Consider the following 57,671-nt stretch of genomic DNA (forward strand, 5'->3'; position numbering starts at 1 on the left):
CCATGCGGACGTGCCGTGCCCCGGCCGGGCCGTAGAAGTCGCCGGGTGCGACGAGGATGCCGCGCTCGGCGAACCAGTCGAGGGTCGCACGCGAGTCGTCGCCGCGGGTGGCCCACAGGTACAGGCCGGCCTCGGAGTGATCGATGGTGAACCCCGCACCGAGCAGCGCATCGCGGAGCTTGTCGCGACGGACGCGGTACCGCTCGCGTTGGGCGTCGACGTGCGCGTCGTCGTTCAGTGCCGCGACGGTCGCACCCTGGATCGGGAACGGCACGATCATGCCCGCGTGCTTGCGGACCGCGAGGAGTTCGGCGATCAGCGCGCGGTCGCCCGCGAGGAAGCCCGCACGGTACGACGCCAGGTTCGACACCTTCGACAGCGAATGCATGGCGATCAGACCGGTGTGGTCGCCGCCGCATACATCCGGATGCAGCACCGAGAGCGCCTCGCCCTCCCACGTCAGGCCCAGGTAGCACTCGTCGGAGACGATGACGACGTCGTTCGCGCGCGCCCAGTCGACGACCGACCGCAGGTGCTCCGCCGACAGCACGCGGCCCGTCGGGTTCGACGGGCTGTTCAGGAAGATCAGCGCCGGGACGTCGTCGCCGTAGTCGTCGGTGTGGTCGGCCCGCACCGGTGTCGCGCCTGCGAGCAACGCCCCCACCTCGTACGTCGGGTAGGCGACCTCCGGAATCACGACCGTCGCGCCCGCCGGAACACCCAACTGCGACGGCAGGCCCGCCACCGCTTCCTTGGTCCCCACCACCGGCAGGATCGACGCCGCGTCGAGTCCTGTGACGCCGAACCGCCTCGCCAACGCTCCGACCGCGGCGTCCCTCAGTTCCGGTGTCCCGACCGTGACCGGATACCCGGGGAACTCCGACGACGCCGACAGAGCGTCCCGGATCAGTGGATCGACCGGGTCGACGGGGGTGCCGACCGACAGGTCGACGATCCCGTCGGCGTGCGACGCGGCCCTCGCCTTGGCGGCGGCGATCGTGTCCCACGGGAAGTCGGGGAGTCCGGAACTCACCGGGCGCAAACGACTCACGTCGAGATCAGTCCTCTTCGCCCATCGGGGGCAGGTTCTTGACGAACGGCGGGTCGTAGTCGGTCTTGCCGACCTTGCTCGCGCCGCCCGGAGATCCGAGGTCGACGAAGAAGTCGACGTTCGCCGACACGTAGGGCTCCCACTCGTCCGGGACGTCGTCCTCGTAGAAGATGGCCTCCACCGGGCACACCGGCTCGCACGCACCGCAGTCGACGCACTCGTCGGGCTGGATGTAGAGGGCGCGGCCGCCCTCGTAGATGCAGTCGACCGGGCACTCCTCGACACACGCCCGGTCCAGGACGTCGACACACGGCTCGGCGATGATGTAGGTCACGTCGTTCTCCTCGTTCTATATCCACTCGACGCGAGGGCTGGTCGCGTCGGGCATCACGCTGTCGCGGTCGTCGCCGACCGCACAGGTCCAGACTATCGGTGCCGAGCGTGCCCGGCGGAATCAGTGCACCCTGACCTGGCCGTATTTTTGCTCACGGGGCCGTCGACAAGCCGTTTCCCCGGCAGAACCCACCCACCCCGATCGTTGAGCGGAACGGGCGGCAGGGACGCGCTCCGAACGGGCGGGCGGGGTCAGGCGAGGTTCACCGACAGCGCGGACGTCGCGACCCGCCCGTATTCGGTGGTGCGCTGGCGGGGTGTGCGGCCGATGCCGGTGACGATCTCGTGGAGTTCCTCGACCGTCTTCTCCGAGCCGTGCTGACTGCCTGCCATACGCGAGATCGTCTCCTCCATCAGGGTGCCGCCGAGGTCGTTGGCTCCGCCTCGCAGCATCGCGCGAGTGCCGTCGACGCCGAGCTTGACCCAGCTGGTCTGGATGTTGTCGATCCGGCCGTGCAGCATGATGCGGGCGAGCGCGTGGACGGCGCGGTTGTCGCGCTGCGTCGGACCCGGCCGCGACGCCCCGGCCAGGTACAGCGGCGACGACTGGTGCACGAACGGCAGCGGCACGAACTCGGTGAACCCGCCGGTCCGGTCCTGGATGCCGCGCAGCACATTGAGGTGTCCGACCCAGTGGTGCGGGGAGTCGACGTGGCCGTACATCATCGTCGAACTCGACCGCAGTCCCACCTCGTGTGCGGTGGTGATGACGTCGATCCACGCCGACGCCGGCAGCTTGCCCTTGGTCAGCACCCAGCGGACCTCGTCGTCGAGGATCTCCGCGGCCGTCCCCGGAATGGTGTCCAGGCCCGCCTCGCGGAGCGCGGTGAGCCAGTCGCGGACCGACTGTCCGCCGCGGGACGCGCCGTTGACGATCTCCATCGGGCTGAACGCGTGCACGTGCATCGACGGGACGCGCGCCTTGACCGCTCGGACGAGGTCGGCGTAGCCGGTGACCGGCAGTTCGGGGTCGATGCCACCCTGCATGCAGACCTCCGTCGCACCCGCGACGTGGGCCTCGAATGCGCGGTCGCCGACCTCGGACGCCGACAGGGTGAACGCGTCGTCGTCGCCCTTGCGCTGGGCGAACGCGCAGAATCGGCAGCCGGTGTAGCAGATGTTGGTGAAGTTGATGTTCCGGTTGACGACGTAGGTGACGTCGTCGCCGACCACGTCCGCGCGGATCGAGTCGGCGAGCGCGGCGAGCGCTTCCAGACCCGGCCCGTCGGCGGTGGCGAGGGCCAGGTACTCGTCGTCGGACAGTCCGGCCGGATCGTTCTCCGCACGGCGCAGCGCCGACGCCACATCGGACTCGAGGCGCTCGGGTCCGCTGAGAGCGAGGACCTGCTCGCGAATGGTGTCCCAGTCGCCGAACGCGTTGTCGATGTCGCTGCGGGTGTCGGTGTTGCGGCCGTCGACGTCGATCTCGGTGTTGAGGTCGACGCGCCCGGACGAACTCCACTCCTCGTCCGGCTCCTGCCACGGCATCCCCTCCGGCCGGACGTCGCGCGCCAGTCCGGTCCGCGGATCGGTGAGGGCGGCGACGTGCGCGGAGATCCGCGGGTCGATCCACGGCGATCCGGCCAGGACGTACTTCGGCTGCGCCGCCGACCGCTCGGTGAGCGTGAAACCTGTCGATGCGGTGATCTCGGCGAGCGTGTCGAGGTTCGGCCACGGACGTTCGGGGTTCACGTGGTCGGGCGTCAGCGGCGACACGCCGCCCCAGTCGTCGACGCCCGCTGCGACGAGCGCCCGGCATTCGTCGGCCGACACCAGGTTCGGCGGGGCCTGGATCCGCATTCCCGGACCGAGGACGATGCGCGCGACGGCGACAGCGGCCAGGAACTCGTCCATGTCGGCGTCGGGCGCCGCGCCCATCGCGGTGTCCGGCTTGGCGCGGAAGTTCTGGACGATGACCTCTTGGATGTGACCGAACGCCTTGTGCGACTTGCGGATCGCGAACAGCGACTCGGCGCGTTCGGTGAGGTTCTCGCCGATCCCGACGAGGATGCCCGTCGTGAACGGCACCGAGAGCCTGCCCGCGTCGGTGAGGACGCGCTCGCGGACCACCGGGTCTTTGTCGGGGCTGCCGTAATGGCACTCCCCCTTGTCGGTGAAGAGACGCCGCGCCGTCGTCTCCAGCATCATGCCCATGCTCGGTGCGACCGGCTTGAGGCGGTTGATCTCCTCCCAGCTCATGACGCCGGGGTTCAGATGCGGCAGCAGTCCGGTCTCCTCGAGCACGCGGATCGACGCGGCGCGCACGTAGTCGAGGGTGGAGTCGTATCCGCGCTCGTCGAGCCACCGGGCGGCTTCGGGCCATCGTTCCTCGGGCCGGTCGCCCAGTGTGAACAGCGCCTCCTTGCAGCCGAGCGCCGCACCGTTGCGAGCGATCGCGACGACCTCGTCGAGTTCGAGGAACATGCCGTGGCCGTCTCGCTTCAGCTTGCCCGGCACCGTCACGAACGTGCAGTAGTGGCAACGGTCGCGGCACAGGCGGGTCAGCGGGATGAACACCTTGCGGGAGTAGGTGACCTGGCCGGGGCGTCCCGCCGCCTCGAGACCGGCGTCCCGGACCCGTGCCGCGGCGTCGCACAGCGCCGTCAGGTCGTCGCCGCGCGCCGCCAACAGCACGGCGGCCTCGTCGACGTTCAGGGGTGTCGCGTCGGCCACGCGGCGCAGAGCGCGTCGCATCGCCGACCGAGTGGGTGCGTCGGCCCCGTAGACCGAATCGGAAGACGTCACTCTTCCGATCGTAGACACGACCGCTCCGGTGGCGTCGTCAGAGGTTGTTCAACCGGTTCATCGACTGTGCGACGGCGGGCAGTCCGACACCGCACAGCAGGAGCATCAGCACTCGCCAGTCGCCGATCAGCGCACCGTTGCCGTTGATCCCCGGCACCATCGCCACCAGGGTGATCAGCGCCCACACGATCATCGGCGCGTACCGCCACGACGACTCGGTGAGCTGCGACGCGCGGTGCAGCACCAGCAGGTTGCCGACTCCGGCGAGCACCACCGTGATCGGGACGGGGACCGATCCGATCAGCAGATTGAGGTAGAACACCGAGATCAGCCCGATGATCGCTCCGCACACGGTGAGGACGCCGAGTTCCACCCGGTCGGCGACGGTCATCGCAGTCCGTCGAAGAGGTCGGTCTCCGACGCCGGATCGTCGACGTCGGTGCGGATGAAGTGCTCCGCGGCGCCGACGGGCTGGACGATGAGATTCGACAGCGCGTACTCGGTGCCGGACGGCGCGACGATCACCTGCGTGGCATGCGCGGCGAGGCCGCGGACCTTCCGGTCGAGGACCGTCGAGACGTCGACGGCCGCGGTGATCTGCTCGTCCGGGTAGCTCGGGAGTTCCCCGGGCTCGGGCATCCGCCACCCCTCGGGGACGGTCCGCACGGCCTCGAGTCCGTCGTGCAGCGCCGACCGCTGCGTCACCGATTCGTACACCTTGCGGGGGAACCCGGTCTGCGCGCGCGACGCGGCGATCGCGTCCACCGACACCTCGTGCACCCGTTTGTGGTCGGGGTGACCGTATGTGCCCGCGGCGTCGTAGGTGACGACGACGTGCGGAGCGAAGGCGTCGATCTCCGCGCGCAACGCCGCGACCAGGTCGTCGTGCGTCGCCTGGAACAGGGCGCGCGGATTCTCGGCCGACGGGGTCCCGGCCATTCCGGAGTCGCGCCAGCGTCCGGCGCCGCCGAGGAACGTCGGCCGCGGGGCGACGACGCCGTCGGGTGTCAGCTCGGTGAGCGCCGCGGCGAGTTCGCCGATGCGGAATCCGCCGAGTTGGTCGGCTCCGCCGTCGGCGACGAGCATCGCCCACCGGTCGCCGATCACCTCGCCCTCCTCGCCGAGGGTGAAGGTGACGACGCGGACGTCGACGCCCTCGGCCAGGTAGCGGGCGATGACGCCGCCGGTCATGATCGTCTCGTCGTCGGGATGCGCGTGCAGCAGCATCAGCCGCAACGGTCCGGGGCCGGTCACTGGAGTCCCCACCGGACCGCGTCGCCGAACACGCCGACCTGCGGCGGGCCCTGCAGGGACACGCCGGTCACCTTGTCGGTGGACGCGCCGAGCACCGAGTCCTGATAGATCGGCAGGTACACGGCCTGCTCGGCGAGCAGGCCCTGCGCCTCGGTGAGCACCGCGTTCGGATCGTCCGAACTCATCGCCTGGACGGCCAGGTCCATGAGCGTCGGATCGCACAGTCCCGAGACGTTTCCGGTGTAGGTGTCGTCGCTGGCCGGGGCCTGGGTGGTGGACGTGGCCGCGGGTTCGGTCGGCAGGACGCTCTGGTCGACTGTCGGGTCGTCGTCGGACTTGTGCGCGCCCGCCTCGGTGCCCGCCTTCGGCGCGGCGCATCCCACCTGCGACGCCAGGGAGGTCGCCGGGTCGGCTCCGAGGCCGGTCCAGCCGACGACGAGGTCGACGCGGGCATTGCGCAGCGCCGAACCGTACAGCTCCGTGTTCGACATGCCCTGGACGCTGGCCCGCACTCCGGCGGCCCGCAACTGGTCGGCCATCGTCTCGGCCGCCGACATCACCGACTCGTCGGTGTTGACCGCGCCGATGCGGACCACCAGGTCCTCGCCGTCGCGCGTGTACGGCGCGACGCCGTACGGCAGGGCCGGGACGTCGCTCGGGGTGAGCGTCGGCGTCGACGGGGTCGGCGACTCGGAGGTCCCCGGCGTGGTCGGCACCGGACGCTCGACGGGCGTGCCGGGACGGTACCCGGCGGAGGCCAGCAGGTCGTGGATCGCCTCGACGCCGGGCCGCACGCGTCGGACGTCGGTGTATCCCGCGTTCGACGGTGCGAAGACGGTGTTGGAGAAGGGTGTGACGACGGTGTCGCCCGCCGCGGCCGACCGGATGAGCCCGGCGTCGAGCATGCCGAACAGCGCCTTGCGGACGGCGACCGACGACATCGTCGCCGATCGGGTGTTGGCGTTGACCGTGAGTCCGCGGACCATCGGGATGCGCGTGGTCGCAACGCCGGGGATCGCGCCGATCTCGGCGGCCGACGCTGGCCCCGCGGTCAGCGACACCATGGTCGAGTCGCCGTTGCGGATGGTCTGCGCCATCTGCGGCGCGGTGCCGGCCCGACGGAGGACCACCTGGTCGATCTCCGGGGGCTTGCGCCAGTAACGGTCGTTGCGGATGAGGCGGACCTCGTCGCGCGACCGGTCGATCGAGTAGATCGCGAACGGTCCCGCGGTGACGGGTTTGCCCTCGTCCATGCCCGTCTGGAAGCCGTTCGTCTTCGACTTCAAGCTGTGGCTCGGCAGCAGCGAGGTGAACAGCTCTCGCCACGCGGGGTACGGCGCGTCGAAGGTCACGGTGACCTGTTTGCCGCCGCCCCCCGTCTTGACCTCGGTGATCGCACGGTATCCGGCGGGCGCGACGACGTTCGGCTGCCGCGACATCTGCTGCCAGAGATACGCGAAGTCGTCACCGGTCACCGGAAGGCCGTCGGACCACTGCGCATCGTCGACGATGTGGTACTCGACGGTGAACGGCGATTCGGAGGTCACCTCGGCCGACGACAGCAGGGCGTCGTTGAGATTCCACTGCACGCCCTGCGGAGTCTGCGTCGGGGTGAACGCGCTCGGCAGCGTCAGGGACGCGACGGCGGTGGTCACACTGCCGAGGTCGGAGCCGACGTGCGGGTTGAATCCCGACCCGATCGAGTCGGTCGCCACGTAGACGGTGCGCTCGTCGGGGTACTCGTTGGGAGTGGTCGTCGGGAGGGTCTCCCGGACCGGCGGCGGAGGGTCGGCCATGCACGCCGTCGCGGTCAGTCCGACCGTCGCCGCGAGCGCGAGCGCAAGCAGACGCTTGTGCACTGAACCGACCCTCATCCACCCGACCTCTCGTTATGCGTTCGCGTCGCGCGCCTTGGCCCGCGAACGCTCGCGGGCGCGGGTCGACGCATCGAGATTGACCTTACGCACACGGCACACCTCGGGCGTCACCTCGACGCACTCGTCGGCGGCGCAGAACTCCATCGCCGCCTCGAGGTCGAGTTCCATCGGCTTCGCCAGGGTCTCCATGACGTCGGCCGACGACTGACGCATGTTGGTCAGCTTCTTCTCGCGGGTGACGTTGATGTCGAGGTCCTCCTGGCGGGGGTTGATCCCCACCACGTGACCCTCGTAGGAGTCGTCGCCGGGGTTCACGAAGAACGTGCCGCGGTCGGCGAGCTGGATCATCGCGAACGGCGTGACGCTGCCCGCGCGGTCGGACACCAGCGAACCGGTGTGACGGGCACGGATCTCGCCCGCCCACGGGCCGTACTCGGCGAAGACCGCGTTGGCGATGCCGGTGCCGCGGGTCTCGGTCATGAAGTCGGTGCGGAAGCCGATGAGGCCGCGCGAGGGCACCTCGAACTCCATGCGGACCCAGCCGGATCCGTGGTTGTTCATCTGGTCCATGCGGCCCTTGCGCGCGGCGAGCAGCTGCGTGACGGCGCCGAGGTACTCCTCGGGGACGTCGACGGTCAGGTGCTCGAACGGCTCGTACGTCTTGCCGTCGACCTTGCGCGTGACCACCTGCGGCTTGCCGACGGTCAGCTCGAAGCCCTCGCGGCGCATCTGCTCGACGAGGATCGCCAGCGCCAACTCGCCACGTCCCTGGACCTCCCAGGCGTCGGGACGACCGATGTCCTCGACCTTGAGCGAGACGTTGCCGATCAGTTCGCTGTCGAGGCGGTCCTTGACCATGCGGGCGGTCAGCTTGTGACCCTTGACGCGGCCGGCGAGCGGCGACGTGTTGGTGCCGATGATCACCGAGATGGCGGGCTGGTCGACGGTGATGCGCGGCAACGCGACCGGATTGTCGGGGTCGGCGAGGGTGTCGCCGATCATGATCTCCGACATGCCCGCGACGGCGACGATGTCACCGGCGACGGCGACCTCGGCGGGTGCGCGGTCGACGCCGAGGGTCACCAGGAGTTCGGTGATCTTGGCCTTCTCGATCACCTGCTCGCCGTCGACCTCGCGGCACCACGACACCTGCTGACCCTTGCGGAGGGTGCCGTTGTGGATGCGCACCAGGCCGAGACGACCCAGGAACGGCGACGCGTCGAGGTTGGTGACGTGCGCCTGCAGCGGGGCCTCGATGTCGCCCTTGGGTGCGGGGATGTGGTTGATGAGGACGTCGAACAGCGGGTCGAGGTTCTCACCGTCGGGCACGGAGCCGTCGGCGGGCTGCTCGGTGCTGGCGATGCCCGCACGTCCCGACGCGAAGAGCACGGGGAGTTCGAGGGCGAGCTCGGCGGCTTCGGCGGCCTCGTCGTCCAGGTCGGACGCCAGGTCGAGGAGCAGGTCCTGCGACTCGGTGACGATGTCGCCGATGCGGGCGTCGGGGCGGTCGGTCTTGTTGACCACGAGGATCACCGGCAGCGACGCGGCGAGCGCCTTGCGGAGCACGAAGCGCGTCTGCGGCAGCGGGCCCTCGGACGAGTCGACGAGCAGGACGACGCCGTCGACCATCGACAGCGCGCGCTCCACCTCGCCGCCGAAGTCGGCGTGGCCGGGGGTGTCGATGACGTTGATGACGTACTCGGTGCCGTCGGGCTGACGGCGGTGCACGGCGGTGTTCTTGGCGAGAATGGTGATGCCCTTCTCGCGTTCGAGGTCGCCGGAGTCCATGACGCGGTCGACGAGTTCGGCGCGCTCGCCGAACACACCGGACTGGCGCAGCATCGCGTCGACCAGGGTGGTCTTGCCGTGGTCGACGTGCGCCACGATCGCGACGTTGCGGAAGTTGGGGACTGCGCTCACTAAGGTCTCTTTCAATCGCGGTGACTGCACGCGTCATCGGACGCAGATGCGCCGTGACGGACTTTGAACCCTGTAAGGGTAGCGGCAGGGTCGGGTGCCGCGCGATCTCCGGGCCTACGACTTTTGGTTAGGCTGCGCTAAAATCGTGGCATGGGTAAGAAGGATCCAGCCCGGATCGCCGACATGAAGCCGAAGAAGAAGTGCTGTCGTAAATCGACGCGCTGTCTGCGCTGCCCGGTGGTGATCCACCGGATGGGCAAGCTCAACTGCCACAAGATGTCGAAGAAGGAAGCGTCGAAGGCTCTCAAGAAGGCCCGCGCCGCCTGACCGGGGCCGTGACCCGTCACCGCAGGTCAGCGAGCAGCTCGGGGACCCAGCCCCGATCGCCCGGCACCAGCGCCCCGCGCCGATCGAGCTCGACGAGTTCGTCTGCGGCCACCCACCTGATCGCCCGATGCTCCACCGCGCGCGGCATCCCGGACACGATCCGCGCCCGCACCGCGACCAGTTCGAGGCCCGGCTTCGGACGCACGACGACGTCGAGCCGATCGCCCGCCGACACCTCGACGTCTAATTCCTCACACAGCTCCCGCACGAGCGCATCGGCGAGCGTTTCGCCCGTCTCGACCTTTCCGCCCGGCAGCTCCCACAGGCCTGCCAGCTCCGGCGGATAGGCCCGCTGCGCGAGCAGCAGCCGCCCCGATTCGATCACCGCGCCCGCGACGACGAGCACCCCGCTCACCGGCCGACCGCGCCGATCCGCTCCGGCATGGGCGTCACCGACACCCGGTCGCCCACCCGAACCTCGCCGTTCGCGGTCGCCTGCACCTCCAGCCCGCCGGGGAGGCGGATCCACGCATGCCACGACCCGACGAGCGGACGCACCCGCGTCACCTCCGCCTTCGACGTCTGGTCGCGCTCGACGAGCACCGAGTCCGGGCGCAGGGACACCGCGCGGGCGCCGCCGGTGAGCCCGACCAGCTCTCCGTCGAGGGCGACGTCCCCGACCGGCGTCCGCAGCACTCCGCCCGCGACGACGCCGTCGACGATGTCCGTCGCGCCGAGGAACCTGGCGACCCACGCATCGGCGGGGCGACGCCAGAGCCGTTGCGGCGACGCCGTGTCGACGATCACACCGTCGTTCATGACCGAGACGACGTCGGCCATCAGCGCCGCTTCGCCGTGATCGTGGGTGACGACGACAGTCGGCGTCCCGGAGGCGCGGACGATCTCGGAGATGGCGACGGCCAGGTCCTCACGCAGGAGTCGGTCGAGGGCGGCGAGCGGCTCGTCGAGGAGCAGCAGCCGTGGACGCGGGGCGAGCGCGCGGGCGAGCGCCACGCGCTGCGCCTGGCCGCCCGACAACTCGGTGACGCGCCTCCCCGCGACGCCGGGGAGTTGGACCAGGTCGAGGAGTTCGTCGACGCGTGCCGACGCCTGCGCTCGTCCCACGCCCCGACGGGCCAGTCCGTAGGCGATGTTCTGGCCCACGGTCCGCCCCGGAAACAGCTGACCGTCCTGGAAGACGATGCCGAAGTCGCGGCGATGCACCGGCACGCGGGAGACGTCGGAACCGTCGAACGCGATCGAGCCCCCGGCGATCGGCTCGAGGCCCGCGATGGCGCGCAGCAGGGTCGACTTGCCGCACCCGGACGGTCCGAGCAGGGCGGTGACCGGCGCGTTGCCGCCGACCGCCCAGTCGACGCCGTGCACCACCTCGTGTGCGCCGTACCGGATCGTCACGTCATGCAGGGTCAGCACGCTGTGTCCTTTCTTCTCGGTCGCGGGCTGGACACGGCCTCGACGAGGGCGACCACGGCCGCGCTGACCGCGACGAGCACCACCGACGCGGCCATAGCCGCGGCGAGGTTGTCGGCGCCCGGTCGTCCCATCAGGGACCCGATGAGCACGGGCAGGGTCGTCGTGTCGGCGCGGGCGAGGAACGTGGTCGCGCCGAACTCGCCGATCGCCATGACGAACGCGAAGCCCGCGGCCGCGGCCAGCGAGCGCGCCGTCAACCGGAGGTCGACGGTCCAGAACACGCGCAGTGGGCCCGCGCCGAGCACCGCCGCGGCGTCGCGCAGGCCCGCGGGCACCTGTTCGAGGGCCGGGACCATCACGCCGACGATTACGGGGATCGCGATGAGCGCCTGCACACACGGGACCACCATCGGCGACGCCGACACCTCGTACGGCATCGTCGACAGGGCGAGGACGTATCCGAATCCGAGGGTGACGGCGCTGACGCCGAGCGGCAGCACCGACAGTCCGGCCCCGATCTTGCTGACGATCCCACCGCCGCGGGTCAACGCGGTCGCGGTCAGCAGTCCGACGGCCACCGCGATCACCGCGGCGAACAGTCCGCTGCCGACCGAGTAGCCGAGCGACGAGTACGCCGACGGCCCGTACGTGGTGTCGGCGAGGGCCCGGTACCCGGCGAGTCCCCACCGTCCGCCGGGCCGCAGCGATGCGATCACCAGCGTCGCCACCGGCAGCACCAGCCACCCGCCGATCCACGCGAGGACCGCGGCCACCGGCAGCCACCGGAGCCCGCGCGGCGGTCGGAGATCGGCGGCCGACCCCGCGGGTGGGACGCGGGTGGAACCGACGAGCCGCGCCAGCCCGAGGGCGGCGAGCACCAGCACGATCTGCATCATCGACAGGGCGACCGCGTCCGGCAGCTTCCCGTAGCCGATGCCCTGCAGGTAGATCTCCGTCTCCAGGGTGGACGCCTCACCGCCGCCGAGGATCACGATCACGCCGAAACTGGTCGAGCAGAACAGCAGGACCAGCGCGAACGCCGACACGATGGCGGGAACGAGTCGCGGGAGGACGACGTCGACGAACGCCCGGGGGGCCGACGCTCCGAGGACGCGCGCGGCCGCGACCTCCCGAGGGTCCACGCGCTGCCACGCGGCCGAGACGACGCGCACCACCACCGCGACGTTGAGGAACGTGTGGGCGGCGATGATTGCGGCCCACCCGTCGCCGATGTGCGCGAAAGCGAGCGGACCGTCGAACAGTGTGCGGAACGCGACGCCGACCACGACGGTCGGCAGGACGAACGGGACGGTGACGATCGCGCGGAGCAGGCCGGCCCCGGGGAGGCGGACCGTCGCGAGGAGCCACACGATCGGGGCCGCGACGATCACCGCGGCCAGCGCCGATCCCGCGGCCTGGGCCCCGGTGACGGCGAGCAGTCGCCACGCGTGCGTCCGATCCCACAATTCGGTCAGGGTGGCGCCGTCGCTGTCGTCGAACGCCCGCGCGACGAGGACGCCGAGCGGCCACACGAAGACGACCGTCGCGAACGCGAGCGGGACCAGCGAGATCATCGGGACGACGATCTCGCGGGTGCGGGAACCGGGAAGCGTCAGTGCTTCACCGTGTCGCGCCACTGGTTGAGCCACTCCTCACGGTGGGAGTTGATGTAGTCGGGGTCCATCCGGACCGTCCACTCGGGTGCGGGCGCGCGCTGGCGCCAGTCGGCCGGCATGACGGTGCCCTTCTGAACCGGGTAGACGTACATCGCGGTCGGCAGCGCCGCCTGGACCTCGGGGCTCAGCATGAAGTCGACGAGCTTGCGGGCGCCCTCGGAGTTGCGGGCGCCCTTGAGGACGCCGATGTACTCGATCTGCGCGAAGCAGCTGTCGAGGATGGCACTGGTGCCCGGCGTCGCGGCCGGGCTGGAGGCGTAGGAGACGACGATCGGTCGCCGACCGTGGCCTTCACCCGCGCTGAAGATCTGGTTGTACGCCTGCTCCCAACCGGACACCACCTGGACGCCGTTGCCCTCGAGATCGCGCCAGTAGTCGAAGGCCTTGCCCTTGAACCTGCCGATCGTGGACAGCAGGAAGGCCATGCCCGGCGACGACGTCGCCGGATCCATCACCACGGTGAGGTCGCGGTACTCGGGCTTGGTCAGGTCGTCGATGCTCGTCGGAGCCGTCACACCCTTGTCGTCGAACCAGGCGTCGTCGATGTTGAGGCACACGTCGCCGCGGTCGACCGCGGTGAGCTGGTCCGCGTGCCCCGGCACCTCGTAGTCGGCCGCCCCCTTGGCGGCCAGCGGCGACGTGTACGGCTCGAGGGCTCCCGCCTCGATCGGTCGGGCGGCGAATGTGTTGTCGATGCCGAACACGGCGTCGGCCTTCGGGGAGCCGGGAGTCAGGGAGACGACCGACGAGAGCTGGCCCGCGTCGCCCGACCTCTGGATGTTGAGTGTGAACCCGGTCTGGTCCTGGAACTTGTCGACGAGGTTCTGCGGCAGCGCGAACGAGTCGTGCGTGATCAGGTTGACCTCGGACGTCGGGTCGGACGACGCGCACGACGCGGTGCCCGCGACGACGATGGCGGCGAGTCCGAGCGCGAGGGCTCGACGCATGGGCTTGGCACGGTTGTTCACGGCGGTCTCCTGCGATGGACGCGGTCGGGCGGGAATCGCCTCGGACATTCCCTGTGAGATCTAACCAGGGCCGCGACCGCGCCGTGCGACACCGGTGCCGATAGATGCGTGCCACCGCCGTCACACCTCACCTGGACTAACCCGCCAACCACCGCCACTTGCATCACATCAGTAACAATTGTCACACCGTCATCAGAAGTTTCAGGGGGAACGGGTTAGACTCTCGTCACTGCCCGAGCCGTCTATCGATAGGACCCCGTCGTGCGATTTGCGCGCATCAGCCGCACCGCCACCGTCGTCGCAGCCGTCGCGATGACCGGCGCGCTCGTCTCCCCCACCCTGGCCCACGCCGCCCCCACGACCGATGCCCCGTCGGCCGAGCAGACGATCCCGCTGCCCGAGACCACCCCCGACGTCGACCCCGCGACCCTCAGCTCGCTCGGCGCGTTCGCACCGGCCCTGATCGGATCGATCGCCACCCGCGACGACGACGGCAAGGTGAACGAGGGACTGCTCGCTCAGGCACAGTCGCTCGCCGACAACCCCTCGCTGCCCCCGCAGGCCGGACAGGTGTGGCGCTCACTGATCGACTTCCTCGGCGAGCCGGGCAAGGCCAAGGCCGTCGCCGCCGGAGCCGTCCCGGTCGCCGAGAACGACGTCGCCAAGAAGAAGAGCGACTCCCCGAACATCCCGACCGGCCCGCGCAAGCCGCGCATCCAGCAGTTCCTCTACCCGACCATCGGCCTCGGCTGCATGGCCGGCGGCGGCAACTCGGTCGGCATGGCACTGACGACCGCGGGCCCGCAGGCCGCCCCGGCCCCCGGCCCCAAGCGCGGGCAGGCGGGCTTCGTCTACACCAGCCTCGGCACCGGGCCGGCCAAGCGTGGCGCACGTGGACTCGTCGTCACCTGGCTGAACCTGGAGAACGGCCGCACCGGCCGCACGGTCCTGACCGCCAACCCGAAGATCAACGCGACGAAGGGCCCCGGCACCTTCACCGGCATCGCGAACACCGGACGCGGTCGCATCGTCGCGACGGTCTCGGGCACCGTCTCGACCGTCCAGAAGGGCCGGACGGTCACCTGCGGCATCGCGCCGACGATCGGCACCGCGATCATCTGACACCAGCCACCTCGACACCCTCCGGCTCACCCGAGCCGGAGGGTGTCGTCGTCTCCGGGTCCATCGATCGATCACCGCACAGTCGGGCGCCGTTGCCGGGCATGAATGTCGCGCTGACGTCACAACTCGGCGTCGCCACTTGATATCCGAGCCCCTCACACACCACCATTAACTTCAACACCATTTGTCACATCCGCCTCACGGGTCGCGTGGGCGGGTGACATGCGTGGTGACCAGTCAGTGTGTGGAGGAGGCGACGTGAGCGCAGTCGTGAAGAGATCGATCCGAGTGGCCGTCGTCGGAGCCGCAGCCGCGATGGCCGTGTCCATGACCGGTGTCGCGGCCGCCGACCCGGCCGTCACGCCGACCACTCCCGCGACGCCGCAGGCCGCGCCCACCCTGTCCGGGATCCCGGGCGACGCCGAACTCGCCGATCTCCTGCGCACGTTGAAGTCGTCGGGCGGAGCCGAACAGGCCATCGCCGCGCTGTCGTCGATCATCGGCTCGTCCGGCCAGCTCGATCCGCACACCCTGCTGTCGACGTTCGGCGTCAACCCGGACGCGCTCGACTCCATCCTGCCGTCGAGCATCGTCCCTCCGACGACGGCCACGCCGACCACGCCCGCGCTCCCGGCCGCCCCCGCCGCCCCGAGCCAGGCCGCCGCGCAGGTCCGTCCGACCGACGCCGACGCGCTGTCGACCCTGCAGAAGATCACCGGCACCCAGATGCTGACCCCGGCGATCGCGCCGTTCTGCACCACCCCGACCGACGACAACCCGCTCGGCCTCGTCACCGCGCCGACCGTCGCGATCCCCGGCCCGTGGCCCGTGAGCGACACCTCGGTGATCGGCGACCTCGTGAAGGGCATCGGCGGTGACCAGCTCCTGAAGCTCCTCGACCCCGCCGCCACCGCGCCCCTACAGGAGGTCGAGGACGGCCAGGTCGCATACGCCCTGGTCCCCCCGACGACACCGGGTTCGAGCAACCTCAACGTCGCCTGGTTCAACACGTCCACCATGCAGGGCGGGATGGAACCCCTCAAGCCGCTCGCCGACGACACGACCGCGGGCCCGCTTCTCAAGGCGTTGACGGCCACCGGGGGCTTCCACGGCGTCCGGCTGGCACGCGCGTCCACCGGGGACGGGACCGTGCTGTCCGCCGTTTTCGGAACCACGACGACCGCGGGCCGCACGTGCTACTTCCTCCCCGCTCTCGGCGCCGTCAAGAGCTGACCCTCCCACGTCCGATCACCGCTCGAATACTGAGGTACCACCCATGAATGCGCAGCCCCGCCGCATCGAGCCCGCTCCCGTCGCCCCCGCACCGCGTCGCCGGTCCACCGCGACCACGACGATCGGCTCCGTCATCGTCGCCGCCGGGATGCTCGTCGGCGGCGTCACCGCCGCGTACGCGGTCGCCACACCCGACGACAGCACACCCGAGGTCCGTGGCGGACAGACGCCCGGAACTGTGTTCGCCGGACGCGCCGTGCCCGCCTCCGACCTGCCCGCGGCCGCGGCGACGGGCCAACAGTTCAGTTATTGGACGCTCGGAGCCGACGAGCGCGCACACCTGTCGACGGCGACGCTCCTCGAACCGAAGGGCGACGCGCCCGCCGGCGGCTGGAAGGTCGTCGTCTACGCCAAGCACCCCGACGGCCTGTCGCTGGGCTGCGCACCGTCGAAGCGGCGCGCGGCGCGCGACACCGCCGCCGTCACCGGGCTCCTCCGCAGCGACTACGCCGTCGTCGTCCCCGACTTCACGACGGTCGGCGTCGACGGGTCCCCGCAGTACGTCGACTTCGGCGCCGCCGCCCACACCATCGTCGACGCGGTGAAGGCCGTCGGCGACGTCGACCCCGGAGTGTCGTCGCAGTGGGCCGCCGTCGGCGACTCGCTCGGCGCGGGGGCGGTCGTCCAGCTCGCCCGCGAAGCCACCGCATGGCAGAAGGGCAAGTCCGACTTCCGCGGTGCGGCGGCCACGTCGCTGCCCGTCGACTACGACGAGCTCGTCGCAGGCCTGAGCCCGGCGTCGGCCCCGGTCTCGGCGGAGAAGGTCACCGACGTCGTGTTCGCGCTGGCATCGATGGACTCGTCGACGATCACCCCGATGTTGTCCTCGCGCGGCAAGGACCTCGTCACGAAGGCCAGGACGTTGTGCGCGCCCGCACTGACGACGGCGATCGGATCGACGAGCCTGTCCGACCTGATCACCGCGCCGATCTCCGCGGACACCGCCCTCGACACGACCCTGCGCGAAGGGCTGCAGCTCCCGACACGCGGCTTCAGTCGGCCCGTCCTCCTCAGCCAGAAGCTCATCGACGACCAGGCGTCGGTGCCGGCGAACCTGCGGTACCTGACCACGGCGCAGCTCTCCAGCAACAAGGTCCTCGCGAAGACGTATCTGACCGGCAGCGCATCGGATGCGTCACGTCAGGAGCAAGCCGCGGTCGCCTCCTTCCTCAAGGGCCTCTTCTGACGTCGGCTCCGCCGCCCCGTCGGCTGCCCACGCCCTCGTCAGGGGTCCTCGCCGACGGCAGGCAGATCATGCTGTTCGACGTCGACGGCCGGTCCGTGGTCGGCACGGACCGACGCGACCTGACCGTCAGGACCGATTCGGCGAGCGACATCCGAGTCGACCGGGCGACGGGCGATCGGGTGATCGTCGCCCCCGCCCGGCAGGAGCGGACGTATCTGCCGCCGCGGCGGATGTGCCCGCTGTGCCCCGATCCGGACGGCCGGTCGTCGGAGATCCCGGCCGACGACTACCGGGTGGCGGTCTTCGAGAACCGGTTCCCGTCGTTGTCCGGCGATCGGGGCCGCTGCGAGGTGGTGTGCTTCACGAGCGATCACGACGGATCCTTCGCACGGTTGTCGCGCGAGCACGCACGGCTGGTCCTCGACGTGTTGGCGCACCGGACCGTGACGCTGCTGGACCGCGACGACGTCGCCGAGGTGCACTGTTTCGAGAATCGCGGTGAGGAGATCGGGGTGACGCTCGCGCATCCGCACGGGCAGATCTACGCCTATCCGTTCGTCACCCGCCGCACGGACGCGATGATGCGGTCGGCGGCCGCTCACCGGGCGGCCACCGGTGCCGATCTGTTCGCGTCGATCCTCGACGAGGAGGTGACCGCTGGCGTCCGTGTCGTGATCGCCACCGAGCACACCACCGCGTTCGTCCCGTACGCGGCCCGCTGGCCCGCCGAGGTGCACGTGTACCCGAACCGCGCCGTCCATCATCTGGGCGAGCTGACCGACGCCGAGGCCGACGACCTCGCCGACGTCTACCTGCGGATCCTGCGCGCATACGACGCCATGTACGCCGCGCCGCTCCCCTACATCGCGTCGTGGCACCAGTACCGGTCCGGGTCTGTCGAGGGCCGCCTGCACGCGGAGCTGTTCTCGATCCGACGCAGCGCCGACAAGGTGAAGTTCCTCGCCGGGTCGGAGTCGGCGCGCGACGCGTTCATCACCGACCGCGCACCCGAGGACATCGCGGCCGACCTGCGAGCGGCCCTCCGATGACCTCCGTCCGGGCCTACGCTCCAGGCCGCGTGAACCTCATCGGCGAGCACACCGACTACAACGACGGGTTCTCACTGCCGATCGCACTCGACCGCGGGACCGTCGTCGACCTCGAGGTCGACGAGACCGCCACGCACCTGCGCGTGGAGACCGCGTCGGACGTCGACTCGGCCTCGACCTCGGTGATCGCGCTCGACACGTCGCCGGGCGACGTGACGGGGTGGGCGGCCTACGTGGCGGGGTGCGTGTGGGCGTTGCGCGGCGACGGCGTCGACGTCCCGGGCGGCCGGATGCGGGTCGGCAGCGACGTCCCGCTCGGTGCAGGCCTGTCGTCGTCCGCGGCCCTCGAATGTGCGGCCGTGCTGGCGATCGCGGCCGCGGCGGGCCTGCGGGACGTCGACCGCATGACCGCCGCCCGGTGGGCGCACCGCGCGGAGAACCACTACGTCGGCGCGGCCACCGGTCTCCTCGATCAGATGAGCAGCATGTTCGGTGCGCCCGACACCGCGCTGCTCATCGACTTCCGGTCGCTCGAGGTGTCCCCGATCGCGATCGACATCGGCGACGCCGTACTGCTCGTGATCGACTCGCGGACTCCGCACAGTCACGCGACCGGCGCGTACGGGGACCGTCGCGCGTCGTGCGAGGCCGCGGCCGCCGTGCTCGGCGGTTCGCTGCGCGACGTGGACGACGACGCGTGGCGGACAATCGACGATCCGCTGCTCCGCCGCCGGGCCCGACACGTCCTGACCGAGAACCGTCGGACCCTCGACTGCGCCTCCGCCCTCGCAACGGGTGACGTCCGCGCGTTCGGCGCGGCGATGTCCGCGTCTCACGCGTCGATGCGCGACGACTTCGAGATCACGACCCCGGCGATCGACGCCATCGTCGCGCACGCCGTCTCGTCGGGCGCGCACGGTGCGCGCATGACGGGCGGCGGGTTCGGCGGTTCGGTGATCGCGGTGGCCTCGCCCGAGGCCGCGGACCGCACCGAGACAGGACTGCCGGACCTCATCGAAGAGGCGGGTCACCCCCGTCCGACGGTGCGGGCCGTCCGGGCGGGCGCGGGCGCGTGGGTCACCAGGCGTTGACAGTGGTCGCGCAGGTGCTGGTCTGCGGGTTGACCATCGGGTTCCATGCCACGACGCCGATCGTCTGACGGATCGACAGTCGCACCGGTCCGCGCCCGGGGTGGACCACCGCCTGCCAGATCACGCGGTGCGTCCGTGTCGGCGTGACGACGACGCCGCTCCGCCCGGTGCGCAGGTTCCGCCAGGTGATGCGGGTCTTGATCGTGTAGGTCACGACGTTCTGCCACTGGCCGCCGGTGATCGGCTCGTTGGCGAGCAGCTCGATCGCCGGGCCGGGCAGCCCGTCGGACGGGAACCTGATGCCCGTGTAGATGTCGACGGGCAGGCCGATCCTGGGTCCGGGCAGCGGGTTCGCGCTGTTGCAGCGGATGGTCTTGACGTAGTGCGGCTCGGCCGACGGCACCGCCGCCGCATGGGGCGTCGCCGCCACCGTTCCGGCGGCGACCAGTACCGCCGCCGCCGTCGCCGCCATTCGTGCCCGGGTCCCCACCAGTCTCACCATGGCGACAGTGTGCCAGCACTACCATGATTCTCATGGCGAAAATTCAGATTGCTCAGGACCCGGTGGCCGACGACCTGCTGTCGACCGACCCGTTCGCCCTGCTCTCGGGGATGTTGCTCGATCAACAGTTTCCGATGGAGCGCGCGTTCGCCGGGCCCGCGAAGATCAAGGAACGCTTCGGGACCCTCGATCCGACGGCGATCGCCGCCGCCGATCCCGAGCCGTTCGCCGACCTGTGCTCCACGCCCCCGGCGATCCACCGGTACGGCCGATCGATGGCGGGCCGGATTCAGGAGTTGGCGCGGGTGATCGTCGATCAGTACGACGGCGACACCGAGTCGCTGTGGACGACGGCCCGGACGGGCGAGGAGCTGTTCGGGCGGATCCGCGCGCTTCCGGGGTTCGGCGAGCAGAAGGCGAAGATCTTCACCGCGCTGCTCGCCAAGCAGCTGGGGGTGAAGCCCACCGGCTGGACGAAGGTGACCGGCGACTACGGCCGCAAGGGATTCCGCTCGGTGGCCGACGTCGTCGACGCCGACTCGCTGATCAAGGTCCGCGAGTTCAAGAAGGCGGCCAAAGCCGCGGCGAAGGCCCAGTCGTAGAGAGTCGGTCCTAGGAGCTACGTGGTACCGACGGGTACACTTCGCGCATGAGCAAGGTTCCGATCGACGCGCGCGAGGTCATCAGTCTTCCGTTCCGTGTCGGATTCGCCACGACGGGCATCGTCCTCGGCACCGTCGAGTCGATGCTGAACGTCGCGCGCATCACCGCCGGAAGCATCGAGACGGAGGTGAACGACGTCCTCGGCGTCCACACGAACGCCGACATCGCCTCCGTCCGCGCGCCGTTGACGATCCTCGCGCAGGTCGCCGATCTGTTGAGCCCCGACCGTCCGTTCGGCCGGATCCTCGCGACCGGCGGACCGCTGGACCGGCTGATCCAGCCGAACGGCGTCATCGACCGTCTCACCGCGCCGGACGGACTGTTGGAGAAGCTCACCGAGCCCGGCGGCATCCTCGATCAGATGACCGACGAGAAGGGCATCCTGATGCGGCTCGCCGCGAAGGACGGGCCCCTGGACCGCCTCACCCGCGACGGCGGCGTGGTCGACCAGTTCACGGAGAACGAGGGCATTCTCGAACGCCTCACCTCCGAGGGCGGCATCGTCGACAAGCTCACCGCGCCCGACGGCATCTTGGAGAAGTTGTCGCGGCAGGACGGTCTCCTCGACCGTGCGGCCAGCGACGACGGCCTGCTCGACCAGCTTCTCGGCGAGGGCGGGGCCATCGACCGCCTCATCGAAGAGGGCGGTCCGCTCGACAAGTTCACCGAACTCGCCGAGACCCTCGCCTCGCTGCCCCCGAACCTGGCGGCCATGCAGGAGACCGTCGATCACCTCAACGAGGTCGTCGAACTTCTCAACGCCTCCGTCGCCCCCATCGGCGGCATGGTCGACCGACTCCCCAAGCGCCTCACCCGCGGCCCGGGGGCGGGCGGCCGCAACGGCTACGAGCCACCCGCCCTGTAGTCCGACCACCTCACCGCTCCCTGGGGCGCGACGAAAGGCCTTCCCACCGCTCCTTGAGCGAGCTTGCGAGTCGAAAGGCCCTAGCGGAGAAGACCTTTCGACTCGCTCCGCTCGCTCAAGGATCGGGCGGCGTTGAGGAAGCTGTTACTTCGCGATGCGGCGGAGTTTGACGTTGGCGAACTCGCCGAGGCCCCATTGGCCGAGTTCACGACCGTAGCCGGACTGCTTGACGCCGCCGAACGGCAGGCCGGGCAGCGATGTGCCGTGCTCGTTGATCATGGCGTTGCCGACGTCGAGGCGTTCGGCGACGTCCTTGCCCTTCTCGATGTCGGAGGTCCACACGGAGCCGGTGAGACCGTAGTCGACGTCGTTCGCGAGAGCGATCGCCTCCTCATCGCTGGACACCGAGTAGACGACGGCGACCGGACCGAAGATCTCCTCGCTGTACAGGTTCATGTCGGGGGTGACACCCGTGATCACACCCGGTGACATGAACGCGCCGGGACGATCGATCGCCTGGCCTCCGGTGTGCAGCGTCGCGCCCTGGCTGACGGCCTCGTTCACCTGTCGGACGACCTCATCGCGGGCGGTGACCGACGACAACGGGCCGAGGAACGTTCCGGCTTCGGCGGGGTCGCCCACCGGCAGGCCGTTCACACCGTCGATGAGCCCGGCGACGAAGTCGTCGTACAGGTCGTCCTTGACGATGAACCGCTTCGGCGAGTTGCACGCCTGACCGGCGTTCATCATGCGCATCGGGGCGGCCGCGGCGCCCGCGGCACGAGCATCGTCACTGTCGAGGACGATGAACGCATCCGACCCGCCGAGCTCGAGAACCGACTTCTTCAGATTGCCCGCCGCGATCTGCGCGACGGCGGCCCCCGCCCGACTGCTGCCGGTGAGCGACACACCCTGGATCCGACGATCGGCGATCATCGTCGCCGCCTGCTCATTGCTCGCATACACGTTGATGTACGCGTCCTCGGGAACACCCGCGGCGTGCGCGATATCGGCCATCAGAGCCGACGACTCCGCACAGATCGGCGCATGCTTGAGGATGATGACGTTGCCGAGCAACAGATTCGGCGCCACGAAACGAGCCACCTGGTAGTACGGGAAGTTCCACGGCATGATGCCCAGGATCGGTCCGACCGGGACGCTGGTGACCGTCGACTCGGCCGCGCCCTGCGGATCGAGCTGCTTGGTCTCCAACAGCGACGGACCGTTCTCGGCGTACCAGTCGTAGATCATCGCCGTCAGAGCCAGTTCACCGCCCGCCTGCGGCAACGGCTTGCCCATCTCGGTGGAGATGACCGCGCCCAGTTCCGCGGCCCGATCGCGGTAGAGCTGCGCGGTCGCGCGCAGCATCGCGACACGCTCGTCGATCGACGTGGTGCGCCAGGACTGATAAGCGGCGGCCGAGCGGGCGAGGATCGGTTCGATCTGATCGTCCGAGAGAGTCTCGAACTCCTTCTCGACAATGCCGGTGGACGGGTTCGCTGTCACATATGACGTCATGCGCCCGACCATACGCCGACTTATGCGCGCCCGGCCCGGGATCGGAGCCGATCAGCCGAAGACGCAGGCCAACGCCTCCATGTAGCCGTCGACGTCGGCCGCGATCGGCCCGCTCGCGTGCACCGAGATCGTCACCGCGTCGCCGATCCCGTGCACGCCGTGGGTGAGCGCATGCGCCTTCGACAGCGCGGGGAAACCCGCCGTGAAACGGACCCGTCCGCCGCCGAGCGTCAGGTCGGCCGCTCCCCTGTTCACCGACGACACGACAGTCCACCCGCTCACCGAGGTCGGCGGCGGAACGTCCGCCGTCAAGCGGGCCGCCGCGGCGGCGAGGACGGCCGGGGCGGAGTCGGCGGCCCTGCGCGAGGCGACACGGACCGGCGACGACGCCCGTGTCCTGGCCCGGGCGATCTCGTCCGCGATCGACTCGGCGCGACGCCGACGGTCGCGGACGTGCGCGTGCAGTCCGATCCCGACGTTCTGGAAGGAGTTCCGCGGCGGCGGACGGCGATCGTCGTCGAGGGCGACAGTCAGTTCGGCCGACGCGTCACGACGCGGTGCGCCGAGGAATGCGGGGAGCACGTCGGCCAGCCCGACGAGTGCGCCGACAGTCACCGACGCGCCGCCGGATCGCAGTCGCTGCGCGGGCACGGTGAGCGTCCGGAGCGCGCGGTCGCCGCCGATCACGCCGTTCGCCCTCGTGATCGGGACGTCCGCCCGCTCGGGGCCGGGATCACCGGCCGCCCACACGGAGAGGCCGCGGGCCGTGGCCCGCGCCAGGTGCGGGCCGATCAGCATCGCCGACCGCATCGCCGCCACACGTGGATCGTCCACGACGGCGGGCGCGTCCGACGGAAACGGGGCCGGTCCCCCGCCGAACAGGGATCGGGCGATCGCCGAGACGCGACGACCGTCGCCGAGGGCGTGCGAGATCTGCAGGATCGCGATCCGTCCGAGGCCGTCGACACGCGGCACACCCGCTACCGCGTCGATCACGTGCACCCGCCACAGGGCGCGCGAGGCGTGCAGCGGTTCGATATGCGCGATCGACGCCAGCACGTCGGCCCACTCGCCGCCCGTCGACGTCACGATCGCGTCGTCGCGGATCTGGGCGGGCGTCCAGCGGGGGAAGTCGAGGTCGCCGGGCGCCTCCCGGACGTCGAGGTGCAGGTCGGGGACGGCCGCGGCGCGGCGGCGGATCTCGGGGATCGGATCGACGGCCGAAGGCGCGTCGAACGCGAACAGCAGGAACTGGTCGTTCGCGTGGTAGCGCCCCGCCCAATACATCGCGGCGTCGGCGGGGGCCATCGAGTACACCGACGCTCCTCCTCCGACCTGCTTGCCATCGGTCGATGGCAACGTGCGACTGTTGCCGTATGGCAATCCGTTCCGCCGGCGACATCGATCCGGCCACTCCCGTCATCGTAGGCGTCGGTCAGGCGTCCGAACGCATCGGTGACGCCGACTATCGTGCGCTCGGCGAAACTGACCTGGCCGCCGACGCGGTCCGCGCCGCGTTCGCCGACACCGGCGTCGACGGCGTCGCTTCCCTCATCGACGTCGCGGCCGCGGTCCGGTCGTTCGAGAAGTCGAGCCCGGCGTCGTCGTCGCCCCTGGGCCGTCCGGACAACATGCCGCGCGCCGTCGCCGCCCGCACCGGAATGGACCCGCGGCGCGCCGTCGAAGAGGTCACCGGCGGTCAGAGCCCACAACACCTGGTGACCGAGTTCGCCACCGAGATCTCGGCCGGCCGCACCGACGCGGTGCTGTTGTTCGGCTCCGAGGTGATGTCGACGGTTCGGGCCGCCGTCGCCGTCGAGGACCGGCCCGACTTCACGGAGACGGTCGGCGGACAGCTCGAGGACCGCGGATATCAGATCGCCGGCCTCACCTCGATCGACGAGGTGAAGCACGGCGTCGTCATACCGATCGCGCAGTACTCGCTGCTGGAGAACGCTCGCAGGCATCGACTCGGTCGCTCGCAGGCGGAGTACGCCGCGCAGATGGGCGCCTTGTTCGCACCGATGACGGTGGTCGCCGCCGAGAATCCGCACTCGGCGAGCCGACAGACGATGTCCGCGGCCGACCTCGCGGTGCCGACCGACGAGAATCGCCGCGTGTCGGTGCCCTATACGCGCAGGCTCGTCTCCCGCGACCAGGTGAACCAGGCCGCGGCCGTCGTCGTGATGTCCGTCGGCGCGGCGCGGGCCGCCGGAATCGACCCGTCGCGCTGGGTGTTTCTGCACGGCTACGCCGACCTCCGCGAGCGACCACTGCTGGAGCGCCCGGACATCTCGCGGGTCCCGTCGGCGACGGCCGCGCTCGACGCCGCCCTCGACATGGCGGGCATCGGCATCGACGACGTCGCCGACCTCGACCTGTACAGCTGCTTCCCGATCGCGGTCTCGACCGCGGCCGATCACCTCGGGCTCGCCCCGAACGATCCGCGCGGACTCACCGTGACCGGCGGCCTCCCCTACTTCGGCGGCCCCGGCAACGACTATTCGATGCACGCCATCGCCGAGATCGTCGAACGTGCACGCCGCTCGCCCGGTTCGTTCGGTCTGGTCGCCGCCAACGGCGGGGTGATGAGCAAGTACTCCGTCGGCGTCTACTCGACGACGCCGCGCGCACTTCCCACCTCCACGTCCGACGCGGTGCAGGCCGAACTCGACATCGCCGATCGCGTCGAGATCAGCCGGTACGCCGACGGGCGCGCCACCATCGAGACGTTCACCGTCCTCAATCCCGACCGAGACGATCGCGCGGGCATGGTGATCGGCAGACTGTACGACGGGACCCGGTTCGTGGCGACCGCCGACGGCGAGCCGCTGCTCGACCTGCTCTGCGGATCGGACGATCCGATCGGCACGACCGTGTACGCGCGGTCGTCGGCGTCGCGCAACATCGTGACTCTGACACGCGCCGAACTCGACGAACGCCACCCGCGCCCGAGCGTCGGCTTCGCCGACGAGTACCGCGATCTCATCGTGCGACGCGACGGCCACGTGCTCGAAGTGGTGATCAATCGACCCGACTCACGCAACGCGATCAGCCCGGCGACCAATGCCGAACTCGACGCCGTGTTCGACGCCTACTTCGCCGACCCCGACCTGTGGGTCGCCATTCTCACCGGCGCGGGCGACAAGGCGTTCTCGTCGGGCAACGACCTCGCCGCCAGCGCGGGCGGCAGCGGCCTGTCGATGCCGGAGAACGGATTCGCCGGCCTCACCGCTCGCCGCGACCTGCCGAAGCCGGTGATCGCGGCGGTGAACGGATACGCGCTGGGCGGCGGACTCGAGATCGCGCTGGCCTGCCACGTGATCGTCGCGGACGAGAAGGCCACGTTCGGCCTCCCCGAAGTGAAGGTCGGCCTCGTGGCGGCTGCGGGCGGCCTCGTCCGGCTGCCACGGGTCCTGCCGCCCGCGCTGGCCCGCGACATGATCCTGACCGGTCGCCGCCTCGATGCGGCCGAAGCGCTCGCGCACGGCCTCGTCTCGCGCGTGACCCCGCACGGCGACGTCCTCGACGTCGCCCGCGAGGTGGCGCGGGAGATCCTCGCCGCGTCCCCGGTCGCCGTCCGCTCCTCGATCCGCACCATGACGACGGCCGACGCGCAGCCCGACACGGTGACCGCGGTCCGCGAGAGCCTCGACGTCCTCAACACCGTTCTCGTCAGCGAAGACACGCGCGAAGGCATCATGGCGTTCGTCCAGAAACGACCCCCGAACTGGTCGGGGCGGTAACGCCGGGTCAGACGGCGAAGGCGGCCTCGAACCAGTTCGAGAACTCGCACGCGAGATGCCAGCGGTGGCCGTGCACGATCGTCGGCAGCATCGGGAGAGGGAACTCGACGGTGAGGCGCGCGTGCACGCCCGCGTCGGTGTCCCGGAACTGGTGGCGCACTCCGCCGATGGGCTTGCCCGTGGTCCCGAGGGCGACGCCGTCGAGGCGGACGTCGAACATCGGGTCGACGGGTGTGACGATGCTCGACACGTCGTCGTAGTCGATGTCGAAGCCGGCGGTCAGCGGGCTGCCGCCGTTGGTCTCGACGACCTGCTGCTTACCGTCGACGATCCGAAGCACGAAGTGGTCGGGGCAGGCCGATTCCATCGCGTCCTGGTCGGACGAGAACGTGATGTGGTTGAACCAGTCGGCGAACTGCCGAGCCGTCCCACAGGGGACGAGCAGGTCGATGGAACTGATGCGCCGCCGCCGACTGACGCCCGCCTGTGCGCGAGCGAGGGCGTCGGCGATCGCTATGTCGCGAGACAGCTTCTCGAGGATTCGGTCGTCGCCCATCTCACGCTTGGCGTGCAGCCACGCCACACGACGTTCCGCGATCGGCCCCTGGGCCGGCGCGGACACACCGAGCTTGCGGGCCGCCGCATCGATCCGTCGGTCCTCCCAGACGAGGACCTCCGATCGCGAGACGGCTCGATTGTCGATGGTTGCGACGATGCCGCGTTCGGGAACTGTCATGTTCGCCTCCTAACGCTAGACAATCTATCGTTAAGATATGAGTGAGGCAACAGGTCCCGTCCGCCGACCCGGCGGCCGATCGGCACGCGTTCAGGACGCCGTCGAATCGGCGACGATGAGACTGCTTCTTGAGAACGGTCACTCGAACCTGACGATCCGCGCCGTCGCGCAGGCCGCCGGGGTCGCCGAGACCACGGTGTACCGCCGCTGGCCGTCGGTAGGCCACCTCATCGCCGCGGCCCTGCTCCGGCTCACAGCCACCGACAACCCGATCCCCGACACCGGCTCCGTCGAGGACGATCTCGCAACCCTCCTGAGTCAGATCGTCGCCCTGCTGACCAGGCCGGACGTGATGCGTGTGGTCCGAAGCGCCGCGGCCATCGACGACGGCGGAGCGTTCGCGGCCACCCGCGCAGCGTTCTTCGATGCGCGCTTCACGGCATCGGCCGCGATCGTCGAACGGGCCGTCGCACGCGGCCAACTACCTGCCGGAACCGACTCGCACCGACTCATCGAGACCCTCGTCGCACCGGCGTACATGCGCGCCCTGCTCGGCAGTCGCGGGTTCGACGACGACTTCGTCGACTCATCCGTCGCCGCCACGCTCCACGGATTCGACGGGCGCACCGGGCCGCCCCGTCCTTGACGTCAGTTCGTCGGGCGCAGTCGAGACCCTCGGTTCGTCGAGCGCAGTCGAGACGCGGCGAAGCACAGCCTGCGTTGTTGGCCTTCTCGACTGCGCTCGAAGAACCGGTGAGCCCGCGGTCGACCAGCGGGTGGGGCTGCGGTCGACGCACCGAATGGCGTGGAAGCAGATCGGACATACCTCTTGACTCCGTACGGCAAGCGACATAGAATCGAAAGTACGTTCGATCAAGGGGGTTGATATGAACACCACGCTCGCCGATCAGGCCGGGGCCACGCTTACCGTCGAAGACGGCGTGTTGCACATCCGGATGGTGCTGCCCGATCTCGCCGAGAGCTCGGAGGCCACCGATGCGGCGTTGATGATGTTCGCCGCGCGCGGGGACCTGTTTCAGGGCATGGTCTTGTGGGATCAGTACGAGGCGATCTACCGCGTCTACCAACGACGCCTCGCCCAGACCGTCGACACGGGTGCGTTCACCAACCTGTACGACCCGCTCTGCCAAGTCGCCGCGTCGTACGCCACCGTCCGCGGGGTCCGCCAATACACGGGTGAGAAGTTCCTCGACGAGGCCGTCTCCTGCATGGAACGTGTCCCGGCGATCGGCTTGCTGCTGCGTGGGGGCCTCCTCACGCCCACGCAGTTCCGTCTGGCGCTCGATCAGGTCGCGGCGGTCATCGATACCGATGTCCTCGCGGTGATCGACGTCGAAGCCGCCGACCGACTCCGCACCGCAGGCAATCTGACCGGCCCGCGGGTCACCGAGATCGTCGCTGCTGTTGTCGCCGAACATGACGCCGACGCCGCCCAGGCGGCTCGTGAGGCCGCCAAGCCCCGCAAGAAGGTTGTGGTCGAGCCGGTCGACGGGACTCTGGCCGATCTGCGGGTGACCGCCACGGTGGAGGACGTGCGGTTGGCGAAGGACTCGATCGACGCGGTGATCGCCGATGTGTGCCCGGACGATCCGCGGAGTAAGGCCGTCCGCCGGTCGGATGCGGTGATCGCACTGCTGACCGGGAAGGTCTTCGCGTGCGAGTGCGACAATGACGACTGCCCGTCGCGTGAAGGGGTTGAGGTCGCTGCTCGTCTGGCGACTGTGGTGCTGCATGTGGTGGCTCGGCGTGAGTCGCTGACCGGGGAGTCTGATGTCCCGGCCTATCTGGACGGGTTCGGTCCGATCACCGCTGACCACGTCCGGGACATCGCTGCCGACGCGGACACGGTGATCCGGGATCTCGACGTCACGGATCTGCTGGGCGGGGCGTCGCAGCCGAGCAACGGGTACCGTCCGACCGCGGCGTGCGACACCCTCGTCCGCGCGGTGCACGGCAGGTGCACCCACCCCGGCTGCGATATGCCCGCCTACCGCTGCGACCTCGACCACGTGACCGAGTACAACCACGGTGATCCGTCGGCGGGTGGTCCGACGTGTCCGTGCAATCTCAATCCGAAGTGTCGGTTCCATCATGGGTTGAAGACCTTCGTCGACGGCTGGCTCGACGATCAGATCGTGGATGCGAACGGGGTGATCTGGACCGAGGTCACGACCCCGGAAGGGATCACCGTCCGGTCGCGGGCGTTGAATCACTGGCTGCTGCCCGAACTCGGTCTGGTGCCGTGCGTGCACGACGACGCCCCAACGTCGTCCCGCCCACCGCAGGAGGCCGACCCGGGGCGCCCCCGGTCTCGGACCGAGGCCAAGCACCGGTACCGGATGCGGATGCGGGCCTACAACCGCCGCAAACGCGAAGGAGCACCCCGAACACCGGCGGGCTGCGCTTCGAACGCGGACGAGGCGCCCCCGTTCTGACCTGTGCGGACTTCCGGTTCAAAAACTAGGACGTCCAACCTATTGCATTACTAGGACTTCCAAGTTTATGGTGAGCTGGACCACGAGAGAGATCGAGAGAGGCTGCAATCCATGGGCGAACTGCGCACCATCGACCACTACATCGACGGCAAGCGCGTCGCGGGCAGCGGCGCGACCGCCGACGTCTACGACCCCAGCACCGGCGCCGTCCAGGCGCAGGTCCCACTCGCGTCCGCGGCAGACGTCGACGCCGCCGTCGCCTCGGCCGCGGTCGCGCAGCGAGAGTGGGCGTCATGGAATCCGCAGCGCCGTGCCCGCGTGCTGATGCGCTTCATCGATCTGGTGAATCAGAACATCGACGAACTCGCGTCGCTGCTCTCGTCCGAACACGGCAAGACCCTCGCCGACGCCAAGGGCGACGTGCAGCGCGGCATCGAGGTGATCGAGTTCTCCGTCGGCATCCCCCACCTCCTCAAGGGCGAGTACACCGAGGGCGCGGGCACCGGGATCGACGTGTACTCGATGCGCCAGTCGCTCGGCGTGGTCGCCGGAATCACCCCGTTCAACTTCCCCGCCATGATCCCACTGTGGAAGGCCGGACCGGCGCTGGCCTGCGGCAACGCGTTCATCCTCAAGCCGTCCGAGCGCGACCCGTCGGTCCCCGTCCGGCTCGCCGAACTGTTCACCGAGGCCGGGCTCCCCGACGGCGTGTTCCAGGTGGTCCACGGCGACAAGACCGCCGTCGACGCGATCCTGCACAACCCGACGGTCAAAGCCGTCGGGTTCGTCGGCAGTTCCGACATCGCGCAGTACATCTACGAGACGTCGGCGCGGAACGGCAAACGCAGCCAGGCGTTCGGCGGCGCCAAGAACCACATGATCATCCTCCCGGACGCCGATCTCGACCAGGCCGTCGACGCCCTCATCGGTGCGGGCTACGGCTCGGCCGGCGAGCGGTGCATGGCGATCTCGGTGGCCGTTCCGGTCGGCGAGGAGACGGCGGAGGCGTTGCGCGCCAAGCTCGTCGAGCGCATCGCAGCCCTGCGTGTGGGCCACAGCCACGACCCGGCCGCCGACTACGGCCCGCTCGTCAGCGCGGCCGCACTCGAGCGCGTGAAGAACTACATCGGCAAGGGCGTCGAGGAAGGCGCGGAACTCGTCGTCGACGGCCGAACCCGCGGCAGCGACGACGCGCAGTTCAACGGCGTCGACATCTCCGGCGGCTACTACCTCGGCCCCACCCTCTTCGACCGCGTCACCAAGGACATGTCGATCTGGACGGATGAGATCTTCGGTCCCGTCCTCACGATCGTCCGGGCCGCGGACTACGAGGAGGCGCTCGCCCTCCCCACCGAGCACGAGTACGGCAACGGAGTCGCGATCTTCACTCGCGACGGCGACGCCGCCCGCGACTTCACCTCGCGCGTGGAGGTCGGCATGGTCGGCGTCAATGTGCCGATCCCGGTGCCCGTCGCCTACCACACGTTCGGCGGCTGGAAGCGCTCCGGATTCGGCGACCTCAACCAGCACGGACCCGCGTCGATCATGTTCTACACGAAGACCAAGACGGTCACGTCACGGTGGCCGTCCGGCATCAAGGACGGCGCCGAGTTCTCCATCCCGACGATGAACTGAGGCTCGGGCATGCCCTACCCGGTTCTGAACGACGACGACCGGATCGTCGTCGAGACGGCGCGCGACTTCGCGCGCAAACGCCTGGCCCCGCACTCCTTGGAATGGGATGCCACGAAACACTTCCCCGTCGACGAGATGGTGGAGGCCGCGTCGCTCGGCATGGCCGCGATCTACACCAGCGAGGACGTCGGCGGCTCCGGGCTCACCAGGCTCGACGGCGTCCGGATCTTCGAGGAACTCGCGAAGGCCGATCCGGTGACTGCGGCGTTCCTGTCGATCCACAACATGTGCACGTGGATGGTCGACACATACGGCACCGACGAGCAGCGCAAACGCTTCGTGCCGACGATGGCGTCGATGGAACGCCTGGCGAGCTACTGCCTCACCGAGCCCGGCGCGGGCTCGGACGCCGCCGCGCTGTCGACATCGGCCAGGCGTGACGGCGACGACTGGGTGCTCCGCGGCTCCAAGCAGTTCATCTCCGGAGGCGGGGTGTCGGACGTGTACGTCGTCATGGCACGCACCGGCGACGCGGGCGCCCGGGGGATCTCGACGTTCGTCGTCGAGAAGGACACCCCCGGGCTCTCGTTCGGACCGGCCGAGGCCAAGATGGGCTGGCACAGTCAGCCGACCGCCCAGGTGATCTTCGACGACGCCCGCGTCCCCGCCGACGCGATGCTCGGCGGCGTCGACGGCGAGGGCACGGGCTTCTCGATCGCCATGAACGGGCTCAACGGCGGGCGATTGAACATCGCCGCGTGCTCGCTCGGGGGCGCACAGGCCGCCTACGACGCGGCGCTGCAGTATGTCGCCGACCGGCAGGCGTTCGGCTCCGCGCTCATCGACGAGCCGACGATCCGCGCCACGATCGCCGAGATGGCGATGAACCTGGAGGCCTCCCGGCTCATGCTGTGGCGAGCGGCGGGCGCCCTCGACTCCGGGGACCCCGACAAGGTCGAGTTGTGCGCGATGGCGAAGCGGTTCGTCACCGAGCACTGCTTCACGATCGCCGACCAGGCCCTGCAGTTGCACGGCGGGTACGGCTACCTGCATGAGACGGGCGTGGAGAAGATCGTCCGCGATCTGCGCGTGAACCGCATCCTGGAAGGCACCAACGAGATCATGCGGATGGTGATCGGCCGCGCCGAAGCCGCCCGCGTCACAAAGGAGAAGCGTTGAGCACGATTGCATTCCTCGGCCTGGGCAACATGGGCGGACCGATGGCAGCCAACCTGATCGCCGCGGGCCACACCGTCGTCGGATTCGACCTGTCGGCCGACGCCGTGGCCCACGCCGTCGAGCACGGCGTCGGCGCGGCCGAGTCCGCGGAAGCGGCGGTCGACGGCGCCGACGCGGTCATCACGATGCTCCCGAGCGGCGCGATCGTGAGGTCCGTGTACGACGCCGTCCTCCCCAAGGCCGCGGCGCGAACCGTGTTCATCGACTCGTCGACGATCTCGGTGGACGACGCCCGCCACATCAACCGGCAGGCGCTCGACGCGGGAATGCTGCAGGTGGACGCCCCCGTGTCGGGAGGGGTGAAGGGTGCGACAGCGGGCACGCTCGCGTTCATGGTCGGCGGCGACGACGCGTCCGTCGAGGCCGCGAGACCGGTGCTCGATCCGATGGCAGGCAAGATCGTCCCCTGCGGCGGATCCGGGAACGGTCAGGCCGCCAAGCTGTGCAACAACATGATCCTCGCCGTCCAGCAGATCGCCGTCGGCGAGGCTTTCGTCCTCGCCGAGAAGCTTGGACTCGCCGATCAGGCCCTGTACGACGTGGTGACCGGCGCGACCGGCAACTGCTGGGCCTTGCACACCAACTGCCCGGTGCCCGGCCCCGTCCCGACGGCGCCGTCGGAGAACGACTACAGGCCGGGATTCGCCACGTCGCTGATGAACAAGGACCTCGGGCTCGCGATGGACGCGGTGTCGACCACGGGGTCGTCGGCTCCACTCGGCTCGCACGCGGCGCAGTTGTACGCCGCGTACGCCGCCGACCACGGTCACCTCGACTTCAGTGCGATAATCGACACCTTGCGTTGACCGGTCATCGCGTTGACCGACGAGAACTGGGGAGGGCCCGTGCGAGACGACCGTGATCCGATCGCGCGGGCCCGCCGCAATTGGGAGGACGCGGGCTGGGGTGGCGAGATCGCCGACGGCATGGAAGCGGTCACGTCCGTGATGCGTGCGCATCAGATCATGCTGGCGCGTGTCGAGCAGGAGTTGAAGCCGTTCGGACTGACGTTCGCCCGCTTCGAACTGCTCCGACTGCTGGCCTTCACCCGGCACGGCGAACTTCCGATCTCGAAGGCGTCGGACCGCCTGCAGGTGCACGTCTCATCGACGACGAGCGCCATCGCACGGCTGGTCGATGCCGACCTCGTCGAACGTCGACCACACCCGACCGACGGCCGGACGACGCTCGTGGCGATCACCGATGCGGGCCGCGACCGTGTGGAATGCGCCACTGCCGCCCTGAACACTGTGTTCGCCGACATAGGAATGCCCGCTGAGCAGTCGCGCGCCCTGGTGACAGCCATTCGCTCCCTTCGTGCAGCTCACGGCGATTTCTGATCGTCGATCCGCCGCGCGCGGGGGATGAAACCACGACGATTCCGATCGGTGCCAGATCCGCCGTCCTTCGGTACCGTCGGGAGTGTCGTCCAATCGGACGACCACCCGCAGGGGTTGGAGCGCTCGATCGAAGGGAGATTTCACATCATGGGACTCGCAGACGACGCACAGAACAAGGCCGACGATCTGAAGGGCCGAGCCAAGGAGGCGACCGGCGCCGCGATCGGCGACGACGACCTCAAGGCCGAGGGACAGGCCGACCAGGGACTCGCCGCGGTTCGCGAGAAGGCCACCGAGGTGGCAGACAAGGTGAAGGACGGCATCGACGCCGTCAAGGACAAGCTCACCGGCCACTGATCAGACCAGTGCAGCGGGCGGCCGAGATCACTCGGCCGCCCGCTGTTCTCGTCAGGACGCGAGTTTGAGGCCGACCACTCCGCCGACGATCGCGAGAATGCACATGATCCGGATCATGCTGACCGCTTCGTCGCCGGAGACCATCGCGTAGACGACGGTGACGGTGGCCCCGATGCCGACCCAGACCGCATAGGCCGTACCGATCGGCAGATCGCGCATCGCGAACGCCAGTCCCGCCATGCTGGCGACCAGAGCCACGGCGAAGACGACCGATGGATAGAGGCGGCTGAATCCCTCCGACTTACCGAGGGCGGTGGCCCATACCGCTTCGAGCAGCCCGGACACGACAAGAATGATCCACGACATGATGATCCCCTTTCGAAGGAACACCGTCTTGTCGCAGGCCGGGTACGGTGAGCTCGTCCGGGGGCCGGATTCCGGCCACCCCCCGACCATACCCACAGCGGACCGCGAGACCAATGCCCCATCGTGGTGCGTTCAGTCACCACCGCGGACCATTGCCGCGGACCACCGATCGTCCTACGGTCGGAACATGACCGCACCGACCGACCTCATCCGTGACCCGCGCGTGTACCGGCTCGCCGCAGTCGGGCAGGCCGCCGACGCAGCCGCCTGCATCGGCCCCATCCCATACATCACCCGCTGCCTCGACACCGTCGAGTATCCGCAGACCAATCGGTGGATCTTCCCCGTGGTGAAGGGTGCGTCCGCGATCGGTCTGGCGTCCGTGACGCGATCGCCCACCCTCGCGCGTCTGACGGCGATCATGCTGACGGTCTACTTCACGCTCGCCGTCAGCGCCCACGTGCGCGTCCGCGATTTCGGGCTCAATGCCGCGGCGGCGACATCGTTCCTGCTCTTCTACGGCGCACTTGCCGCGACAGGACCGGCGGACGTGGGAGACACACCCTAGACCAACCCCGCGGCCGCGGCGATCACCGCGGCCTGAACCCGCGACGGCGCCTCGAGTTTCGTCAGCACTCGCGAGACGTGCGTCTTCACCGTCGACTCCCCGATCCCCAATCGGCGCGCGATCTGCGCGTTCGACAATCCCGCACCCACACCGCCGAGCACATCGCGTTCACGGTCGGTCAACGCCGAGAGGTCGGGAACCGTCGGTGCCGGCCGGTCGCGCATGGCGTCGACGACCGCCCTGGTGACGCCCGCGTCGAGGACGGCGTCGCCCTCGGCGACCCGCAGCGTCCCGTCGACGAGCTCGGCGCCGGACGCGGTCTTCAGCAGGAAGCCCGACGCACCCGCCGACAACGCGCCGACGACGTACTCGTCGAGGCCGAACGTCGTCAGCACCAGTACGCGCGCGTCGGTCGCGGCGGTGACGGCCGCCGTGGCCGCCAGACCGTCGACGCCGGGCATCCGGACGTCCATCAGCACGACGTCGGGCCGCAGTTCCGACGCGAGCCGGATCGCGGCGGCGCCGTCGGCCGCCTCTCCGATCACACTGATCCGCCCCGATGCCTCGAGCACCATCCGCAGCCCTTCCCGGACGGCCGCGTGATCGTCGGCGAGCACCACGCGGACCCGCCTCGTCGTGTCGCTCACCGGGGAAGCTCCGCGTTCACGACCCACTCCTGTCCGACCGGCCGCGCGTCGAGGTGGCCCCCGACGCTCTCCGCCCTGATCTGCATGTTCGCCAACCCCTGTCCCGTCGTCGACGGCTCTGCCCCGGTCCACCCGTTCCGGACCGTCAGGTGCACGGTGTCGCCTGTGCCTGACAGTTCAACGGCCACCGGATGTCCGGGTGCATGCTTGGTCGCGTTCGCGAGCGCCTCACCGACGATCCGAGTGACGACGGCTTCCAGTCGACGAGGCATCCCGGCCGTGTCGCCGTTCACGGTGACCGTCGAGCCGACGGCGTCGGCGGCGGCGATCAGCGGATCGAGCGACGACCAGCGGACGGTTGTGATGTCGTCCCCGTCGGCGGCCAGCAGATCGATCATCGCCCGCAGCTCGCGCAGTGCCGCGAGCGAGTTCCCGCGGATGGATTCGACAACGGGTCCGGGCTCATCGGCGTCGCGCGCCGCCTCAGACAGGATCGCTATCGCCGACACGTGCCCGGCGACGGTGTCGTGCAGTTCGCGAGAGAGCCGTCGGCGTTCATCGGCGAGTGCGGCCGACCGTTCGGCCTGTGCCTGCGCGACCGCGGCCGACTTCTGTGCGTCGGCCGCGCGCCGGGTCGCGACCACGGACAGTCCGTAGCCGATCGGCGACAGCAGAAGAGCAACGCCGATCAGTCCGGTCAGCACACCGGCACGCGCGCCCCCGGCGATCACTCCGGCGACCGCCCCGGCGACGGTGGCGATGACGCCGAGCACGATCACGACACGTCGGAGGCGATCCGACCCGCGGACCACACCGATGTACATCACGTCCGACACGGCGATCCACAACGGAAGCGACGGTCCCGCGTACGCGTCGAGCGCCACCAGGAGGCCCATCGCGCCGAGCGCGACGGCGGGTCTGCGCTGGGCCGACAGTTGGACGACGAACGCCGCCGACAGAATCCCGAGCTTTCCGTACCAGGGATACCGGTCGACGTCGGTGAAGAAGACGAAGGATCCGGCCGCCCACATGAGCAGACCGACGACAAGGGTGCCGACGGCCATCAGGTTCGCCGCCGTCACAAGGCCGTCTCGGTGGAATCGGATCGTCATCGTGCCCAACTACAGCACACCCGGCTCCCGCGTGGGTCCCCCGAAAGTACGACCTCGCGACGACGATCGGCGGATGTGCGGCTCGGTGCGCGCGGGGCACGGTGAATCCATGAACCCCGTCCTGATCACCATCGGAGCCTGCGAGGTCGGATTCTGGGCGTTCGTCGTCGCCGGGCTCGCCCTCCGATATCTCGCACGCCGCACCCGCGCGTCGACGATCGTCCTCGCCTGCGTCCCCCTCGTCGACCTGATCCTGCTGATCGCCGTGACCGTCGACCTGGCGCGCGGCGGCGACGTCGAGTTCGCGCACCGCCTCGCGCCGATCTACCTCGGCGGCACCCTGATGTTCGGCCATCGGATGATCGGATGGGCCGACGTGCGTTTCGCCCACCGATTCGTCGGCGGGCCCGCCCCGGCGCCGATCCCGCCGACCGGTCCGGTGCGGGCCCGGCACGAGTGGGCCGACTTCGGCCGGTGGCTCGGCGCGGTCGCCATCGCCGCGGCCATCACCGCGACCCTCGGCTACACCGTCGCCGACGACGCCCAACGCGAAGCCCTCTTCGGCGGCTTCGGGATGCTCGGAGTCGTCACCGTCGTCTGGCTGCTGACCGGGCCGATCTGGTTCACGGCGAAGGATCAGGCCGCATAGACGCCCAGTCGGCGCGGCTCGTCGATGCCCGAGTAGTGCGACGCGTCGCCGGTGATGACCCGGCTCGACTCCCCCGTGACGCTCACCGGCACGTCGCCCGCGAGGGTGATGCGGTGCAGTCGTCGTTCCTGCGCACCGAAGTCGGCGATCCCGTAGTGCTGGGTGGCACGGTTGTCCCAGATCGCGACGTCGCCGAGACTCCAGTTCCACCGGAACGTGTTCTCCAGCTTCGTGATCCGATTCTGGAAGACCTGGTACAGGGCCGCGAACTCGCCGGGCTTCAGGTCGTGGAACTCCTTCACGAAGTGACCCAGCAGCAGGCTGCGCTCCCCGGTCTCCGGGTGCACCCGGACGACGGGATGCAGCGTCTGGTACTCGGAGCTCGTGAACTCTCGGTAGTGCTCGGTTCGGCGGCTCGTCTCCCGCTCGCCGCCGCCGTGCTCGGACGTCACGTAGTCGTACAGGTTGGAGTGCTTGGCCCACAGGGTGTCGGCGAACGCCCGCAGCGGCGCGGGCAACTGCTCGTACGCGGCGACGGTCGACGCCCACGTCGTCGCCCCGCCCCACGTCGGCAGGGTGACGGCACGCAGGATCGACGCCTTCGGGACCCGGTCGACGAACGACACGTCCGTATGCCAACTGTTCGCGGCGCCCTCGATGGTCAGCAGTTGACTGCCCTTGGACGTGACGGTCGGATGCGGCAGGGTCGGTTCCCCCAGCCGGGTGGCGAACGCGTACTGACCGTCGTCGTCGAGATGCTCCTGACCGCTGAAGACGACGACCTTGTTGACGGCGAGTGCGAGGCGGATCGCCTCCGTCTGCTCGTCAGATATGTCACCGCCCAAACGGACCCCGCTGATTCTCGCGCCGATGTGCTCCCCGAATTTCTCGACCGATATCCCGGCGTCGGAATAGATGCTTTCGGCGGCCGCCGCACGGTCGGCGTGATCATTGATCGTGGCGATGGTCATGATTGTTGTCCTTTCACCGGAGGTCTGCAGAATATGAATACGAGAATGTCAGCGACATCTCGTCGTGTGGAGTGAATGAAACCGATTCCGGCGGCGCCCCGCCACATATCGACTCATCGTGATCGCAAGTGCGCTCAATCGGCGGCGTCCGCCGCCCGGTCGTCGATCGTGCGTCGAATGTCCACCGGGACCCGGACCGGTCCCGGCGTGTACGTGACGGCGACGAGCGATGCGGGCGCCCGGAACACACCGCGCCTGGCGCGCAGGTCCGAGTCGACGGGACCGCGCGCGTCCAATCCGACCGAGACACCCGTCCAGGGCGCCATGCCGACGAGTTGGACCGCCCGCGGCAGTTCGGCGATCACCGACTCGCCCTGATCCGACGCCGCGACGATCGTGAAGTCCCACCGGACGTCGGCCGACGCCCGCGCCGACAGGGTCACCCTGCCGGTCCCGTCCGGCAGGGGACCGGACACGCGGCTGACCCGGCCATACGCGTTGTAGACGAACGTCAAGGTCCGGTCCTCGACGACGAGAAGGTACCCGCCCTGGACGTCGCCGTGCGCGACGAGAACCCCCTCCTCGTCGGGCCCCCAGTCTCGGAGTTCGACGTCCACGTCGAAGTCCCGGTAGGCGATCAACCTGCTCGACCGGTATCGCTCCAGCGTCGGCGTGCCGCGCAGGATCCGCACCGACGACGCGAACCGCTGCGCCTCCGACGGGCGCCGCCTGATCTGGTCGCCGACCGAGTCGAACAGCGGGAACACCGTGTTGTGCCAGGCCGCCCTGTCCCACGCAGCGGCGAGCTCGGCGACGACATCGGGATGCTCGGCCGCGACATCGGTGGTCTCCGCGGGATCGGAACGCACGTCGTACAACTCCCACCTGGGACGATCCACGTGCTCGGGCGCGTCGTCGTGCAGCGACAGCAACTTCCAGCCGTCGCGGTAGAAGCCTCGGTGTCCGCCGAACTCGGCGTACTGCTCGGTGCGCGGCGACGCCGCGTCGGGCGACCGCAAGACGTCGACGACGCTGACGCCGTCCCGCTGAGCCGCGGCGAGCCCGTGCCGTGTCCCCGGAGTCGGCACGCCCGCGAGGTCCAGCAGTGTCGGCGCGAGGTCGGTGACGTACGCGAACTGTCGGCGGACGCCGTCGTCGTCGCCGGACCGGGCCAGTCCCCCCGGCCAGGACAGCACGAACGGCACCCGCACGCCGCCGGCGAACGTCTGCCCCTTGTAGAACCGGAACGGGGTGTTCGACGCCTGCCCCCAGCCGCGCGGGTAGTGCACGCCGATCTCGGCCGAGCCGATCAGCTCCTCGTCATGCGGTACGTCCGGCTCCCAGTCGGGCGGCACCGGACCGTGCACGAACCGGCTGAAGTACGAGCGCGTGCCCTCCGCTCCGCCCTCCGCGGTGCCCCCGTTGTCCGAGGTGAAGACCACGATCGTGTCATCGAGTTCGCCGAGGTCGTCGAGCAGGTCGAGGACCCGGCCGACACTCTGGTCGACGCTGTCGACGAGCGCCGCGTAGACCTCTTGATAGCGCTGGTAGCGACGCTTCTCGTCGTCGGACAGATCGTCCCACGGCGGCGCGTCGTACCCTGGTTCGGTGTTGCGCTCCCGGATCGGCGTGCCGGGAGCGAACAGCCCGTCGGCGACCTGTCTGGCGAACCGGCGACGCCGCACCTCGTCCCAGCCGTCGGCGTAGCGGCCGCGGTGGCGATCGAGGCCGTCCGCCTTCACCTGGTGCGGACCGTGCATCGCGATGTGCGCGAAGTACAGGAAGAACGGCTTGTCCGCATCGTGGGCACGCAGCGCCTTGATCTGCGAGACCGCCCGGTCGGTGAGGTCGTCCGTGACGTAGTAGCCCTCCGGGTACTCGTCGACGTCGACCACCGAGTTGTCGGCGATCAGCTGGTTGGGGTGGAAGAACGAGTTGAGGCCCTCCAACGAGCCGTAGTAGCTGTCGAATCCGCGCTGCAACGGCCACGACTTCCGTGACCGGCCCGGACTCATGTCGGCGTCCCGGACCAGGTGCCACTTGCCGACGGCGAACGTCGCATACCCCGACTCCCGGAGGATCTCCGGCAGCGTCAGGACGTCGTCGGCGAGTTCCAGCCGCAGGCCGGGAAAGCCCGGGTCGGAGTTGGCGACGCTGCCGTACCCGGCACGATGCGGGTTGACGCCGGTCAGCAGTGCGGCGCGGGCGGGTGAGCAGACCGGCGTCGTGTGGTAGTTGCTCAGGCGGTAGCCGCTGTCGGCGAGCCTGTCGATGTTCGGCGTCGGGATCTCGGCGCCGAACGGTCCGATGTCGGAGTAGCCGAGGTCGTCGACGAGCACCACGACGATGTTCGGCCGTCGGCCGTCGGCGGCATCGTCGTCCGGCCACCATGCGGTCGACTCGGACGTGGTCCGTCCGATGGTCCCGCCGAAGTCGGCGTATCCGCGCGCATATTCGGGAATGTCGTTCATCGTGAGCCTTTCGATTCGCTGCGCTCGCTCTGGTGGCAGAGAACGAGAAGCACCCGGGAATGTCGTCGGGGAATTCGGTGAGACAACAATGTCGTCGACATCGTCAGGTCGCGTCAAAACTTCGAATCTCCGTGATCGGAAACAGCGATCGATTCACGGATGTGGTGAATCATTCGATGCCAACCACGCCGTCGAATGAGAAAGCAGACTCCACGATGCTCCGACACCCGTTCACCCGCGCCCTGTGCGCGCTGACGCTGACACTCCTGTCCGTCGTCGGGCTCACCGGTTGCCGTAGTGCGGTGGACGCGCAGCAGAGCCAGTCGAGTCGGACCGGCGCGGTGGTGCGCGGCGGCGATCTCCGGGTCGGCGTGCTCGGCGACATCTCGCCCGCCAAGTTCCTGCAGATCGGGACCGGCAGCCTCAACGGCCACATCGTCGCCAACGTGTACGACACCCTGATCACGCTCGACCATCGTTCGTCCACACCGCGCCCGTCCCTTGCGACCGGATGGACCCTCGCTCCCGACGGTCTGTCGCTGACGCTCGACCTCCGCACGGGCGTGCGATTCCACGACGGGCGCGAGTTCACGTCGTCCGACGTGCAGCAGTCGCTCCTCGCCTACCTCGCCGGACCGTGGAAGCCGCAGTTCAAGCGGACGGCCGCCGCCATCACCGGCTACGACGTCAGCGATCCGCACCGCGTGATCCTCCGGTTCGCCCATCCGCTCGGCAACGTGTTCGACCTCCTCGACTCGGCGCCCGTCATCGACGCGACGACGATCGACGGGCTCAAGGCGGGCCGGACGTTCAACGGCACCGGGCCGTTCCGGTTCTCGTCGTGGACACCCAATTCGACGGTCGTCCTCGTGCGCAATGACGACTACTGGGGCGGCGCACCCGCGCTAGACAAGATCACCTTCGTCGAGGGCAACGACCCGAAGTCCCTGTACACCCGCCTGCGGACCGGCCAGCTCGACGTCGTCGACCCTGCCGGACTCACCGCACACGACCGCAAGCTCGCGACCAGCCGATACGGTTTCGACGACATCGAGTTCACCGGAGCCGAAAGCCAGGCGTACATCGGCGTCAACGTCGCGAACCCCGCCCTCGCCGACCCTCGGGTCCGCCGGGCGATCGCGTTCGCCGTCGACCGCGACCGCATCATCGACGACGTCTACCAGGGCTCCGGATACCCGGTGAACCTCCCGTGGCCGACGACGTCGCCCGCCTACGACGCCGCGGCCAACCGGACCTTCACCCGCGACGTCGCCAAGGCTCGCGCGATCCTGCGCGACCTGCCGCCTGTCGCGCCGATCGACCTCGACTACTCGACGCAGGGCGGCACGTCGCGCATCGTCGCCGAGATCGTCCAGAGCAACCTGAAGGACGTCGGGATCACCGCGCGGCTCGTCCCCAACGATCAGACCGTGCACGCGGCGAAGCTGATCGGCGGACAGTTCTCCGGTCTCTGGGTGCTCGAGCACGCGTTCGCCCAGTTCACGCCGTCGACGCTCGCCGTGTCGGCGTACCCGTTCAACGCTGCGAAGAACGCCTCGAACTTCGTCAGCGCCGAGTACGCGTCGGCCGCCGACGCCGCGTGGAAGACGGCGGACCCGTCGTCGCCCGCCGCCCTCGCCGCCTATCGCAGGCTCGACTCGGTCTGGCTGAACGACCTGTTCCTGGTCGAGATCGGTGTCGTGATCCAGCGTGCGACGGCGTCGCCGAACGTGCGCGGCGTCGACTGGGACCGCCGCGTCCAATTCCACTTCGCGGGCACCAGCCTCGCCAACCCCGATCGGAGGTCATGACATGACCAGATACCTTCTCCGGCGGATCCCGACGGCGCTCGTCGTCCTGTTCGCCGCATCCCTGTTGATCTTCGCCGTCCTGCGCCTCATACCCGGCGGTCCGGAGGCCGCGCTGGCCGGCCCGGACGCCACTCCGGCCGACCTCGCCGCGATCCGCCACGGCCTCGGCCTCGACCGCGCCTTCGGCGCCCAATACCTCTCCTGGATCGGATCCGTCCTCACCCTCGACTTCGGGACGAGCTATCAGGTGGGCGGCAGCATCGGCGACCTCGTGTCGTTCGGCCTCACCAACACCCTGGTCCTCACGTCGGCCGCCGCCGTCGTCGCGACCGCCCTCGGTGTGGCGTTGAGCCTCGCCGCGACCATCCGACCCACCAGGTGGCTCAGCGCACTGCTGACCGGAGTCAACGCAGTCGCGATCGCCCTGCCGACCTTCGTGGTCGGCATCGCGCTGATCTTCCTCTTCGGCGTCCGCTGGCGGCTCCTCCCGGCGGGCGGCACTCCCCCGGACGGCTTCACCGACGACCTGTGGATCACGGCGCAGTACCTCGCCCTGCCCGCGATCACCCTCGGCCTGCCCGCGGGCGCGATGCTCGCGCGGTTCCTCACCGAGGCTCTCCAGACCGAACTGACCCAGCCGTACGCGGTCACGGCGATCGCTACCGGCGCGTCTCGACGCGACGTGGTGTGCCATCACGCGCTGCGCAACGCGTTGCCGTCGACGATCACCGCTTTCGGTCTCATCGTCGGAGCCCTGCTCGGCGGCGCCGTGCTGGTCGAGTCGATATTCGGCTGGCCCGGGCTCGGCCTGCTCACCGAGGAGGGCATCTCCGCACGCGACTATCCGCTCGTCCAGATCCTCGTCCTGCTGTCGGTGACGGTGTTCGTCGTCATCCAACTCGCCGCGGACGTCGTCCACGCATGGCTCGATCCCCGAATCCGATTGGCAGGTGCCGCCGCATGACAACCACCCTCTCCTCCGTCGACTCGTCGCCGACCGACCTCGGCCCGGGTTTGATCCCCGAGTCGCCGTCCGACCGCGACTCCCGGCCCATCCGGCGTCCGGTGTGGAAGAGCGTGTTCCGTGGGTCCGGACTCGTCGGCACGTTCCTGGTGCTGGCAGTCGTCCTCGCCGGAGTGTTCGGGCCGCTGCTCGTCTCCTACGCGCCCGACCAGCAGATCGACGGGGCCTACCTGTTGGCCCCGAGTTCCGAGCACTGGTTCGGCACGGACGACGTGAACCGGGACGTCCTGTCGCGCATCGTCTCCGGCATCCGCGTCGACCTGCTCATCGTGGCGATCGCCGTGCCGGTCGGCGCGGCCGTCGGCACGCTCGTCGGGCTGGTCGGCGTCTCGTTCCGGCGGGCGGACGGCGTGGTCCAGCGCGTCTTCGACGTGATCCTCGCGTTCCCCGCCCTCATCCTGGGCATCGCACTGGTCGCGATCCTCGAACCGGGGGCGGTCACCGTCGGGATCGTCATCGCGATCGCCGAGATCCCGATCTTCGGTCGACTCGTGCGGACGTCCGTGCTGCGGGTCCGCGAACAGCCGTATGTCGAGGCCGCCCGGGTGAGCGGCGCGGGCGGTGGCCGGATCCTGTTCCGGCACGTACTGCCGAACTCCGTCGAGGCTCTCGGAGTGCAGTTCGCGCTGTCCCTGTCGCTCGGCGTCTTCATCAGCGGAGCGCTGAGCTATCTCGGGATCGGAGTGGTGCCGCCGACCCCGTCGCTCGGCGGCCTCCTCGCCGCGGGCAACGGCTACCTCGAGACCGACCCTTGGCTTGCGCTCGGCCCACTCATCGTCGTATCGGCCCTCGTCCTGGGCCTCTATCTGATCGCGCAGTCGATCTCGTCCGACCGAAGGAGCCAGTAGACATGACACGAGCACTCGAGGTCACCGACCTCCACGTCACATTCGACTATCCGCGGCCCGCCGTCGCGGGCATCAGCCTGCACGTGGACGCGGGCGAGATCGTCGCGCTCGTCGGCGAATCCGGATCGGGCAAGACGATGACCGCGCGGGCCGCCATCGGCCTGCTTCCGCCGAAGGCGAAAGCCACCGGTTCGGTCAAGGTGGACGGACTCGAAGTCCTCGACCTCGACGAACACGAGTGGACGTCGGTCCGCGGCGCCCGGGTCGCGATGATCTTCCAGGAGCCGCAGACCGCGCTCAACCCCGTGCAGACCGTCGGCTGGCAACTCCGGCAGGCCCTGACCCGGCACGGCAGGCTCTCACGAGCCGAGGCCAGACGCCGTGCACTCGAACTCCTGACTCTCGTCGAGATCCCCGATCCGGCGACCCGGCTCGGCCACTATCCGCATCAGTTGTCGGGCGGACAGAAGCAGCGCGTGGTGATCGCTCTCGCGCTCGCCGGCGATCCGGCGTTGCTGTTGGCCGACGAGCCGACCACCGCACTCGACGTGTCGGTGCAACGCGACATCCTCGACCTGCTGGTCCGGCTCCGCGACCGCACCGGGGCCGGCATCCTGTTGATCACCCACAACCTCGGTGTCGTCGCCGAGATCGCCGACCGGGTGGTCGTCGTCCAACTCGGCGAGACCATCGAGACCGGCGACGTGCACAGCCTGTTCGCGGCTCCGCGCGAACCGTACACTCGGCGACTGCTCGCGGCGGTCCCCCGCCTCACCGGCGTGCCGGAGAGCCCGCCGACCGCGGACGTCGACGACCCGATCCTGGAGATCGAGGACGTCACCGTCCGGCACCCGGGACGCTTCGGATCGCGACCGCACACCGCGCTGTCTGAGATCACCCTCGATGTCGCGCCTGGCGAGGTCCTCGGGGTGGTCGGCGAGTCCGGATCGGGCAAAACGACGCTCGGCCGGGCGATCGGCGGGCTGGTGCCGGTGGCCGACGGTCGCATCCTGATCGACGGCGAGGACGTCTCGACGGCCCGTGGGGCACGTCTGCGCGCGCTGCGTCGCCGTATCGCGTTCGTCCCGCAGGACCCGACCGCGTCCCTGAATCCGCGGCTGCGGATCGGCGAGTCGATCCGCGAACCACTCGACATCCAGCGCATCGGCGACCGCGCGTCCCGTGATCGACGAGTCTCCGAATTGCTCGACGCGGTGCAGTTGCCGACGTCGTTCGCCGCCCGACTGCCCCACGAACTGTCGGGCGGACAGCGTCAACGCGTGGCCCTCGCCAGGGCACTGTCGGCGAGTCCGGAACTGCTGATCGCCGACGAGCCGACGAGCGCCCTCGACGTGTCGGTGCAGGCCAAGGTGCTGGAACTCTTCGCCGACCTGCAGTCGGAATTCGGGTTCGCCGCACTGTTCATCAGCCACGACCTCGCCGTCGTCCGGCAGGTGTCCGACAGGGTGGCCGTGCTCCGCTCGGGCCGACTCGTGGAGACCGGGTGGGCCGACGACCTCTTCGCCTCTCCGGTCACCGACTACACGCGCGCCCTCGTCGACGCGGTCCCGGTGCCCGACCCGGATCGTGTGCGCGCCGGACGGCCCGCGGTCCCGGCCTGAGCGCTACCGCCGCAAGGCGAGGGTGAGGATCGGGTACGGTAGGCCGTCGCCGTCGAGGTCCGAGCGGGCGACCTGCTCGAAGCCCCGGCGACGGTAGAACTCGACGGCATGCGGGTTCTGCTCGTTGACGTCGAGTTCCGTGACTTCGAGCCGCTCGATCGCGTCATCGAGCAGACGAGTGCCCACCCCCGTCCCTCGGACGTCGTCGTGGACGAACAGCATCTCGAGACGGTTCTCGGCGACGCCGGAGAACCCGACGATCCGACCCTGATGCTCGGCGACGGTGAGCGTCACATTCGGCAGGTAGTCCCCGGGCAACGCCCGCTCGATCTCGGCGAAGTGCTCGGTCGCGAGGAAGTCGTGGGTGGCCGTCACCGCGCTCCGCCACACACCGACGATCGCCGGGTAGTCGTCGACGCCGGGTTCTCGAAGGATCAACCGAGTGCTTTGAGGGCGCGGTCGGCGTGGACGTTCATGTTCACCTCGGACGCGATGACGTCGGCGACGGTGCCGTCGGCGCGGATCGCGAACGTGGTGCGCTTGGTCGGCATGCCGATCGCCCCGAACAGTCTGCTGCGGCGCACCCCGTACGCCTCGGCGACGGCGCCGTCGACGTCGGCCAACAGCGGGTAGTCGAGACTGTGCTTGTCGGTCCAGTCGCTCTGCTTCGTCACATCGTCGCGGCTGATGCCGATCCGCTGGACTCCCGCCGTCGCGAAGTCGGACGCCAGATCGCGGAAGTAGCAGGCCTCCTTGGTGCAGCCGGGCGTGAACGCCGCCGGATAGAAGAACAGCGCGACGGGTCCGTCGGCGAGGAGCTCCGACAAGCGTCGGACCTCGCCCTTCTGGTCGGGCAGAGCGAAGTCGGGCGCGGTGTCACCGGGTTTCATCCCTCCACCGTAGCGAGTTCACCGCGGCCCGCGTGGCGCGGGAACCGCACACCGAGCCGCCGCGTCTGACCTTGTATGAGGGATTCAGGCGTGTATCCGGCATCCGCGCTGCTAGTGCTCGGATTCGATCGGAAGACGATTCGTCGAGCTGTTCTCTCCGGCGATCTCATACAACTGCGTTGGGGATGGTTCGCCGCGGCGAATCACGACACGCGCACCGCGTCCGCGGTGCGGGACGGCGGAGTGTCGACCTGTGTCGATGCCCTCAGGTTCCACGGCCTCTGGACCCCTCCCGGCCACAACGGCCTGCATCTACGTCGCAGCTCGAACCTGAGCGGGAAGAACCCCGCGTGCCGACCACCGAGCGGGTGCGTCCGGTCGGCTCGCGAACCCGTCGACCCCATTCCGGTCGCTCTGCTCTACGCCGTCGGCTGCCTTCCCCTCGACGAGTGGGTCGCGGTCTGCGACTCCTACCTCAACTCGACGGGAAACGACGTCGCCGATCTGCTCGCCGCGATGGGCAAGCCTGGTCCCGCGGTGCTCCGCCGCCTCCGCTGGGTGGACGGTCGGTCCCAGTCCGGGACGGAGAGCATCGTGAGGGTCCGACTCAGGTCCGCGGGCTTCGACGTCGTCGTCCAGCCGCCGGTCGCCGGGGTGGGGCACGCCGATCTCCGGGTCGGCCGCCTGCTGATCGAGTGCGACAGCGTCCTGCACCACGCGAGTCGAGCAGACTACGAACGCGATCATCACCGCGATCGCCGAGCGGTCGTCGACGGGTGGCTCGTCCTCCGGCTCACCTACGACGACATCCTCTACGACTGGGACGGTGTGCTCGCCGACATCCTGTCGATCACCAGGCCGGACAGGCACCGCGCTCGCACGCCCCAGGCGATCGAGATGATTCAAAAGTCAGTACTGCAATCGACACTGGAGGGCAATGTTCCCTCGGTGTTCGATCTCAGTACTGACTTTTGATCGCCCGGTCACCCATCACTGCCAACCGGGTAATGGTGGTCGTCAACCCAGGGCGGAGGAGGCGGCCAACGCTCTCCCTGAGCGATCACACCGTCGGCAGCGAGTCGCTCATAGTCCTCGTCGTCGAGTTCACGGATCTCGTACGGCCCGACCCACATGCTCCTCGGATACTCCCGATTCCGAAGCTGGTTCGCCCGGTAGGTCGCCTCGAAACACGCGCGACGCCCGCGAGGGTCAGAGCGACGCCGGATGCCCCATAAGACCTCGTCGTCAAGAAAGGCTCGAGCGGCGGAGCAGCGCAGCTCACCGGAACTGTCGACTGCCCAGAACTGTCCGCAGTCCTCGCAGCAGTGATCAAACCGAGAGGCGACACAGCCGACGAACGTGACCCACTCGGGATACCACGACGGCCACGGTTCGAACAGCCCCGCCACCAGAATCCACGTCTTCCCACCGTGACACGACGGGCACGTCGGGCGCGGGTACGCGAAGGCCCACGCCTGGCGCTCGGGAGATTGAGGATGTGCACTCAGATAGTGACCACCGCGTTTGCGCGTCGGTACCGGCGGCACCGCGGCGTTCCACGGTGTCGCACGTTGGCGCGGTGCGCGTCTGCGAGACCTCTTCATGTCCGGATGGTCCCATCCGGGTACGACACGTCCGCTGCTGATCAGGCGAGGCCCGCGTCGTGCATGAGGATCGCCACCTGGACGCGGTTGGACGCGCCGAGCTTGGCGAAGATGTGTGAGATGTGAGCCTTCACGGTCGGAACGCTCATGAACAGTTCGGCGGCGATCTCGGCGTTCGACGCCCCCTTCGCCAGGCAGACGGCCACATCGCGTTCGCGTTCGGTGAGGTCGCCGACCGCCTTCTCCGCCCGGTCCGCGCGGTCGTCGCCGCGACCGTCGACCACCTGTTTGATCAGTGCGGCCGTGACCGACGGGCTCAGCGCGGGCTGACCGGACAGCACGTTGTCGATGGCGGTGACGATGTCGCGGGGCGGGGTGTCCTTCAGCAGGAAGCCGTCCGCTCCGACGGCGAGTGCGCGGACGACGTAGTCGTCGGCGTCGAACGTCGTCAGGACGATCACGGCGGGCGGGTCGGGCAGGCCCTTGAACTCGCCGGTCGCCGCTATGCCGTCGAGCACCGGCATCCGCAGGTCCATCAGCACCAGGTCGACGGGGTCCGTCTCGTACCGTTCGAGCGCCTCTCGACCGTCGCCCGCCTCGGCGACGACGTCGAAACTCCCGCCGAGCATCAGCCGGAGCCCCGACCGCACGAGCGGGTCGTCGTCGACGAGCATGATGCGCCGTCTGGCCGGCGCGGACTGTTCCCTCACGCCTGCCACGGTAACCACACCCGCAGTTCGAAGGCGCGGTCGACGGTCCTCGCCGACTGCCTGCCGCCGTGCAGGGCGACGCGCTCGGCCAGGCCGACGAGGCCGAACCCCGATTCGGGCGCCGCGGTGGCCGCCACGGACAACGGGTTCACCACCAGCAGATCCAATCCGTCGCCGACACCACCGGACATCGCGATCCGCACACGACTCGCGGGCGCGTGCTTGCGCGCGTTGGTCAGCGCCTCCTGAACACACCGGTACAGGGTCCGACCCAGCACGTCCGGCAGCTCGGCGAGGTCGGCGTCGCAGTCGACGTCGATCCGCATCCCGGACCTGCGGTTCTCCTCGATCAACTCGTGGATGTCGTCGACGGTGGCCTGCGGCGGCTCGGGGTCGGCGTCGCCCGGCCCCTCCCGCAGGACGCCGAGCACCTCCCTGAGCTCGGTCAACGCCAGGTGCGACGTCTCCTGAATGGTCTGCGCCGTCTCCCGGATCTGTTCGGGCGGCAGATCGTCGCGGAAGGCGAGCGCCCCCGCGTGCATGCCGATCGTCGAGATCCGGTGGGCGAGGACGTCGTGCATCTCCCGCGCGATCCGCGTCCGCTCGGCGACCTGCGCCTCCCGCACCCGCGCATGTTGTTCGCCCTCGGCCAGCCGCGCCCGCAGCTGCCAGCTCGCAAGCAGTTCACGGCGCGACCCCATGTACAGACCCCAGGCCACCGCCAGACCGAGGGCGACGAACAAGAACCCGAAGTCGGCGACGCCGATCGGCTCGTCCGACGGCGACTTCAACACGTACAGACCCGCGACGGAGCAGACGATCGTCACGACCGACTGGGGAATCAACTCGCGCCAACGACGACGCGTCGACAACGACACCAGCGCCAACGCGGCCGGACCGGCCGCACACGCGGAGAACACGCCCGCCACGTTCGTGACCGTCGCCACGATCACCGGGTGCGTCCGCCGGTAGCGGACCACCACGCCGAGCATCACCAGCCCGACGGCGACGTCGGCGACCATCCACGACGGATGTTCCTCGAGCAGGTACGGCGCCCTCGGCAACATCGCCAGCACCGAGATCGCCGACACCACGAGGACGCGCCACGACGTGCTCCACCGGGTCAACGTCGGCTGATAGTCCTCTGGGCGCACGAGTGCAAGGCTATCCCCGCCGCGAGTGCTCGCGCGCTCCTCCCGGGGTCGACATCGGTCTCATACTTTCGGATGAGGCGATTCGATCCCGGAGACGGATGTGCCGCGGGCCGCGGCCCGACAGGATGGAACGCATGATCGAAGTGAAGAACCTCTCGAAGCGGTACGGCGATTTCGTCGCCGTCGACGATGTGTCGTTCACCTGCAAGCCGGGACGGGTGACCGGCTTCCTCGGACCGAACGGCGCGGGCAAGTCGACCACCATGCGCATCATCACCGGCCTCACCCCCGCGGGGACGGGGACGGCGACGATCAACGGCGTCGCCTACCGGGACATCCCGAACCCGGCGACGCGCGTCGGCGTCCTGCTCGACGCATCGGCCCAGCACGCCGGACGCACGGGCGCCGAGATCCTCCGACTGACCGCCATGACGATCGGGGCGCCGCAGTCCCGCGTCGACGAGGCCCTCGACATGGTCAGCCTCACCGCGGAGGAGGCCGGCCGCCGCGTCCGCAACTACTCGCTCGGCATGCGGCAGCGCCTCGGCATCGCGAACGCGCTGCTCGGCGACCCTCAGGTCCTGATCCTTGACGAGCCCGCCAACGGCCTCGACCCCGCGGGCATCCATTGGATGCGCACGCTGCTCCGCCAGTACGCGGACCGCGGCGGAGCCGTCCTCCTGTCATCGCACCTGCTGCACGAGATCGAGATCATCGCCGACGACCTCATCGTCATCGGACACGGCCGGATCGTCGCCCAGGGCACCAAGGAAGAACTGCTCGCGGGAACCGGGGCCGTGGTGCGCTCCGCCGACGACCAGCGTCTCGGCCAGGCGTTGTACACCGCCGGGATCCCGTTCCACGAGCGTCAGGACGGCGGTTTCACCGTCGAGCAGACGCCGGACGTGGTCGGCGTCGTCGCCCGCGACGCGGGAGTCGCGCTCGTCGAACTGCGCGGCGGCGACGGAGCCCGACTCGAGGAGATGTTCCTCCAGCTCACCCAGCAGACCCAACGCGAACAACCGACATTCCAGGGAGTCCAGCGATGATCGCGACAACCGCAACCCCGCCGACGAAGGCCGCCCAGGGCATCCCGATGTCACGCCTGGTGAAGGTGGAGCTCCGCAAGCTCGTCGACACCCGCGCGGGAATGTGGCTGGCGATCTCGATCGCCGCGATCTCCGCGCTGATCGCGGTCATCGTCCTGATCGTCGGCTCGAGTCATCCGGACACCATCACGTTCGAGAACTTCTTCGGCCTGATGACCACTCCGCTCGGATTCCTGCTGCCGGTGATGGCGATCCTCCTCGTGACCAGCGAGTGGAGCCAGCGCAACGCGTTGACGACGTTCACGATGGAGCCCCGCCGGGAACGGATCATCGTCGCGAAGCTGGTCACCGTGCTCCTCGCGTCGATCGCGGCCATCGTCATCGCACTGGTCCTCGGCGCGCTCGGCAACCTCATCGGCGGACTGATCTACTCCGATCCCGCCGGGTCGTGGGAGATCACCGGGGTGTCCCTGTTCGCGAGCGTCTTCTCGATGATCACCGGCGTCCTCATGGGCTTCGCGTTCGCCGCGCTGCTCCTGAACACACCCGCCGCCATCGTGCTGTACTTCGTGGTGCCCACCGTGATCGGCATCGTCGGAAGCATCGTTCCGTGGATCAATGATCACCTCACCGATTGGATCGACCTCAACGCCTCTCAGCGTCCGCTGTTGGAGGGCGACTGGCCCGCGGGCTCCCAGTGGGCGCACATCGTGGTCGCCGCGGTCATCTGGATCGTCCTGCCTCTCGCCTTCGGCGTGAACCGGATCATGCGTTCAGAGATCAAATGATCTGGAGGAACTGAACGCATTCACCCGCGAACGGCGCATCCCACTCCCTGGGGATGCGCCGTTCGTCGGCGTTCAGGAGACGTCGTGCAGCGCCGGGTCGAAGGTCCGTGTGGCCCGCCGGTACGCGAAGGTGAATCCGGGCCAGTTCTGCGTGTTCTTGCCGTCCGCGGTCGTGTACCAGCCGTGACAGCCGCGCGCCCACACCGTCTTCGCGAGACGCTTCTGCAAGGTGTCGTTGAACTCCGATTCGACGTCGGCGCGCACGCTCATCGCCCGGGCGCCGGTGCGGACCAACGCGGCGACCGCACTGGACACGTAGGAGAACTGCGACTCGAGCATGTAGACGATCGAGTTGTGCGACAGGTTCGTGTTCGGCCCGTACAGCATGAAGAAGTTCGGGAACCCGGAGACGCTCAGCCCCAGGTACGCGTGGGCGCCGCCGCGCCACGCGTCGTTGATGTCGACACCGCCCGCACCGATCACCGACATCGGGGCGAGGAACTCGGTGGCCGCGAATCCCGTGCCGAGGATGATCGCGTCCACCTCGTGGAGCACACCGTCGTCGGTGACGACGCCGCCCGGCTCGACACGACTGATCGGCTCGGTGACGACGTCGACGTTCTCCCTCGTCAGGGCCGGGTAGTAGTCGTTCGACATCAGGATGCGTTTGCATCCCATCGGGTCGTCCGGGGCCAGCTTGGCACGCAGCTCGGCGTCGGCGACCTGGCGTTTCAGCATCCGCAGGTACCGTCGTTCGTACGGCTTGATCAGTCGGTCGAAACCCATGAAGGCCAGGGCGCGCGGCTCCAAGGTCGCGTAGGTGGCCCACCGCGACGCCCGCAGCAGTCCGGGGACGGTCCGAAACGCGCGGACGGCCCTCGGCGAGTACGGGTAGTCGGGCTTGGGCAGGACGTGCGGCGCACTGCGCTGGAACAACGTCAGGCTCGCCGCGCGCTGCGCCACATGGGGGACGAACTGCACCGCCGACGCTCCCGTTCCGATCACGGCCACCCGCCTGCCGCGCAGGTCGTAGTCGTGATCCCAGGTCGCCGAGTGGAACACCGCCCCGTCGAAGGCGTCGATGCCGTCGATGCGCGGATACGACGGCCTGCTCAACTGGCCGGTGGCCGCGACGAGGACGTCGGCCCGATGCGTCTCGCCGCCCGCCAGGTCGAGCACCCACTGGCCTGCGGCGTCGTCGAACGTCGCCGACAGCACCTCGACGCCGAAGCGGATGTGCCGCCGGACGTCCAGGTCGTCGGCGCACCGTTCCAGGTAGTCGAGGATCTCGCGCTGTCCGGCGAACCTCCGCGACCAGTCCGGATTCGGCGCGAACGAGAACGAGTACAGGTGCGACGGCACATCGCACTCCGCGCCCGGATACTCGTTCTCGCGCCACACCCCGCCGACGCCGTCGCCCTTCTCGAAGACGACGATGTCGTCATGGCCGTCGGCCTTCAGCGACGCGGCCATGCCGATGCCGCCGAAGCCCGAACCGATGATCGCGATAGACGGCACGTCTCCCCCTTACCGAGCCGCCGCCGACGCGCCGTCGTGGCCCGTCCCGCTCCGCGACCACACCGCGTACCCGATGCCGACCAGCGCGAACCACACCGCGCCGACGATGAGCGCGATGCGTCCGTCCTTGTCGAAGAACAGCAGCACGACGACCAGCGCAAGGAATCCGAGCGCGCCCCACGTGCTGAACGGCGCGAACGGCACCTTGTAGTCCGATTCCGGCAGCAGACCTGCCGCTACGCGGCGTCGGAACACCATCTGACAGATGATGATCGTCGCCCAGACGACGATGATGCCGACCGTCGACACCGCGGTGATGTAGGTGAACGCGTGCTCGGGGTCGATCACGTTGACGACCACGCCGATCGCCATGACGAAGGCGCTCAGCACGATGCCGGGCAGCGGCACCTGACGACTCGAGAGCTTCTGCAGAGCCGCCGGGGCGTCACCGCGTTGCGCGAGGGACCGGACCATGCGGCCGGTCGAATAGATGCCCGAGTTGCACGACGAGAGGGCCGCGGTCAGCAGGATGAAGTTGACGATGCCGGCCGCGCCGGGGATGCCGATGTACTGGAACACCGCGACGAACGGGCTCTCCCCCGCGTGGAAGTCCTTCCAGCTGCGTACCGAGAGGATCACGATCAGGGAGCCGACGTAGAAGATGCCGATACGGAACGGCACCGAGTTGATGGCCTTGCGCAGGGTGACGCGCGGGTTCTCCGCTTCGCCCGCGGTGACGCCGACCAGTTCGACGCCGACATAGGCGAACATGACGATCTGCAGGCTGAGCAGAGCGTTCATGAATCCGGTCGCGAAGAAGCCTCCGCTGTTCCACAGGTTGGTCACCGACGGGCCGACGTCGGGGCCGAGTCCGGCGATCGGCAGGAGCACCCCGATGCCGATGATGATCATGCCGAGGATCGCCGTCACCTTGATCGCCGAGAACCAGAACTCGGCGCGGCCGAACAGGCCGACGGAGATCAGGTTGGCGCCGAAGAGCACGATCAGCGCGACGAGGGCCGTCACCCACACCGGGATGACGGGCCACCAGTAGTTGACGTACTTGCCCGCCACGGTGATCTCGGCCATGCAGGTCGTCGTCCACACCGCCCAGTACGTCCAGCCCTGACTGAATCCGGCGAACCGCCCGAGGAATTCGTCGGCGTACTCGCTGATGCCGCCCGACACCGGACGGTAGATGATCAGCTCGCCCAGCGCCCGCATCACGATGAACACGGCGAGGCCCGCGACCGCATACGCGAGGATAAGCGCAGGTCCGGCCTTCTCGATCGCGCCACCCGCGCCGTAGAACAGGCCGGTTCCGATCGCGCCGCCGATGGCGATCATCTGCACTGTGCGGGCAGTCAGTCCCCGCTGGTAGCCCTCGTCGACTGCGGAGTCGTCCTGCTGGGTTGTCGTCACCTGCGTCCTTTCGCGAAGCTCGTGCGTCGTGCAGCGGGAGTGAATCTACTCGCCCGCGGTGTTGCGCCGGTCACTCCCCTCGTCGAACGCCCGATTCGTCTGCCCCACCGCAGCGTGTCGTCCAGACGGACGAATTCGCTGCGGTCACAGGTCGAGTTTGAGCCCGACGTGATCGGACCGGAAACCGGCCCTGGCGTAGAAGGATCGAGCGCGGTCACGGGCCGCATCGGTCGTCACCTGAACCAGTCGTGCGCCGTGCGCCGTGCCGTGCGACCGGGCCCAGTCGAGCATCGCCGACCCCAGCCCCAGCGAACGGTAGGCGCCCGCGACGCGCAGCCCCTCGATCTGCAGCCTCGTCGTGCCGCCTCGGGACAGGCCGGGGATGACGGTGAGCTGCATCGTCGCGACGATCCGATCACCGTCCCGCACCACGGCGAGATAGTGCGCGTTGTCGCGAGCGACGACGTCGAACGCCGCCTCGTACCGTTCCACCTCGGCGCCTTCCCGCGCCCCGCCGATCTCGTCGTCGGAGAGCAGTGCGACCACCGCGGGAACGTCGGCCCGGACGGCGCGCTGCACACGGAACGTCCGGTCCCCGACATGAAGGACGTCACCCGCCGACGAGTGGGCGCTCGCCCGCAGCCGTGCGACGAGCTCGTCGAGCCAGCCGCCGACGCCGTGTCTGGCCTCGTCGGTGTCGGGGTACCGGCACCTCAGGTGCAGGCCCGCGTCGTCGAGGATGAACCAGAGCATCACCCCGTCGGTCGCGATGACCGCTCCGACGTACTGCGCGTCGATGCTCGTCGAGTCGACGCGCACCGGAAGTCGCCGCAGGTCGAGCCAGGAGATCGCGAACATGCCCGGAGCCTCCGGCATGTCGCCGCCCCACGGTTCGAGCACGTCCCGCAGCGGCCATGAACCGAGCCGGACGGCTTCGCGTACCGCCGCGGCGCAGGCCGTGGGATCCGGGTCGGCGGACGAGATCACCGAGTTGGTGATGAACCAGCCGACCGACTCGTGCCACGAGGAGTCGTACCGACTGTGGACGGGGAACACCGCCCGCAACGGCACACCCGCGAGGTCCCTGGTCACCGCCGTCATCGCCGACACGGCGAGCGACAGCGTCGAGACGCCGTCGTCGCGCGCCTGCGCGGAGAACGCCGCGCTCTCGTCGACGTCGAACACGTCGCGGACCTCCACCCGCTCGGAGTGCATCACCGGCGAGCCGAGCGGAAGCGGGAATCGCGGCATCGTCCCACCGCTGTCGGAGAGGATCTCGGCCCACCGGTCACGGACGTCGTCCGGCGCGGCCGGGCGGTCCAGCAGGGCGCGGGTGTGCTCGACGAACGCGGGCGCGAGGTCGCTCGGACGGCCGCCGAGCGATGCGAGCAGGTCACGGACGATCACCAGCATCGACCACATGTCGACGTGTGAGTGGTCGGCCGCGACGATCACCGTCGGACCGGTCGCCGTCTCGAGCACACACAGGCGGTGCGACGGCCTGGAGTACGGCGTGCAGTACTCGTCGAACACCGACCTGAGCACGTCGTTGACCGCCTGACCTGGTCCGATCCGATGCTCGATCCAGCCGCCCGGCGCCACGTCGACCGCGCGGAGTCGCGGCCCGTCGTCGGACGGGACGAACACCGACCGGAGCGTGCCGTGGCGGGCGATCACAGCCAGCCACGCGGCCGCCAGGTCGTCGCGGGGCACCGGGTCGGGCAGTCGGAACGACAACGCCATCCACGAGCCCGGGCGGTCGCCCGCACCGACGTGTCGACGTTGGTCGAAGGAGACGGGGAGGTCGGCTCCCGGGTCGGACACGGCGACGTCGTAGCCGAACAGTCGCCCGAACGGCAGCCGGAGGTGCCCGATGTTCGTGAGCCTCATGGCGCTACGCTACCCATCATCTCCAGGCCCGCAACTCGAGGAGGACCCCATGCCGACATTCCACGTTCCGGGTGCGGACCTTGACGTTTCGTTCAGCGACGAGCAGGGGCGCCC

At 69.4% G+C, this 57,671-nt stretch carries 53 protein-coding genes and 1 riboswitch (2 of these 54 cut by a window edge); of the genes, 26 read left to right on the forward strand and 27 right to left on the reverse strand.

The features are described 5' to 3' along the window. From dapC to typA, 7 genes are all read right to left on the reverse strand, one after another. On the reverse strand, positions 1–1,051 hold the 5' portion of the coding sequence (dapC, locus tag GYB83_RS20905; protein ID WP_308469722.1) for a succinyldiaminopimelate transaminase. Its footprint begins 53 nt before the window's first position; only the first 1,051 of its 1,104 coding nucleotides appear in the window; the start codon lies at positions 1,049–1,051; its stop codon lies beyond the left edge, outside the window. Between the two features lie 7 nt (positions 1,052–1,058). Then, positions 1,059–1,385: a ferredoxin gene (fdxA, locus tag GYB83_RS20910; RefSeq protein ID WP_161897212.1), complete on the reverse strand. Its 327-nt coding sequence runs from the start codon at positions 1,383–1,385 to the stop codon at positions 1,059–1,061. A gap of 251 nt (positions 1,386–1,636) precedes the next feature. Then, entirely contained in the window at positions 1,637–4,189 is a 2,553-nt protein-coding gene (locus tag GYB83_RS20915; protein WP_228461680.1) for a bifunctional FO biosynthesis protein CofGH, read from the reverse strand. 37 nt (positions 4,190–4,226) lie between these two features. After that, the gene (locus GYB83_RS20920) at positions 4,227–4,580 is read right to left on the reverse strand and encodes a hypothetical protein (protein ID WP_161897214.1); all 354 of its coding nucleotides are present in this window, start codon (positions 4,578–4,580) and stop codon (positions 4,227–4,229) included. Further along, positions 4,577–5,443 carry an N-acetyl-1-D-myo-inositol-2-amino-2-deoxy-alpha-D-glucopyranoside deacetylase gene (mshB, locus tag GYB83_RS20925; RefSeq protein ID WP_161897215.1) on the reverse strand — a complete coding sequence of 289 codons (867 nt, stop codon included), beginning with the start codon at positions 5,441–5,443 and terminating at the stop codon, positions 4,577–4,579. Before mshB ends, GYB83_RS20920 begins: the two co-directional genes overlap by 4 nt. Beyond that, entirely contained in the window at positions 5,440–7,317 is a 1,878-nt protein-coding gene (locus tag GYB83_RS20930) for an ABC transporter family substrate-binding protein (protein ID WP_161897216.1), read from the reverse strand. The genes mshB and GYB83_RS20930 overlap by 4 nt, the downstream gene beginning before the upstream one ends. Positions 7,318–7,332: 15 nt before the next feature. Then, positions 7,333–9,240 carry a translational GTPase TypA gene (gene typA, locus GYB83_RS20935; RefSeq protein ID WP_161897217.1) on the reverse strand — a complete coding sequence of 636 codons (1,908 nt, stop codon included), beginning with the start codon at positions 9,238–9,240 and terminating at the stop codon, positions 7,333–7,335. Positions 9,241–9,390: 150 nt separating this feature from the next. On the opposite strand from typA, the gene GYB83_RS23425 reads away from it, so the two are divergent. Then, on the forward strand, positions 9,391–9,567 hold the full coding sequence (locus GYB83_RS23425; protein WP_186349825.1) for a hypothetical protein: 177 nt from the start codon (positions 9,391–9,393) through the stop codon (positions 9,565–9,567). A gap of 16 nt (positions 9,568–9,583) precedes the next feature. Here GYB83_RS23425 and GYB83_RS20940 read toward each other — a convergent pair whose 3' ends face one another. Genes GYB83_RS20940 through GYB83_RS20955 form a run of 4 tightly spaced genes read right to left on the reverse strand, consistent with a single transcriptional unit; the run spans position 9,584 to position 13,624 of the window. Further along, on the reverse strand, positions 9,584–9,982 hold the full coding sequence (locus GYB83_RS20940; RefSeq protein ID WP_161897218.1) for a (deoxy)nucleoside triphosphate pyrophosphohydrolase: 399 nt from the start codon (positions 9,980–9,982) through the stop codon (positions 9,584–9,586). Beyond that, positions 9,979–11,001, reverse strand: coding sequence for an ABC transporter ATP-binding protein (locus tag GYB83_RS20945; protein ID WP_161897219.1), 1,023 nt, complete (start codon positions 10,999–11,001; stop codon positions 9,979–9,981). The genes GYB83_RS20940 and GYB83_RS20945 overlap by 4 nt, the downstream gene beginning before the upstream one ends. Next, complete coding sequence (locus GYB83_RS20950) at positions 10,995–12,638, reverse strand: ABC transporter permease (RefSeq protein WP_161897220.1); 1,644 nt, start codon at positions 12,636–12,638, stop codon at positions 10,995–10,997. The genes GYB83_RS20945 and GYB83_RS20950 overlap by 7 nt, the downstream gene beginning before the upstream one ends. Continuing rightward, complete coding sequence (locus tag GYB83_RS20955; RefSeq protein ID WP_228461789.1) at positions 12,614–13,624, reverse strand: thiamine ABC transporter substrate-binding protein; 1,011 nt, start codon at positions 13,622–13,624, stop codon at positions 12,614–12,616. Before GYB83_RS20955 ends, GYB83_RS20950 begins: the two co-directional genes overlap by 25 nt. Positions 13,625–13,906: 282 nt before the next feature. On the opposite strand from GYB83_RS20955, the gene GYB83_RS20960 reads away from it, so the two are divergent. The 5 genes from GYB83_RS20960 (at position 13,907) to galK (ending at position 19,386) form a co-directional block, all read left to right on the forward strand. Continuing rightward, positions 13,907–14,767, forward strand: coding sequence for an Rv1157c family protein (locus GYB83_RS20960; RefSeq protein WP_161897222.1), 861 nt, complete (start codon positions 13,907–13,909; stop codon positions 14,765–14,767). A 258-nt stretch (positions 14,768–15,025) separates the two neighbouring features. Beyond that, on the forward strand, positions 15,026–16,000 hold the full coding sequence (locus GYB83_RS20965) for a hypothetical protein (RefSeq protein WP_161897223.1): 975 nt from the start codon (positions 15,026–15,028) through the stop codon (positions 15,998–16,000). Between the two features lie 43 nt (positions 16,001–16,043). Next, entirely contained in the window at positions 16,044–17,246 is a 1,203-nt protein-coding gene (locus GYB83_RS20970) for an alpha/beta hydrolase (RefSeq protein ID WP_161897224.1), read from the forward strand. A gap of 68 nt (positions 17,247–17,314) precedes the next feature. Then, a complete protein-coding gene (galT, locus tag GYB83_RS20975; protein ID WP_161897225.1) occupies positions 17,315–18,295 on the forward strand; it encodes a galactose-1-phosphate uridylyltransferase in 981 nt (326 codons plus the stop codon). Then, the gene (galK, locus tag GYB83_RS20980) at positions 18,292–19,386 is read left to right on the forward strand and encodes a galactokinase (RefSeq protein ID WP_161897226.1); all 1,095 of its coding nucleotides are present in this window, start codon (positions 18,292–18,294) and stop codon (positions 19,384–19,386) included. Before galT ends, galK begins: the two co-directional genes overlap by 4 nt. Here galK and GYB83_RS20985 read toward each other — a convergent pair. Further along, positions 19,373–19,888 (reverse strand): hypothetical protein, encoded by a 516-nt coding sequence (locus GYB83_RS20985; protein WP_228461682.1) that lies wholly within the window; start codon positions 19,886–19,888, stop codon positions 19,373–19,375. The genes galK and GYB83_RS20985 overlap by 14 nt on opposite strands. 32 nt (positions 19,889–19,920) lie before the next feature. Between GYB83_RS20985 and GYB83_RS20990 the strand changes: the two genes are divergently transcribed. Both GYB83_RS20990 and GYB83_RS20995 read left to right on the forward strand, forming a co-directional pair. Then, a complete protein-coding gene (locus tag GYB83_RS20990) occupies positions 19,921–20,490 on the forward strand; it encodes an HhH-GPD-type base excision DNA repair protein (protein WP_161897227.1) in 570 nt (189 codons plus the stop codon). Between the two features lie 47 nt (positions 20,491–20,537). Then, on the forward strand, positions 20,538–21,416 hold the full coding sequence (locus GYB83_RS20995) for a hypothetical protein (protein ID WP_161897228.1): 879 nt from the start codon (positions 20,538–20,540) through the stop codon (positions 21,414–21,416). 144 nt (positions 21,417–21,560) lie between these two features. Here GYB83_RS20995 and GYB83_RS21000 read toward each other — a convergent pair whose 3' ends face one another. Both GYB83_RS21000 and GYB83_RS21005 read right to left on the reverse strand, forming a co-directional pair. Continuing rightward, a complete protein-coding gene (locus tag GYB83_RS21000; RefSeq protein ID WP_161897229.1) occupies positions 21,561–22,934 on the reverse strand; it encodes an NAD-dependent succinate-semialdehyde dehydrogenase in 1,374 nt (457 codons plus the stop codon). Between the two features lie 51 nt (positions 22,935–22,985). Then, the gene (locus tag GYB83_RS21005) at positions 22,986–24,293 is read right to left on the reverse strand and encodes a WS/DGAT domain-containing protein (RefSeq protein ID WP_228461684.1); all 1,308 of its coding nucleotides are present in this window, start codon (positions 24,291–24,293) and stop codon (positions 22,986–22,988) included. Positions 24,294–24,310: 17 nt separating this feature from the next. Between GYB83_RS21005 and GYB83_RS21010 the strand changes: the two genes are divergently transcribed. Next, complete coding sequence (locus GYB83_RS21010; RefSeq protein WP_161897230.1) at positions 24,311–26,680, forward strand: acetyl-CoA acetyltransferase; 2,370 nt, start codon at positions 24,311–24,313, stop codon at positions 26,678–26,680. A 7-nt stretch (positions 26,681–26,687) separates the two neighbouring features. Here GYB83_RS21010 and GYB83_RS21015 read toward each other — a convergent pair whose 3' ends face one another. After that, the gene (locus GYB83_RS21015; RefSeq protein WP_186349826.1) at positions 26,688–27,416 is read right to left on the reverse strand and encodes a hypothetical protein; all 729 of its coding nucleotides are present in this window, start codon (positions 27,414–27,416) and stop codon (positions 26,688–26,690) included. A gap of 37 nt (positions 27,417–27,453) precedes the next feature. On the opposite strand from GYB83_RS21015, the gene GYB83_RS21020 reads away from it, so the two are divergent. The 7 genes from GYB83_RS21020 (at position 27,454) to GYB83_RS21050 (ending at position 34,443) form a co-directional block, all read left to right on the forward strand. After that, positions 27,454–28,062: a TetR/AcrR family transcriptional regulator gene (locus GYB83_RS21020; RefSeq protein ID WP_161897231.1), complete on the forward strand. Its 609-nt coding sequence runs from the start codon at positions 27,454–27,456 to the stop codon at positions 28,060–28,062. Positions 28,063–28,303: 241 nt separating this feature from the next. Then, positions 28,304–29,872, forward strand: coding sequence for an HNH endonuclease signature motif containing protein (locus tag GYB83_RS21025; RefSeq protein ID WP_161897232.1), 1,569 nt, complete (start codon positions 28,304–28,306; stop codon positions 29,870–29,872). Between the two features lie 111 nt (positions 29,873–29,983). Continuing rightward, positions 29,984–31,507, forward strand: a complete 1,524-nt coding sequence (locus tag GYB83_RS21030) for a CoA-acylating methylmalonate-semialdehyde dehydrogenase (protein WP_161897233.1) — start codon at positions 29,984–29,986, stop codon at positions 31,505–31,507. 9 nt (positions 31,508–31,516) lie between these two features. Next, entirely contained in the window at positions 31,517–32,686 is a 1,170-nt protein-coding gene (locus GYB83_RS21035; RefSeq protein ID WP_161897234.1) for an acyl-CoA dehydrogenase family protein, read from the forward strand. After that, positions 32,683–33,552: a 3-hydroxyisobutyrate dehydrogenase gene (gene mmsB / locus GYB83_RS21040; protein WP_161897235.1), complete on the forward strand. Its 870-nt coding sequence runs from the start codon at positions 32,683–32,685 to the stop codon at positions 33,550–33,552. Before GYB83_RS21035 ends, mmsB begins: the two co-directional genes overlap by 4 nt. 39 nt (positions 33,553–33,591) lie before the next feature. After that, positions 33,592–34,086: a MarR family winged helix-turn-helix transcriptional regulator gene (locus GYB83_RS21045; protein WP_161897236.1), complete on the forward strand. Its 495-nt coding sequence runs from the start codon at positions 33,592–33,594 to the stop codon at positions 34,084–34,086. Positions 34,087–34,233: 147 nt separating this feature from the next. Continuing rightward, positions 34,234–34,443 carry a CsbD family protein gene (locus GYB83_RS21050; RefSeq protein ID WP_161897237.1) on the forward strand — a complete coding sequence of 70 codons (210 nt, stop codon included), beginning with the start codon at positions 34,234–34,236 and terminating at the stop codon, positions 34,441–34,443. A gap of 51 nt (positions 34,444–34,494) precedes the next feature. On the opposite strand, the gene GYB83_RS21055 is transcribed toward GYB83_RS21050, so the two are convergent. Beyond that, positions 34,495–34,809, reverse strand: a complete 315-nt coding sequence (locus tag GYB83_RS21055) for a DMT family transporter (RefSeq protein WP_161897238.1) — start codon at positions 34,807–34,809, stop codon at positions 34,495–34,497. 17 nt (positions 34,810–34,826) lie between these two features. After that, positions 34,827–34,891, reverse strand: a riboswitch (guanidine-III (ykkC-III) riboswitch). 105 nt (positions 34,892–34,996) lie between these two features. Here GYB83_RS21055 and GYB83_RS21060 point away from each other — a divergent pair. Then, positions 34,997–35,377: a DoxX family protein gene (locus tag GYB83_RS21060; RefSeq protein WP_161897239.1), complete on the forward strand. Its 381-nt coding sequence runs from the start codon at positions 34,997–34,999 to the stop codon at positions 35,375–35,377. Here GYB83_RS21060 and GYB83_RS21065 read toward each other — a convergent pair. Further along, positions 35,374–36,024 (reverse strand): response regulator, encoded by a 651-nt coding sequence (locus GYB83_RS21065; protein ID WP_371865315.1) that lies wholly within the window; start codon positions 36,022–36,024, stop codon positions 35,374–35,376. The two genes, GYB83_RS21060 and GYB83_RS21065, sit on opposite strands and share 4 nt — an antisense overlap. Next, on the reverse strand, positions 36,021–37,136 hold the full coding sequence (locus tag GYB83_RS21070; protein ID WP_161897240.1) for a sensor histidine kinase: 1,116 nt from the start codon (positions 37,134–37,136) through the stop codon (positions 36,021–36,023). Before GYB83_RS21070 ends, GYB83_RS21065 begins: the two co-directional genes overlap by 4 nt. Positions 37,137–37,245: 109 nt before the next feature. Here GYB83_RS21070 and GYB83_RS21075 point away from each other — a divergent pair, with 109 nt between their 5' ends. Beyond that, entirely contained in the window at positions 37,246–37,785 is a 540-nt protein-coding gene (locus GYB83_RS21075) for a hypothetical protein (protein WP_228461686.1), read from the forward strand. Here the strand turns inward: GYB83_RS21075 and GYB83_RS21080 are convergent. Both GYB83_RS21080 and GYB83_RS21085 read right to left on the reverse strand, forming a co-directional pair. Continuing rightward, positions 37,773–38,756 carry a TauD/TfdA dioxygenase family protein gene (locus GYB83_RS21080; protein ID WP_161897241.1) on the reverse strand — a complete coding sequence of 328 codons (984 nt, stop codon included), beginning with the start codon at positions 38,754–38,756 and terminating at the stop codon, positions 37,773–37,775. The genes GYB83_RS21075 and GYB83_RS21080 overlap by 13 nt on opposite strands. 134 nt (positions 38,757–38,890) lie before the next feature. After that, positions 38,891–41,227 (reverse strand): arylsulfatase, encoded by a 2,337-nt coding sequence (locus tag GYB83_RS21085; protein ID WP_161897242.1) that lies wholly within the window; start codon positions 41,225–41,227, stop codon positions 38,891–38,893. Between the two features lie 215 nt (positions 41,228–41,442). On the opposite strand from GYB83_RS21085, the gene GYB83_RS21090 reads away from it, so the two are divergent. The 4 genes from GYB83_RS21090 to GYB83_RS21105 are packed head-to-tail and all read left to right on the forward strand — an operon-like array spanning position 41,443 to position 46,532. Further along, a complete protein-coding gene (locus GYB83_RS21090) occupies positions 41,443–43,038 on the forward strand; it encodes an ABC transporter substrate-binding protein (RefSeq protein ID WP_161897243.1) in 1,596 nt (531 codons plus the stop codon). A 1-nt stretch (position 43,039) separates the two neighbouring features. Next, on the forward strand, positions 43,040–44,002 hold the full coding sequence (locus GYB83_RS21095) for an ABC transporter permease (protein ID WP_161897244.1): 963 nt from the start codon (positions 43,040–43,042) through the stop codon (positions 44,000–44,002). Beyond that, complete coding sequence (locus tag GYB83_RS21100; RefSeq protein ID WP_161897245.1) at positions 43,999–44,910, forward strand: ABC transporter permease; 912 nt, start codon at positions 43,999–44,001, stop codon at positions 44,908–44,910. Before GYB83_RS21095 ends, GYB83_RS21100 begins: the two co-directional genes overlap by 4 nt. Positions 44,911–44,912: 2 nt before the next feature. Then, positions 44,913–46,532: a dipeptide ABC transporter ATP-binding protein gene (locus GYB83_RS21105; RefSeq protein ID WP_161897246.1), complete on the forward strand. Its 1,620-nt coding sequence runs from the start codon at positions 44,913–44,915 to the stop codon at positions 46,530–46,532. A 3-nt stretch (positions 46,533–46,535) separates the two neighbouring features. Here GYB83_RS21105 and GYB83_RS21110 read toward each other — a convergent pair whose 3' ends face one another. Both GYB83_RS21110 and GYB83_RS21115 read right to left on the reverse strand, forming a co-directional pair. Then, a complete protein-coding gene (locus GYB83_RS21110) occupies positions 46,536–46,970 on the reverse strand; it encodes a GNAT family N-acetyltransferase (RefSeq protein WP_161897247.1) in 435 nt (144 codons plus the stop codon). Continuing rightward, complete coding sequence (locus GYB83_RS21115; RefSeq protein ID WP_161897248.1) at positions 46,967–47,422, reverse strand: peroxiredoxin; 456 nt, start codon at positions 47,420–47,422, stop codon at positions 46,967–46,969. Before GYB83_RS21115 ends, GYB83_RS21110 begins: the two co-directional genes overlap by 4 nt. A 90-nt stretch (positions 47,423–47,512) precedes the next feature. Between GYB83_RS21115 and GYB83_RS21120 the strand changes: the two genes are divergently transcribed. After that, positions 47,513–48,397, forward strand: a complete 885-nt coding sequence (locus GYB83_RS21120; RefSeq protein ID WP_228461688.1) for an endonuclease domain-containing protein — start codon at positions 47,513–47,515, stop codon at positions 48,395–48,397. A gap of 670 nt (positions 48,398–49,067) precedes the next feature. Here GYB83_RS21120 and GYB83_RS21125 read toward each other — a convergent pair. Beyond that, positions 49,068–49,700 carry a response regulator gene (locus GYB83_RS21125; RefSeq protein WP_161897650.1) on the reverse strand — a complete coding sequence of 211 codons (633 nt, stop codon included), beginning with the start codon at positions 49,698–49,700 and terminating at the stop codon, positions 49,068–49,070. A gap of 32 nt (positions 49,701–49,732) precedes the next feature. Beyond that, positions 49,733–50,890 (reverse strand): sensor histidine kinase, encoded by a 1,158-nt coding sequence (locus GYB83_RS21130; RefSeq protein ID WP_161897250.1) that lies wholly within the window; start codon positions 50,888–50,890, stop codon positions 49,733–49,735. 125 nt (positions 50,891–51,015) lie between these two features. On the opposite strand from GYB83_RS21130, the gene GYB83_RS21135 reads away from it, so the two are divergent. Continuing rightward, positions 51,016–51,939, forward strand: a complete 924-nt coding sequence (locus GYB83_RS21135; protein WP_161897251.1) for an ABC transporter ATP-binding protein — start codon at positions 51,016–51,018, stop codon at positions 51,937–51,939. Then, entirely contained in the window at positions 51,936–52,727 is a 792-nt protein-coding gene (locus GYB83_RS21140; RefSeq protein WP_161897252.1) for an ABC transporter permease, read from the forward strand. Before GYB83_RS21135 ends, GYB83_RS21140 begins: the two co-directional genes overlap by 4 nt. 72 nt (positions 52,728–52,799) lie before the next feature. On the opposite strand, the gene GYB83_RS21145 is transcribed toward GYB83_RS21140, so the two are convergent. The 3 genes from GYB83_RS21145 to GYB83_RS21155 all read right to left on the reverse strand — a co-directional run bounded on the left by GYB83_RS21145 (position 52,800) and on the right by GYB83_RS21155 (position 57,557). Next, the gene (locus GYB83_RS21145) at positions 52,800–54,245 is read right to left on the reverse strand and encodes a flavin-containing monooxygenase (RefSeq protein ID WP_228461690.1); all 1,446 of its coding nucleotides are present in this window, start codon (positions 54,243–54,245) and stop codon (positions 52,800–52,802) included. A gap of 9 nt (positions 54,246–54,254) precedes the next feature. Beyond that, complete coding sequence (locus tag GYB83_RS21150; protein WP_161897253.1) at positions 54,255–55,667, reverse strand: amino acid permease; 1,413 nt, start codon at positions 55,665–55,667, stop codon at positions 54,255–54,257. 144 nt (positions 55,668–55,811) lie between these two features. Further along, positions 55,812–57,557: a GNAT family N-acetyltransferase gene (locus tag GYB83_RS21155; protein ID WP_161897254.1), complete on the reverse strand. Its 1,746-nt coding sequence runs from the start codon at positions 57,555–57,557 to the stop codon at positions 55,812–55,814. A gap of 49 nt (positions 57,558–57,606) precedes the next feature. Here GYB83_RS21155 and GYB83_RS21160 point away from each other — a divergent pair, with 49 nt between their 5' ends. Further along, on the forward strand, positions 57,607–57,671 hold the beginning of the coding sequence (locus tag GYB83_RS21160) for an alpha/beta fold hydrolase (protein ID WP_161897255.1). It continues 712 nt past the right edge of the window; only the first 65 of its 777 coding nucleotides appear in the window; the start codon lies at positions 57,607–57,609; the stop codon falls past the right edge of the window.

The sequence above is a fragment of the Gordonia spumicola genome, assembly GCF_009932475.1.
Lineage (GTDB): Bacteria > Actinomycetota > Actinomycetes > Mycobacteriales > Mycobacteriaceae > Gordonia > Gordonia spumicola.

Excerpts from the sequence above, each read along its gene's own strand:
- GYB83_RS20920 (WP_161897214.1), bottom strand. The coding sequence starts at position 4,580 with ATGACCGTCGCCGACCGGGTGGAACTCGGCGTCCTCACCGTGTGCGGA.
- GYB83_RS20930 (WP_161897216.1), bottom strand. The coding sequence starts at position 7,317 with ATGAGGGTCGGTTCAGTGCACAAGCGTCTGCTTGCGCTCGCGCTCGCG.
- GYB83_RS23425 (WP_186349825.1), top strand. The coding sequence starts at position 9,391 with ATGGGTAAGAAGGATCCAGCCCGGATCGCCGACATGAAGCCGAAGAAG.
- GYB83_RS20955 (WP_228461789.1), bottom strand. The coding sequence starts at position 13,624 with ATGCGTCGAGCCCTCGCGCTCGGACTCGCCGCCATCGTCGTCGCGGGC.
- GYB83_RS20970 (WP_161897224.1), top strand. The coding sequence starts at position 16,044 with ATGAATGCGCAGCCCCGCCGCATCGAGCCCGCTCCCGTCGCCCCCGCA.
- galT (WP_161897225.1), top strand. The coding sequence starts at position 17,315 with ATGCTGTTCGACGTCGACGGCCGGTCCGTGGTCGGCACGGACCGACGC.
- galK (WP_161897226.1), top strand. The coding sequence starts at position 18,292 with ATGACCTCCGTCCGGGCCTACGCTCCAGGCCGCGTGAACCTCATCGGC.
- GYB83_RS20985 (WP_228461682.1), bottom strand. The coding sequence starts at position 19,888 with ATGGTGAGACTGGTGGGGACCCGGGCACGAATGGCGGCGACGGCGGCG.
- GYB83_RS20990 (WP_161897227.1), top strand. The coding sequence starts at position 19,921 with ATGGCGAAAATTCAGATTGCTCAGGACCCGGTGGCCGACGACCTGCTG.
- GYB83_RS20995 (WP_161897228.1), top strand. The coding sequence starts at position 20,538 with ATGAGCAAGGTTCCGATCGACGCGCGCGAGGTCATCAGTCTTCCGTTC.
- GYB83_RS21000 (WP_161897229.1), bottom strand. The coding sequence starts at position 22,934 with ATGACGTCATATGTGACAGCGAACCCGTCCACCGGCATTGTCGAGAAG.
- GYB83_RS21010 (WP_161897230.1), top strand. The coding sequence starts at position 24,311 with ATGGCAATCCGTTCCGCCGGCGACATCGATCCGGCCACTCCCGTCATC.
- GYB83_RS21015 (WP_186349826.1), bottom strand. The coding sequence starts at position 27,416 with ATGACAGTTCCCGAACGCGGCATCGTCGCAACCATCGACAATCGAGCC.
- GYB83_RS21020 (WP_161897231.1), top strand. The coding sequence starts at position 27,454 with ATGAGTGAGGCAACAGGTCCCGTCCGCCGACCCGGCGGCCGATCGGCA.
- GYB83_RS21025 (WP_161897232.1), top strand. The coding sequence starts at position 28,304 with ATGAACACCACGCTCGCCGATCAGGCCGGGGCCACGCTTACCGTCGAA.
- GYB83_RS21030 (WP_161897233.1), top strand. The coding sequence starts at position 29,984 with ATGGGCGAACTGCGCACCATCGACCACTACATCGACGGCAAGCGCGTC.
- GYB83_RS21035 (WP_161897234.1), top strand. The coding sequence starts at position 31,517 with ATGCCCTACCCGGTTCTGAACGACGACGACCGGATCGTCGTCGAGACG.
- GYB83_RS21050 (WP_161897237.1), top strand. The coding sequence starts at position 34,234 with ATGGGACTCGCAGACGACGCACAGAACAAGGCCGACGATCTGAAGGGC.
- GYB83_RS21055 (WP_161897238.1), bottom strand. The coding sequence starts at position 34,809 with ATGTCGTGGATCATTCTTGTCGTGTCCGGGCTGCTCGAAGCGGTATGG.
- GYB83_RS21060 (WP_161897239.1), top strand. The coding sequence starts at position 34,997 with ATGACCGCACCGACCGACCTCATCCGTGACCCGCGCGTGTACCGGCTC.
- GYB83_RS21070 (WP_161897240.1), bottom strand. The coding sequence starts at position 37,136 with ATGACGATCCGATTCCACCGAGACGGCCTTGTGACGGCGGCGAACCTG.
- GYB83_RS21075 (WP_228461686.1), top strand. The coding sequence starts at position 37,246 with ATGAACCCCGTCCTGATCACCATCGGAGCCTGCGAGGTCGGATTCTGG.
- GYB83_RS21080 (WP_161897241.1), bottom strand. The coding sequence starts at position 38,756 with ATGACCATCGCCACGATCAATGATCACGCCGACCGTGCGGCGGCCGCC.
- GYB83_RS21085 (WP_161897242.1), bottom strand. The coding sequence starts at position 41,227 with ATGAACGACATTCCCGAATATGCGCGCGGATACGCCGACTTCGGCGGG.
- GYB83_RS21090 (WP_161897243.1), top strand. The coding sequence starts at position 41,443 with ATGCTCCGACACCCGTTCACCCGCGCCCTGTGCGCGCTGACGCTGACA.
- GYB83_RS21095 (WP_161897244.1), top strand. The coding sequence starts at position 43,040 with ATGACCAGATACCTTCTCCGGCGGATCCCGACGGCGCTCGTCGTCCTG.
- GYB83_RS21100 (WP_161897245.1), top strand. The coding sequence starts at position 43,999 with ATGACAACCACCCTCTCCTCCGTCGACTCGTCGCCGACCGACCTCGGC.
- GYB83_RS21105 (WP_161897246.1), top strand. The coding sequence starts at position 44,913 with ATGACACGAGCACTCGAGGTCACCGACCTCCACGTCACATTCGACTAT.
- GYB83_RS21115 (WP_161897248.1), bottom strand. The coding sequence starts at position 47,422 with ATGAAACCCGGTGACACCGCGCCCGACTTCGCTCTGCCCGACCAGAAG.
- GYB83_RS21125 (WP_161897650.1), bottom strand. The coding sequence starts at position 49,700 with ATGCTCGTCGACGACGACCCGCTCGTGCGGTCGGGGCTCCGGCTGATG.
- GYB83_RS21135 (WP_161897251.1), top strand. The coding sequence starts at position 51,016 with ATGGAACGCATGATCGAAGTGAAGAACCTCTCGAAGCGGTACGGCGAT.
- GYB83_RS21140 (WP_161897252.1), top strand. The coding sequence starts at position 51,936 with ATGATCGCGACAACCGCAACCCCGCCGACGAAGGCCGCCCAGGGCATC.
- GYB83_RS21155 (WP_161897254.1), bottom strand. The coding sequence starts at position 57,557 with ATGAGGCTCACGAACATCGGGCACCTCCGGCTGCCGTTCGGGCGACTG.